The following is a 57,671-nucleotide window of genomic DNA, read 5'->3' as shown; positions in this document are numbered from 1 at the left end:
TCCTCGCGCAGGACAAGGAGTTCGCGGACCGGCTGCTCGCCGAGGTCGACCGGCTGGTGCGCGAACACAACATCTTCCAGGGGCAGGTGCTCTCCTTCGAGGGCTCCCAGTTCGGCCACGGCCTCGGCCCGTTCCGCTTCCACCGCCGCCCCGCCCTGACCCGGGACGACATCGTGCTCCCCGAGGGGCTGCTGGAGCGCGTCGAGCGCCAGGTCGTCGGCGTCGCCCGCCGCCGTGAACAACTCCGTGCCGCCGGCCAGCACCTGCGCCGCGGCCTCCTCCTCTACGGCCCGCCCGGCACCGGCAAGACCCACACGATCCGCTTTCTCCTCTCCCACCTCCCGCAGTTCACGGTCGTCGTCCTCTCCGGGACCGGCATCGACGCCATCGGCCCCGCCTGCGCCCTGGCCCGGATGCTCCAGCCCGCGCTGGTCGTCCTGGAGGACTGCGACCTGATCGCCGAGGCGCGCGACCACGGTGGCGGCGAACAGCCCCTGCTCTTCCAGGTGTTGAACGAGATGGACGGCCTCGGCGACGACGCCGACGTGGCCTTCCTCCTCACCACCAACCGCGCCGACCTCCTCGAACCGGCCCTGATCCAGCGCCCCGGCCGCGTCGACCTCGCCGTGGAGATCCCCCTCCCGGACGCCCAGGGCCGCGCCCGCCTCCTCGACCTCTACGGCGCCGGGCTCGACCTGGGCAAGGAGGTCGCCGACGAGGTGGTCTCCCGGACGGAGGGCACGACGGCGTCCTTCACGAAGGAGCTGGTGCGGCGGTCCGTGCTGATCGCGGCCGAACGCGAGTCCCCGCGCACGGAACCTTCCGACCTGCGCGCCGCCGTCGACGAACTCCTCTCCGACCGCGACCAGTTGACGCGACGGCTGCTGGGGGTGCGGGGGTCGGAAGACGGTGACGAGGACGCGGACGGCTACTGAGGCCGCCGCGGTTTCCCTGTTGCCCTGACGTCGGCGTCAAGGATTACCGTCGGGACATGCGAATCGGCGAGCTGGCCGCGCGGGCCGGGACCACGACGCGAACGCTCAGGTACTACGAGTCGCGGGGGCTGCTGCCCGCGCGGCGCGGTGGGAACGGGTACCGGACGTACGACGAGGGTGATCTGAAGCTGCTGCGGCAGATCAGGACCTTGCAGGACTTCGGGTTCGACCTGGAGGAGACGCGGCCCTTCGTGGAGTGTCTGCGGGCCGGGCACCCTGAGGGCGACTCGTGCCCGGCGTCGCTCGCGGTCTACCGGCGCAAGCTGGCCGAACTGGATTCCCTGATCGGGGAGTTGCAGGCCGTGCGGGCGGAGATCGGGGTGCGGCTGGCGACCGTCGAGGAGCCGACGCCGTTGTGCGAACTGGGAGGGTCTGAGCTGTGATCGATGTGACGCACGTGACCGATGTGACGGACGAGAACTTCACGGCCGAGGTGATCGGGGCCGAGTTGCCGGTGCTGGTGGAGTTCACCGCGGACTGGTGTCCGCCGTGCCGGCAGATGGCGCCGGTGCTGCGGGCGCTCGCCGCGGAGGAGGGCGAGCGGCTGAAGGTGGTGCAGCTGAACGTGGACCAGAATCCGGAGACCACGAACGCCTACAAGGTTCTCTCGATGCCCACGTTCATGGTCTTCCGCGGCGGTGAGCCGGTGAAGGCCATGGTGGGAGCCCGGCCGAAGCGGCGGCTGCTGGAGGAGCTCTCCGACGTGCTGTGAGTCTGCCGAAACGCAAAAGAATCCCCCGAGCAATTGCGCTCGGGGGATTCTTTTGCGTATATTCAATGGTTCGCGACTTCATTGGAATTGGGTCGCAAAGAGGCTCAGTGAGCACAGTATATAGGTCCGGGAGTGGAATTGTCAAACAGCGATGAAATTCACGGCGAGCAGGAATTCATCGACGGTCTGTACGCACGCGTGGACGCTCTGCGCGGCGCCACCGAGGACTCCGTCACGGACGCGCTCGGGCAGGGCAACACGCCCATGCAGGCCCGGCTGGAGCGGGACATCCTGGTCGCCGAACGCTCGGGGCTGCTCGCCGCGCTGAACGCCGTGGACGGCTCGCTCTGTTTCGGCCGCATCGACCTGACCTCCGGGGTCCGGCACCACATCGGCCGGATCGGCATCCGCGCCGACGACGCCGACCTCACCCCGATCCTCATCGACTGGCGGGCCGAGGTCGCCCGTCCCTTCTACCTCGCCACCGGCCACACCCCGATGGGCCTGCGCCGCCGCCGGCACCTCACCACCGACGGCCGCCGGGTCACCGCCCTGCACGACGAGATCCTCGACCTCGGGGACGCCACCCGCACCGGCCACGAGGACCCGAGCGGCGACGCCGTGCTGCTGGCCGCGCTCAACTCCGCGCGCACCGGGCGGATGAGCGACATCGTGCAGACCATCCAGGCCGAACAGGACGAGATCATCCGGGCGCCCCATCGCGGGGTGCTCGTCGTCGAAGGCGGACCCGGCACCGGCAAGACCGCCGTCGCGCTGCACCGGGCCGCGTATCTCCTCTACGAGCACCGGGAGTTGCTCGCCAAGCGCGCCGTCCTCATCGTCGGCCCGAACCCCGCCTTCCTCGGCTACATCGGCGAGGTGCTGCCCTCCCTCGGCGAGACCGGCGTACTGCTGGCGACCGTCGGCGAGTTGTTCCCCGGCGTGAAGGCGACGGCCACCGACAGCCGGGCCGCCGCCGCGGTGAAGGGCCGCGCCGACATGGCCGACGTCCTCGCCAGGGTCGTACGCGACTGGCAGTCACTCCCCGATCCCGTGATCGCGATCGAGCACGACCGCGAGATCCTCATGCTCGACGACGGTCTGGTCCGGATGGCCCGCGACCGCACCCGCGAAGCCGGGCTCCCGCACAACGCGGCCCGCGAGCACTTCGAGGGTCACATCCTCAACACGCTCACCGAGATGGTCGCCGAACGCATCGGCACAGACCCCTTCGACGGCAGCAACCTGCTCGACCCCAGCGACATCACCCAGATCCGCGACGAACTCGCCGAGAACCCCGAAGTCTGGGCCGCCATCGACCAGTTGTGGCCACGGCTGACCCCGCAGTACCTCGTCGCGGACTTCCTCGCCGACCCCGTGGGCTATGTCTCCGACGACGACGCGGACGCCATCCGCCGCCCGGTGACCCGCGGGTGGACCGTGGCGGACGTACCGCTGCTCGACGAGGCAGCCGAACTCCTCGGTCGGGACGACCGGGTGGTCCGGGCGCGGGCAGAGCGCGAGCGCGCGGAGCAAGTGTCGTTCGCGCAGGGCGTGTTGGACGTGTCCTTCGCCTCCCGGACCTTCGAGTTCGAGGACAAGGAGGAGGACGACCCCGAGGGCTCCGAGGTGCTGTCCGCGCACGACATCATCGACGCCGAACGCTTCGCCGAGCGGCACGAGGAGGAGGACCACCGCAGCGCCGCCGAGCGCGCGGCGGCCGACCGCACCTGGGCCTTCGGCCACATCATCGTCGACGAGGCACAGGAACTCTCCCCGATGGCCTGGCGGTTGCTCATGCGGCGCAGCCCCACCCGCTCCATGACCCTGGTCGGCGACCCGGCCCAGACGGCGGAGCCGGCGGGCGTCGGCTCCTGGTCGGAGATCCTCGCCCCCTATGTCGAGGACCGCTTCACCCACACCCGCCTCGGCGTCAACTACCGCACCCCCGCCGAGATCATGGACCTCGCGGCGTCCGTCGTCCGCGCCGAGCACCCCGACTTCGAACCGCCGAGTTCGGTCCGTTCCACGGGTGTACGGCCCTGGGTGCGGGCAACTGACGACCTCCCCGGCGCGGTTGCCAAGGCCGTCGGCGAACTCACGCCCTCCGAGGGCCGGTTGGCCGTCATCGCCCCGCGCGACCTGCACCGCCGGCTGGCCGCGCGCCTGGACGGCGTGACGGCGGGCGCCGAGCCGGACCTGACCCGGACCGTCGTCCTCCTCACCCCGCGCCAGGCCAAGGGCCTGGAGTTCGACTCCGTACTCGTCGTCGAGCCGGGGCGGTACGGCACGAGCGATCTGTACGTGGCGTTGACCCGGGCCACTCAGCGGTTGGGGATCCTGCACACGGGACCGCTGCCGCGCGCGCTCACCGACGTACCGGAACTGCCCTAGGCCGGCCGGAGCCACACCGTCGCCAGCGGTGGCAGCGTGAGCCGGATGCTCGCCGCGCGGCCGTGCCAGGCGGTGGGTTCCGGCTTGATGGGGTCGGGGTTGGTGACGTCGCTGCCGCCGTAGAGCGCGGTGTCGGTGTTGAGGGTTTCGTGCCAGGCGGGGGTGTCGTCGGGGACGCCCAGGCGGTAGTCGTGGCGGACGACGGGGGAGAAGTTGCTGACGGCGAGGAGGGGGGAGCCGTCGGTGTCGTAGCGGAGGAAGGCGAAGACGTTGTCCTCGGCGGCGTCGCCCGTGACCCACTGGAAGCCGGTGGGGGTGGTGTCGAGCTGCCAGAGGGCGGGGGTGTGGCGGTAGACCGTGTTGAGGTCGCGGACCAGGTCGCGTACGCCCCGGTGGTCGGCTTCGGCGCCGTAGGCCGGGTCGAGGAGCCACCAGTCGGGGCCGTGGGTCTCGGACCATTCGGCGCCCTGGGCGAACTCCTGGCCCATGAAGAGGAGTTGCTTGCCGGGGTGGGCCCACATGAAGGCGAGGTAGGCGCGGAGGTTGGCGCGCTGCTGCCACCAATCGCCGGGCATCTTCGACACCAACGAGCGCTTGCCGTGGACGACTTCGTCGTGCGAGATCGGGAGGACGTAGTTCTCGCTGTACGCGTACACCATCGAGAAGGTCATCTCGCCGTGGTGGTGCCGGCGGTGGACCGGGTCGTGGGTCATGTAGTCGAGCGAGTCGTGCATCCAGCCCATGTTCCACTTGAACCCGAAGCCGAGGCCGCCGGTGTCGGTGGGGCGGGTGACGCCGTCCCAGGCGGTGGACTCCTCGGCGATCGTTACGACGCCCGGCACCCGCCGGTACACGGTCGCGTTCATCTCCTGGAGGAAGGCGACCGCGTCCAGGTTCTCCCGGCCGCCGTGCTCGTTCGGGGTCCACTGGCCGGGCTCGCGCGAGTAGTCGAGGTAGAGCATCGAGGCGACCGCGTCCACGCGCAGGCCGTCGATGTGGAACTCCTCGCACCAGTACACGGCGTTCGCCACAAGGAAGTTGCGCACCTCACGGCGGCCGAAGTCGAACTCCAGGGTGCCCCAGTCGGGGTGCGCGGCGCGGAGCGGGTCCTCGTGCTCGTACAGGGGGCGGCCGTCGAACTCGGCCAACGCCCAGTCGTCGCGCGGGAAATGGGCCGGCACCCAGTCCATCAGGACGCCGATTCCGGCCTGGTGCAGGGCGTCGACGAGGAACTTGAAGTCGTCGGGCGTGCCGAGGCGGGCGGTCGGGGCGTAGAAGCCGGTGACCTGGTAGCCCCAGGAACCGCCGAAGGGATGCTCGGCGACCGGCATCAGTTCTACGTGGGTGAAGCCCAAGTCCTTGACGTAGGCGGGGAGTTGCTCGGCGAGCTGACGGTACGTCAATCCGGGCCGCCAGGAGGCGAGGTGGATCTCGTAGGCGGAGAACGGCGCCTCGTGGGACGGGACTTCGGCGCGACCGGCGAGCCACTCCTCGTCGCCCCACTCGTGGTGCGAGGCCGTGACGATGGAGGACGTGGCGGGCGGGACCTCGGTGCGGCGGGCCATCGGGTCGGCGCGCAGGGTCTTGGAACCGTCGGGCCTGGTGATCTCGAACTTGTACAGCTCGCCCTCGCCGATGCCCGGCATGAACAGTTCCCAGACACCGGTGCCGCCGAGCGAACGCATGGGCGCGCCCGTGCCGTCCCAGAAGTTGAAGGTGCCGGCCAGCCGGACACCCTGGGCGTTCGGCGCCCACACCGTGAAGCGGGTGCCGGTGACCCCCTGGTGCGTCATCGGCTCCGCGCCCAGTGCCTGCCAGAGCTGTTCGTGCCGGCCCTCGCCGATCAGATGCAGGTCCAGGTCACCGAGCGCGGGCAGGAAACGGTACGCGTCCTCGGTGTCCTGCACGGTGCCGTCGTAGGCCACGCGCAGCCGGTACTCGGGTACGTCCGGGAGCGGGAGCAGGCCGGAGAAGAAGCCGTCCCCGTCGTCGTGCAGCTCGGTCGTCGAGCCGCCCGTCACGACGGTCACTCCGAGCGCGAACGGGCGGAACACCCGGAACGCGACACCGCCGGGGACCGGGTGGGCGCCGAGCACGGAGTGGGGGGCGTGGTGGGTGCCGTGGAGGAGGCGGTCGCGGTCCACGGCATCGAGGGCAGGGGATATGGCGATCTCCGGTGCGGCTAGCTCGACCGGGGTCTTCTCGACCGGGGCCTTCTTCAACGACGCCTTCTCCACTGAGTTCTTCTTCTCCACCGAGGCCTTCTTCATCGACGCCTTCTTCAGCGCGTTCTTCTTCGTCGAGCTCTTCTTCCCTGAGCTCTTCTTCCCGGCACCGGCCCCCTTCTTGGCCGTCGACTTCTTCGCGGCGGCCTTCCTCTTCGGATCCGGACCGTTGGACGACGGGGTGCGCGGGGTCACGGCGGGGCCTCCTGGGCGGGGTGGGTCAGGTGGTGGGGTTGGCGAGGCGGCGTACGGCGGAGAGCGGGACCGGGAGCCAGTCGGGGCGGTGCCGGGCCTCGTAGACGACCTCGTAGACCGCCTTGTCCGTCTCGTACGCGCGCAGCAGCACGGGGTCGGTGCGCGGGTCGGCGCCGCTGATCTCCGCGTACCCGGAGCAGTAGGCGGCCCGGCACCTGCTCGCCCAGCCCGGGGCCGGCGGGTCGGCGGAGTGGGCCGCGTAGTCGAAGGAGCGCAGCATCCCCGCGATGTCCCGCACCGGCGGCTGGGGCAGCCGGCGTTCCGCCAGCGGCCGGGACGGCTCGCCCTCGAAGTCGATCAGCGACCACTCCCCGGACGGCGAGCGCAGGCACTGGCCGAGATGCAGGTCGCCGTGGATGCGCTGGGCGGTCCAGGTGTGCCCCTCGGCCGCGAGATCGGCCAGCGCCGAGAACGCCGTACGCAGTCCGGGCGCGTACGGCCGGAGCGCGGGCACGGCCTGTGCCGCCGCGTCGAGCCGCTCGGTCATGCCCGTCACCAGCAGGTCCAGCTGGACCCGGCCCAGGGTCGCCGTCGGCAGTGCCCGGGCCAGCGCCACATGCACCTCGGCCGTGGCCCGCCCCAGCGCCCGCGCCTCGGCGACGAAGTCCTCGCCCTTCCGCAACTCGCGCAGCGCCAGCTCCCAGCCGTCGGTCGCGCCCCGCACGAACGGCTGGAGCACCCCGAGGACGTACGGCTCCTCGGCGAACTCCGCGCGCAGCCACGCCGTCGGCGCGGGCACCCGGGGGCAGCCCTCCAGGGCGAGGGCCAGCGGGAGTTCCAGGTCGGGGTTGGTGCCGGGGACGATCCGGCGCAGCAGTTTCAGGATGAACGCATCGCCGTAGACGACGGACGAGTTGGACTGCTCGGCGGTCATCAGGCGGGGTGCCAGGCCGGTCGGGATGTCCTGGCCCGGGTCCCGTTCGAAGCGCAGCCCGCCGATGTGGGCCTGGGTGCGCAACGCCTCCAGGAGCACTTCTGCGGGCCGGGGGTCGTACAGGGCCTCGTACACCGTGCGTCCGGCGAGCGGGCCCTCCTCCACATGTCCGATCAGCGCGGGCGCGAGCCGGGGCGGCAGCGCCTCGCGCACGCCTATGAGGAGCTGGTAGCAGTCGCCGGGGGCGGGTGACTGGTGGGCGCGGACCAGCAGGTGGTAGAGGCCCAGCGGACCGTCAAGCGGGAGCAGCTCCGTCGCCGCCACCAGTGAGAAACCGGTGACGGGACGGCCTTTGCCCGCGAACCACCGCTGCCTCGGCAGCCACTCCCGCAGGAGCGGGTCGAGGGACGCGAGGAGGCCGGAACCAGGACTGGTCCGGCCGGAAAGTGTGACAGTTTCCGCCATGGCGTCACGTTCCTTTCCCCGGGGTGGACGGGGTGTCACTGTTGCGTGCCCCGGGCGGGGCGGGGGAAACCGGATCCACCCCGCCCCACGGGGTGACTAGGCGGCTTCCTTGCGGAGCCTGAACCAGTAGAAGCCGTGTCCTGCCAAGGTCAGCAGGTACGGCAGCTCTCCTACGGCCGGAAAGCGGACCCCGCCGAACAGTTCGACCGGATGCCTTCCATTGAACGCCCGCAGGTCGAGTTCCGTCGGCTGCGCGAACCGGGAGAAGTTGTTCACGCACAGGACGAGGTCGTCCTCGTACTCGCGCAGGAAGGCGATCACCGCTGGATTCGACGACGGCAGTTCCCGGTACGAGCCGAGGCCGAACGCCAGGTTCTGCTTGCGGATCTCGATCATGCGGCGGGTCCAGTGCAGCAGCGAGGAGGGCGACGACATCGACGCCTCGACGTTGGTGACCTGGTAGCCGTAGACGGGGTCCATGATGGTCGGCAGCGACAGCCGGCCGGGGTCACAGGACGAAAAACCTGCGTTGCGATCAGGTGTCCACTGCATCGGCGTGCGGACGGCGTCGCGGTCGCCGAGCCAGATGTTGTCGCCCATGCCGATCTCGTCGCCGTAGTAGAGGATCGGCGAGCCGGGCAGGGAGAGCAGCAGGGCGGTGAACAGCTCGATCTGGTTGCGGTCGTTGTCCAGGAGCGGGGCCAGGCGCCGCCTGATGCCGATGTTGGCGCGCATCCGCGGGTCCTTCGCGTACTCGGCCCACATGTAGTCGCGTTCCTCGTCGGTGACCATCTCCAGGGTCAGCTCGTCGTGGTTGCGCAGGAAGATGCCCCACTGGCAACTCGACGGGATCGCCGGGGTCTTGGCGAGGATCTCCGACACCGGGTAGCGGGACTCCCGGCGTACCGCCATGAAGATCCTCGGCATCACCGGGAAGTGGAACGCCATGTGGCACTCGTCGCCGCCGCTCCGGAAGTCGCCGAAGTAGTCCACGACGTCCTCGGGCCACTGGTTCGCCTCCGCCAGCAGCACCGTGTCGGGGTACTGGGCGTCGATCTCCTTCCGTACCCGGCGCAGGAACTCATGGGTTGCCGGAAGGTTTTCGCAGTTGGTGCCCTCGGCCGCGTACAAATACGGGACCGCGTCCAGCCGGAAGCCGTCGATGCCCAGATCCAGCCAGAACTTCAGCGCCGAGATGATCTCCTCCTGGACGGCCGGGTTCTCGTAGTTGAGGTCCGGCTGGTGGGAGAAGAAGCGGTGCCAGTAGTACTGCTTGCGGACCGGGTCGAAGGTCCAGTTCGACGCCTCGGTGTCGACGAAGATGATGCGGGCGTCGGGGTACTGCTTGTCGTCGTCGGCCCACATGTAGTAGTCGCCGTAGGGGCCTTCGGGGTCTTTTCTGGACTCCTGGAACCACGGGTGCTGGTCGCTGGTGTGGTTCATGACGAAGTCGATGATGACCCGCATGCCCCGCTGGTGCGCGGAGTCCACGAAGTCCACGAAGTCCGCCAGATCCCCGAACTCGGGGAGGACGGCGGTGTAGTCGGAGACGTCGTAACCGCCGTCGCGGAGCGGGGACTTGAAGAAGGGGGGCAGCCAGAGGCAGTCGACGCCGAGCCACTGGAGGTAGTCGAGTTTGGCGGTGATGCCCTTGAGGTCACCGATGCCGTCGCCGTTGCTGTCCTGGAAGGAGCGGACCAGGACCTCGTAGAAGACGGCGCGTTTGAACCACTCGGGGTCCCGGTCCTTGGCGGGAGTGTCCTCGAAGGTGTCCGGGACGGGCTCGTTGACGATCATATTGTGGGTGACCCTCCGATCTGCGGGGACGGTCGCAGGACGGTGAGGATGTGTGCGGGCCGGTTACCCGGTTCCAGGCGCACATAGTTGGCCCTGCCCCAGTGATAGGTCTCACCGGTGAGCTCGTCGCGCACCGGCACCGACTCGTGCCATTCCAGGCCGAGTTGCGGCATGTCCAACGAGACCGTGGCCTCCTGGGTGTGGTGGGGGTCGAGGTTGACGACCACCAGAACCGTGTTCGAACCGCTCCGCTTCGAGTACGCGATCACCGCCTCCTGGTCCACCTGGTGGAAGTGGAGGTCGCGCAACTGCCGCAGCGCCGGGCTGCGGCGCCGGATGTCGTTCAGTTTGCCCAGCAATGGCGCGATGCTACGTCCTTCCCGCTCGGCCGACGCCCAGTCGCGCGGGCGGAGTTGGTACTTCTCGGAGTTCAGATACTCCTCGCTACCCGGTCGTAGCGGAGTGTTCTCGCACAACTCATACCCGCTGTACACCCCCCATGTCGGCGCGAGCGTCGCCGCCAGCACCGCGCGGAGTTCGAAGGCGGGCCGGCCGCCGTGCTGGAGGAACTCGTGGAGGATGTCGGGGGTGTTGACGAAGAAGTTGGGCCGCATGTAGGCGGCCGCCTCGCCCGAGAGCTCGGTCAGGTACTCGGTGAGTTCCTGTCTGGTGTTGCGCCAGGTGAAGTAGGTGTACGACTGCTGGAAGCCGACCTGGGCGAGGGTGGCCATCATCGCGGGGCGGGTGAACGCCTCGGCCAGGAAGATCACGTCCGGGTCGGTGGCGTTGATGTCGGCGATGACCCGCTCCCAGAACACCACCGGCTTGGTGTGCGGGTTGTCCACGCGGAAGATCCGCACCCCGTGGTCCATCCAGTGCCGCAGCACCCGCAGCGTCTCCGCGACCAGGCCGTCCATGTCGCGGTCGAAGGCGATCGGGTAGATGTCCTGGTACTTCTTCGGCGGGTTCTCCGCGTAGGCGATGGTGCCGTCGGGGCGGTGGTGGAACCACTCCGGGTGCTTGTCCACCCACGGGTGGTCCGGCGAGCACTGGAGGGCGAAGTCGAGCGCGATCTCCATGCCCAGCTCACCGGCGCGGGCGACGAACGCGTCGAAATCCTCCAGCGTGCCGAGCAGGGGGTGGATCGCGTCGTGGCCGCCCTCGGGGGAGCCGATCGCCCAGGGGACACCGACATCCTCGGGCCCGGCGGACAGCGTGTTGTTCGGACCCTTGCGGAAGGTCGTCCCGATCGGATGGATCGGCGGCAGATATACGACGTCGAAACCCATCGCCGCGATGCCCGCGAGCCGTTTCGCCGCCGTACGGAACGTGCCGTGGGGCTCGGCAGCCGTGCCCTCGGAGCGGGGGAAGAACTCGTACCAGGAGCCGTAGAGCGCCCGCTCCCGCTCCACCAGCAGCGCACGACGTTCGGAGACCGTGACCAGTTCCCGCAGCGGATACCGGGCGAGGATCTCGTCCACCTCCGGTGTCAGCGCGGCGGCGAGCCGGGACGCGGCGGGGCGGGTCTCGTCGCGGAGGGCGGTGACGGCGGTGCGGAGGACGGGCCGGAGGCCCTTGCCCTTCGGTACCCCGGCGATGGCGCGTTCGTACAGGCGCGCGCCCTCCTCCAGGACCAGGTCCGTGTCCATCCCGGCCGGGATCTTGATCCCCGCGTGATGGCGCCAGGTGGAGACCGGGTCGCTCCAGGCCTCCACGAGGTACGACCAGTGGCCCGGCGCGTCCGGAGTGACGGTGGCGCCCCAGCGGTCGGTGCCCGGGGCGAGCTCCCGCATCGGGGTCCACGGGCCGGGGCGGCCGTTCGGGTCGTACAGGACGACGTTGGCGGCGACCGCGTCGTGGCCCTCGCGGAAGACGGTGGCCGAGACCTCGAACGTCTCACCGGTGACCGCTTTGGCGGCCCGGTGGCCGTGCTGGACGACCGGCCGGACATCGAGGACGGGGATGCGTCCGATGCCGGGGGACGTGCCGACCGCGAAGGGTGGCTCCGGGGCGGGTGGTGCCGTGCCGGCGGGGCGCACGGGGGGCGTGGCCGTGCCGGGTGTCGGGGGTGCTGACGAGTGGTGCGTGGCGGGCATGACCGCTCCTGTCCGCGTCAACGTGGGTGTGGGCGGATGGATGTGGGGAGGTGGGTCCTGCGAAGGAGATCCCGTGCTGCGTCTGGGGGTGTACCGGTGGAGCCTTCCCACCCTATTCGGGTTAGCAATCCGGCAGGTTGCCAACTACTTACCAGCAGATCTCCACGAAAGATCCGGCCCCGTCCTGGGCGAACGGGGCCGGAGCCGTCACTCCCGCACTACGACCGGGGTACCTGCAGAAGTTTGTCCGGCGAACCGATCCCTTCACCGGACACCTTGCCGGAAACCGCCCCCGCGACGAGCGCCCTGGACACCTGTGCGGGCGTGGCGCGCGGGTGGGCGCCGAGATGGACCGCCGCCGCGCCGGCCGCGTGCGGCGACGCCATCGACGTACCGGAGAAGGTCGCCTTCGCCGTGTCGCTCGTGTACGTCGCCGAGGTGATCGAGACGCCCGGGGCGAACAGGTCGACGGCCGGGCCGAAGTTCGAGAAGGCCGCCCGGGCGTCGGTGCGGTCGGTGGCGCCGACCGTGATCGCCTCCTTCACGTCGGCGGGGGAGTACAGGCCGGCCGACAGCCCGTCGTTGCCCGCCGCCACCGTGTAGGTGACTCCGGAGGCGATCGAGTTGCGTACGGCGGCGTCGAGCTGGGCGTTGTGGTAGCCGCCGAGGCTGAGATTGGCCACCGCCGGTTTGTGCGCGTGCTGCGTGACCCAGTCGATCCCCGCGATGACCTGCGAGGTCGTACCGGCTCCCGCGTTGTCCAGGACCCGGACGGCGACCACCTTGGCCTTCTTGGCGACGCCGTACGTGGTGCCGGCGATCGTGCCCGCGACATGGGTGCCGTGGCCGTTGCCGTCCTGGGCGGTGGCGTCGTCGTCGACGAAGTCCCAGCCGTAGCTCGCCCGGCCGCCGAAGTCCTTGTGGGTGATGCGGATGCCGGTGTCGATCACGTACACCGTCACCCCGCCGCCCCCGGAGTCCGGCGAGGTGTAGCTCTTGTCCAGCGGCAGGCTCGGCTGGTCGAGGCGGTCCAGGCCCCAGGACGGCGGGTTGCGCTCGGTGCGGCTGCTGCTGGCCAGGGTCACGCGGGTGTCCTGGGCGACCGAGGCGACCCTCGGGTCCGCCGCGAGAAGTCTCGCCTGTCTCTCGTTCGCCTCGACGGCGTAGCCGTTCAGGGCCGTGCCGTAGGTGTGGCTTATTTTCGCCCCGTACTTCTCGGCCAGGCCTTTTCCGGCTGCCGACGGAGCCTCCGTTCCCCCCTTGAGCGTCACCAGGTAACTGCCGCTGACGGAGCCGGGTGCGCCGGCGCCGAGTATGGTCCCCTCCGGTGCGGCGTGCGCGGGCAGGGTGATGGCCGAAAACACCACGGCTGTGGCGACCGCGGTCAGTCCCCCCGCCCGGCGCAGACGCCGCGTACGCGTCCGTGCCATGGTCGAGTTCCCCTCCTTCAACTCTCCACTGGGCAGCCTCTCGTGCGGTGCGAAGCACCACAAGGGCGCATGACGGGCCCTTTTCGGCCCAGGACGGTTCATCTTCGGTGCGGGCCCGCAGTCCCCAGCGACGCCCGCACCACCACCGGTACCTTCTTGAGAGACGACGACGCACATTGCCGTGTGTCATCCAGCGAACGCGCAAGGTGGAGCTGTGAAGGCGATCCGTCGATTCACCGTCCGTCCCGTTCTCCCCGAACCCCTCCGGCCGCTCAGCGATCTGGCGCGCAATCTGCGCTGGTCCTGGCACGCGGAAACCCGCGATCTCTTCCAGTCCGTCGATCCCGAGCGCTGGACCGCCTCCGAAGGCGATCCGGTACGACTGCTCGGCAGCGTCTCCGCCGAGCGGCTCGCGGAGCTGGCCGAGGACCACCGCTTCCTGCGCCGGCTCACCGAGGTCGCCGGCGATCTCGCCGACTATGTGGGCGGCGACCGCTGGTACCAGGCCCAGTCCGGTGAACTGCCCGCGGCCGTCGCCTACTTCTCACCCGAGTTCGGCGTCACGGCCGCCCTGCCCCAGTACTCCGGCGGCCTCGGCATCCTCGCCGGCGACCATCTCAAATCGGCCAGCGACCTCGGCGTACCGCTGATCGGCGTCGGACTCCTCTACCGGCACGGCTACTTCCGCCAGTCCCTGTCCCGGGACGGCTGGCAGCAGGAGACCTATCCCGTCCTCGACCCCAACGAACTCCCGGTGGCACTGCTCCGGGAGGACGACGGATCCCCGGCCCAGGTCGCCATCGCCCTGCCCGGCGGCCGCTCGCTGCGCGCCCGGATCTGGCTCGCGCAGGTCGGCCGGGTGCCGCTGCTGATGCTCGACTCCGACGTCGAGGAGAACGACCTCGGCGCCCGCGGGGTGACCGATGTCCTCTACGGCGGCGGCAGCGAACACCGGCTGCTCCAGGAGATGTTGCTCGGCATAGGGGGTGTGCGGGCGGTACGGACGTACTGTCGCCTCACCGGTCACCCCGAGCCCGAGGTGTTCCACACCAACGAGGGCCACGCGGGCTTCCTCGGCCTGGAGCGGATCGCCGAACTCTGCGACGCCGGGCTGGACTTCGACGCGGGCCTGGAGGCGGTACGGGCCGGCACGGTCTTCACCACGCACACCCCCGTCCCGGCCGGAATCGACCGCTTCGACCGCGAATTGGTGGCCACCCACTTCGGGCCGGACGCCGAACTCCCGCGCATAGACGTCGGAAACATCCTCCGGCTGGGCATGGAGACCTACCCGGGCGGCGAACCCAACCTCTTCAACATGGCTGTCATGGGCCTGCGCCTCGGCCAACGCGCCAATGGCGTCTCGCTGTTGCACGGCCAGGTCAGCCGCGAGATGTTCTCCGGCCTGTGGCCGGGCTTCGACCCGGAGGAGGTGCCGATCACCTCCGTCACCAACGGCGTGCACGCGCCGACCTGGGTCGCCCCCGAGGTGTTCCGGCTCGGCGCCCGGCAGATCGGCGCCCAGCGCACCGAGGACGCGATGTCGGTCGGCGGCTCGGACCGCTGGGACGCGGTCGCGGAGATCCCGGACCAGGACATCTGGGAACTCCGCCGCGATCTGCGCGAACAGCTCGTCGTGGAGGTACGGGAGCGGCTGCGCGCCTCCTGGCGCCAACGCGGCGCGGGATCGGCCGAGTTGGGCTGGATCGACGGCGTCCTCGACCCCGACGTCCTCACCATCGGCTTCGCCCGCCGCGTCCCGTCGTACAAACGCCTGACGCTGATGCTGCGCGACCGCGACCGGCTGATGGACCTCCTCCTGCACCCGGACCACCCGATCCAGATCGTGGTGGCGGGCAAGGCGCACCCGGCGGACGACGGCGGCAAGCGCCTCGTCCAGGAGCTCGTGAAGTTCGCGGACGACCCGCGCGTCCGCCACCGCATCGTCTTCCTCCCCGACTACGGCATGGCGATGGCGCAGAAGCTCTACCCCGGCTGCGACATCTGGCTCAACAACCCGCTCCGCCCGCTGGAGGCGTGCGGCACGAGCGGAATGAAGGCGGCCCTGAACGGCTGTCTCAACCTCTCGGTCCTGGACGGCTGGTGGGACGAGTGGTTCCAGCCCGACTTCGGCTGGGCCATCCCCACGGCCGACGGCACCGGCACGGACCCCGACCACCGCGACGACGTCGAGGCCGCCGCGCTCTACGACCTCCTGGAACAGCGCGTCACCCCGCGTTTCTACGAGCGAGGCCAGGACGGACTGCCCGACCGCTGGATCGAGATGGTCCGCCAGACACTGACGCTGCTCGGCCCGAAGGTGCTGGCCGGCCGGATGGTCCGCGAGTACGTGGAGCGCCTTTACGCCCCCGCCGCGCACGCCCACCGCACGATGACCCCCGACGCGGCCCGTGAACTCGCCGCCTGGAAGGGGCGGGTGCGGGCCGCCTGGCACGGGGTGACCGTCGACCACGTCGAGACGTCGGCCGCTACGGCTACCGCGGAACTCGGTACGACGCTGAGTCTGCGCGTGCGGGTCGGGCTGGGCGGGCTCGGCCCGGACGATGTGGAAGTGCAGGCGGTCTCGGGCCGCGTGGACCCGGAGGACCGGATCGGCGACGCGACGACGGTCCCGCTGAAGCCGGCGGGGGGTCCGGATGCGGAGGGCCACTGGCTGTACGAGGGGCCGCTTGCGCTTGATCGCACCGGGCCCTATGGATACACGGTCCGGATCCTGCCCGCGCATCGACTGCTTGCGTCCAGTGCGGAGTTGGGGTTGGTGGCGGTGCCTTCTGAGGACGGGGTGGAGGGGGCGGGGGTGTTGATGCGCTAGTGCTTCGGCCGCGGGTCCGTTGTGGCTGGTCGCGCAGTTCCCCGCGCCCCTGAAGGGGCCTGCGGCCCTTTAGGGGCGCCAGGCCCCTCACACCTCCGAGTACGGCGCGCACATCTGCCGCAGCGTGCTGCCTATTCGGCGCGCGTACGCGTGCTGCAAGCCCCGCGTCGCCGGGCCGCCCAGCCGTGCGTACCACTTGGCGCCGCGGCTGAAGGCGGACACCGTCAGCCAGACCGTGCCGTCGCCGGTGCGGTCGACCACGAAGGCCTCCTCGCCGGATTCGGGGTGGCCGGGGAGGGTGCCGTAGGCCCAGCCGGACCTGCGGTGTTCCTCCACCGTCCAGACGATGCGGCAGGGGGCTTTGATGAGGCCGGCGAGAGTGACCGTCACGTCTACGCCGGGGGCCGCTTTTTCTGCGCTCGCCTCGATGCCTACGCCCATCTCGCGGTGCAGTTCCCAGGTCAGGACCGCTTCGGACGCCCGGCGGAAGACCTTCTCGCCCTCGCCGATCCGCGTGCGCACATAGAGGGGGTGGAAGCCCGGAGGGCAGAAGCCTCGTTCGCGGGTCGCGCCGACGTCGTCGTACGTGAAGGACATGGGACCCAAGAGTAGGGCGGTACCCGGAGATGCCTTCGCTCCGGGTACCGCCCTTACTGCTTGGCTGTCAACTCAGCGGCTGTCAGGTGACGTTGACGGCCGTCCAGGTCGCGGCCACCGCCGCGTACTCGGCGGAGCCGGAGCCGTACAGAGCCGCCGCCGCGCTGAGCGTGCCGGTGCGGGCCGACTTGTAGTTGGTGGTCGACGTGAAGTACGTCGTCAGCGCCTTGTACCAGATCTGCAGCGCCTTGGCGCGGCCGATGCCGGCGAGCGTGGCGCCGTTGTACGTCGGGGAGTTGTAGGTCACCCCGTTGATGGTCTTCGAACCGCTGCCCTCCGAGAGGAGGTAGAAGAAGTGGTTCGCGACGCCCGACGAGTAGTGCACGTCGAGGTTGCCGACCGAGGAGGACCAGTAGTTGGCGGAGCCGCCGTCCTTGCTGGGCTGGTCCATGTAGCGCAGCGGGCTGCCGTCGCCGTTGATGTCGATCTTCTCGCCGATGAGGTAGTCACCCGGGTCGGACGAGTTGTTGGCGTAGAACTCCACGCCGGTGCCGAAGATGTCCGAGGTCGCCTCGTTCAGGCCACCGGACTCGCCCGAGTAGTTCAGGCCCGCGGTGTTGGCGGTGACGCCGTGGCTCATCTCGTGGCCGGCCACGTCCAGCGAGGTGAGCGGGTGGGTGTTGCCCGAGCCGTCGCCGTAGGTCATGCAGAAGCAGCTGTCGTCCCAGAACGCGTTCACGTACGAACTGCCGTAGTGCACGCGGGAGTAGGCGCCGACACCGTTGTTCTTGATGCCGCTGCGGCCGAACGTGTCCTTGTAGAAGTCCCACGTCTCCTGGGCGCCGTAGGCGGCGTCCGCGGCGGCGGTCACGTCGGTGGTGGAGCTGGAGGCGGCGCCGGTGCCCCACGTGTTGGTGGTGTTGGTGAACAGGGTGCCGGTGCCGGACGTCCCGTGCTTCAGGTTGTACGTCTTGTGGCTGCCGCGCGAGGCGTCGGTCAGCGAGTACGTCGTGCCCGACAGCGTGGTGGTGAGGCTGACGGTGCCCGAGTACAGGGTCTTGCCGGTGCCCGTGGCGTTCTCGATGCCCTGGTACTCGAAGAGCTTCTTGCCGGTGGCCGCGTCGGTGATGACGTGCAGCTGGTTCGGGGTGCCGTCGTCCTGGAGGCCGCCGACGATCGTCTCGTAGGCGAGGACGGGGGTGGCGCCGCCGGCCCAGATGACCTTGCGGGCACCGTCGGCGGCGGTCTTGTCCGAACCGGCGGCCTTCGCGGCGGTCAGCGCCTGCTTCTCGGCCTTGGCGACCGTGATCTTCGGCGTGACGGTGGCGACCTTGATGGCCGCCGAGTGCGCCTTGGTGACACCCTCGGTCTTGCCGGCCGGCGAGGTGTGGACGACCAGGTCGCCACCGAGCACCGGGAGGCCCGCGTAGGTGCGCTCGTAGCGGGTGTGGACCGTGCCGTCGACGTCCTTGACGACGTCCTTGACGACCAGCTTCTCCTTGGTGCCGAGGCCTATCTGCGTGGCCGTCTCGGCCGCGTCGGCCTGCTTCTCCTTGACCAGCGCGGCACGCGCGGAGTTGGAGAGCAGCTGCGGGGCCGCGGCGAGGGGGGCCGCCTTGCCCGTGGCGGGCTGGGCGGAGGCACCGGTGGTGACACCGGTGGCGAGCAGTGCGCCTGCGGCCACCGCGGTGGCGATGGCCAGGGTGGTGCGCTTGTGACGCGCGTAGAGGGGGGTCACGCAAGCTCCTCTGTGGGGGAGTCCGGACGGCGTGGGGTTACCGACCGGAGCGATGTGAATTGGCTGTGCTGAAGCGGCGTGAGGGAAGACTGGCATTAGGGGCGCGTACATGTCAGGACCCCGAAGTGATGTTGGCTGAAAATCGACTGTCCGATGAACGTTGCGGCAATGTAAACGTCCACAACAGGGCGCCGCCCCGGAGTTGAAACCCCGGGACGGCGCCATGTTTGTGCGGCCTGAAGTGGACGGCTGGTTTTTACGGGAACGTAAGCTTCCAGCTGTTGATGTAGCCGGTGTCCTGTGCCGCCACGTCCTGGACCTTCAACTTCCAGACGCCGTTGGCCACTTCGGAGGACGCGTCGACCGTGTAGGTCGCCTGTACGTTGTCCGCCGAGTCGGACGAGCTGGAGTTCTTCAGCCGGTACGTCGACCCGTCCGGGGCCACCAGGTCGATCACCAGGTCGCCGCGCCAGGTGTGCACGATGTCGACGGTGACCGCGAGGTTCGACGGGGCGTTGCCCGTCCGCCCGGACACGGTGACCGAGGACGTGACCGCCGCTCCGTTGTCCGGAATCGACACGTCGGCCGTGTTCTCGAACGACGTACCGGTACCGCCGCCGCCACCACCGGAGCGCGCACCGACCGCCACGGCCGCCCACGCGTCCTGCACCGCCTTGTACTCGGCGCCCGTCGTGCCGTACAGCTCACCGGCCGCCGCGAGCGTCCCGGTGCGGGCCGCCGCGTAGTTGGTGGTGGACGTGAACTTCGTGGTGAGCGCGCGGTACCAGATCTGGTCGGCCTTGTCCCGGCCGATGCCGGTGACCGGAAGGCCGTCCGAGGTGGGCGAGTTGTAGCTGACGCCGTTGATGACCTTGGCGCCGCTGCCCTCGCTCAGCAGATAGAAGAAGTGGTTGGCCACACCCGACGAGTAGTGCACGTCGAGGTTGCCGACCCCCGAGTACCAACTGTCCGCGCTGCCGCCGTCCTTGCTCGGCTTGTCCATGTAACGCAGCGGGGTGCCGTCGCCGTTGATGTCGATCTTCTCGCCGATGAGGTAGTCGCCCACGTCGGTCGAGTTGTTGGCGTAGAACTCGACGGAGGTGCCGAAGATGTCGGAGGTCGCCTCGTTCAACCCGCCCGACTCACCGCTGTAGTTGAGGCCCGCGGTCGCCGCCGTGACACCGTGCGACATCTCGTGGCCCGCCACGTCCAGCGCCGTCAGCGGGTCCGCGTTGCCGGAGCCGTCGCCGTACGTCATGCAGAAGCAGCTGTCGTCCCAGAACGCGTTGACGTACGAATTCCCGTAGTGGACACGGGAGTAGGCGCCGACACCGTTGTTCTTGATGCCGCTGCGGCCGAACGTGTTCTTGTAGAAGTCCCAGGTCTCCGCCGCGCCGTAGTGCGCGTCGGCGCCGGCCGTCGCCGCGTTCGACGTGGTGCCGTTGCCCCAGGTGTTGCTGGTCTGGGAGAACAGGGTGCCGGTGCCCGAGGTGCCGTGGTTGAGGTTGTATGTCTTGTGGCCGCCGCGGTCGCCGTCGGTCAGGTTGTAGTTGGAGCCCGACTGGGTCGTCGTCAGCGAGACCGCGCCGCTGTACTGGGTGTTGCCCGTGCCGGTGGCGTTCTCGATGCCCTGGTACTCGTACAGCTTCTTGCCGGTGGCCGCGTCGGTGATGACGTGCAGCTGGTTCGGGGTGCCGTCGTCCTGGAGGCCGCCGACGACCGTCTCGTAGGCGAGGACCGGCCTGCCGCTCGCCGCCCAGATCACCTTGCGGGCCGAGTCCGCGGCCGACTTGGTGGAGCCGAGGGCCTTGGCGCGGGAGACGGCCTGCTTCTCAGCGGTCGCGGTGGCGACGCTCGGGGTGAGGTCGGCGACCTTGATGGTGGCGTTGGTCGCCTTGATGACGCGCTCGGTGGCGCCCGACTTGGCGGTGTCGACGACCAGGTCGCCGCCGAGGACGGGGAGTCCGGCGTAGGTGCGCTCGTAGCGGGTGTGGACCGTGCCGTCGGCGTCCTTGATGACGTCACGGGCGACGAGCGTCTCCTTGGCGCCGAGGCCGATGTCCTTGGCGGTGGTGGTCCGCGCCGACTCGGCGTCGCGGAGCAGCTCGGCGCGCTGCGAGGGGGAGAGCGAGAGGGCCATGTGCGCCGGATTCCCCTTGCTGGCAAGGGGTTTGGCCGGTGCGGCGGAGGAGGTCGCGCCCGCCTGGACGGCCGCGGCGAGCAGAGCGGTGACGCCGGCGACGGCGACTATGTGGGAGGTGCGTCTGCGCGAGGAATTGCTTCTCAACACTGACTCCTTCAGGACGGTCGCGGATCGCGCGACCAGGGGAGATCACAGGGATCACAGGAGTGAAGCTGTGGGGTTGCTGTGAAGCGCCAGTGGGAAGAGTGGCACCAGCTCGCGCTTTCTGTCAGGAGCGCGTCAGGAACTTGGCCGGAATTCGTTCGTTGTCCGGGTGTTCATGTCCGCTATACGGAGCGGCACTTGACGCTTCTTTGACCGTGAACAGAAATTTTCCCGGCCGACATGCCCCCGGAACCAACCCGTAAAAGATCCGGCACGATCCTGCCGTGCAACCGGCGGTCCTGCCGGACCGCCGCTCCCACGAGGGGAGTTGACGGTTGCAGTGATTCCTTATCCCAACTGGCTGGACGCGGGCGACAACGCCTGGCAGCTCGTCGCGGCGACACTCGTCGGACTGATGAGCATCCCCGGCATCGCGATCCTCTACGGCGGCCTGGTCCAGCGCAAGTGGGTCGTGAACACCATGTTCATGGCCTTCACCGGCTTCTCGCTGGTCCTGGTCGGCTGGGTCCTCTGGGAGTTCAAGATGGGGTTCGGCGAACCCCTGAACTCCAGTTGGCCCGGCATCCTCGGCGCGTTCGTCGGCCGGCCCGGCACCATCGTCGGTTCGGCGAGCGAACAGCAACAGGCGTGGATACCGCTCGTCAACGGCAACGACCTGATGCCGAGCTTCCACTTCCCGCAGTCCACGCTCGCCTACTTCCACTTCGCGTTCGCGGCGATCACCCCGCTCCTGTTCATGGGCAGCGTGATCGGCCGCATGAACATCCGCGCGTGGCTGCTCTTCGTCCCGCTCTGGTCGACGCTCGTCTACACGGTCAACGCCTTCCTGCTGTGGGGCGGCGGCTGGTGGGCGGCCAAGGGCGCGCTCGACTACTCCGGCGGCTACGTCATCCACCTCGCCGCGGGCACCTCGGGCTTCGTGGCAGCGGCCGTGATCGGTCCCCGTCTCGCCCGCGACCGCGCCCACGGCGTGCCCAACAACCTCCCCATGGTGGCCGTCGGCGCGGGCATCCTCTGGCTCGGCTGGAACGGATTCAACGGCGGCGACATGTACTTCGGCGGCCACAACGCGGCGGTCGCGGTCCTCAACACCAACCTCTGTACGGCGGTTGCCCTGCTGGTGTGGGTGTTCTGGGACATGTTCGTCGGCCCGCAGCGCAAGCCGACCTTCCTCGGCGGCATCAACGGCATGATCGTCGGCCTGGTCGCGATCACCCCGGCGGCCGGGTTCGTCAGCGGGATCGGCGCGATCTACATCGGCATCATCGCGTCCTCGATCGTCTGGCTGGCCTGGAACTACCTGTCCAAGGTCCCGCCGTTCAACAAGGTCGACGACGCGCTCGGCGTCGTCTACACCCACGGCATCGCGGGCCTCGCCGGCGGAATGCTCGTCGGCATCTTCGCCGACCCGGCGGTCGCCGTGTACCTCAACAAGGACGGCTCCACGGCGTTCTCCACCAGCGGCTGGCTCTACGGCAACCTCGACCAGCTCTGGAAACAGGCGGGTTCGGCCGGCACGGTCATCCTCTACGACGCGGTGATGACCTTCCTCATCCTCAAGGCGATCGGCCTGTTCGTGAAACTCCGCGCGCCGGACGAGGTGTTGGAGAGCGGCGACCTCGCGGTCCACGACGAGGAGGCGTATCCGACGGAGTCGGCGGTGACGTCGGCGCCGGAACCGGTGGCGGTTGCGTCGGCACCGGCCGCCGAGAAGGCCAAGGAACCGGACTCCACCTGAAATGACCGGAGTTGAGGACCGGTGAAACTCGTGACCGCGGTCCTCCCGCCCCACCGTGTTCCCGACGTCATGAAAGCCCTCCAGTCGTTCGGGGTGCGGGGAGTGACCGTGACCGAGGTGCGGGCGTACGAGCCGCGGCCGAGCCGGGTCGAGGTCTACCGGGGCAGCGAGTTCAGGGTCAACCTCTTCCCGCAGCTCCGGCTCGACATCCTCACCCTCGACTTCGACGCGACCGACCTCGTCCGGGTCATCCGCGCCGCGGGCGCCCGCGGCACGGGCGGCGGCACGGTGTGGGTGACTCCGGTGGAGGAGGTGGTACGGATCAGGACGCGGGAGCGGGGGCCGGACGCGGTGTGAGTCGTCAACTGCCTGACGGTGTCTGCCTTTCAGCCCGTCCGGCGTTTGAGGACGAGGCCGTTCGGGCCGACGGGGGGTCTGGGGGCGGAGCCCCCAGGGACGGGACGGGAAGGGGCGGAGGGGGCGAGAACCGCCCGGCGTCAGCCACCCGACGCCCGCCCGTCCCCGTGCCACGAATGCCACAGCGCCGCGTACGCGCCCTCCGCCGCCACCAGCTCCTCGTGCGGCCCGAGTTCGGTCAGCAGCCCGTTCTCCATGACCGCCACCCGGTCCGCGTCGTGGGCGGTGTGGAGGCGGTGCGCGATGGCGATGACGGTGCGGCCCTCCAGTACGGCGGCCAGGGCGCGTTCGGTGTGGCGGGCCGTGGCGGGGTCGAGGAGGGCCGTCGCCTCGTCCAGGATCAGGGTGTGCGGGTCGGCCAATACGACGCGGGCCAGGGCGAGTTGCTGGGCCTGGGAGCCGTCCGTGGCCCGACCGTCCGCGCCCAGCGGGGTGTTGAGACCGTCGGGCAGTTCGCGTACCCACTCCTCCGCGCCGACCGCCGCCAGCGCCGCCCACAACTCCTCGTCCGTGGCGGCCGGTTCGGCGATCAGGAGGTTCTCGCGGACCGAGCCCAGGAAGACGTGGTGCTCCTGGGTGACCAGCACCACCTGGCGGCGCAGTGTCTCCGGTGAGAGTCCGGAGACCGGCACCCCGCCCACGGTCACCGTGCCCTCGGTCGGCGCGTCGACGCCCGCCAGCAGCCGGCTCAGCGTGGTCTTGCCGGCGCCCGACGGGCCGACGACAGCGAGCCGTTCGCCCGGCCGTACCGACAGGTCCACGCCGTGCAGCACCTCGCCGCCGCGCTCGTAGGCGTACCGCACGCCGGTCACATCGATCCGGTCGTCCGCCGGAGCCGGCGCGTCCCCGTCACCCTCCGCCCGCGGCGCCCGGGCCAGCCCCTCCACCCGGGCGAACGAGGCGCCGCTGCTCTGCAGTTGCTCGACCCGCATCAGGATCTGGTCCAGCGGCTCGGTGAACTGCCGCAGATACAGCGCGGCCGACACCACCGCACCCACACCCACCGCCCCGCGCCCGTGCAGCCACCCGCCGACCAGCAGCACGCCCGCCACCGGGATCGTGTACGACACCTCGACCGCGGGGAAGAACACGGACCGCAGGAACAGCGTGTACAACCGGGCCCGCTTGGTGGTGTCCAGCGTGTCCCGGCTCGCCGTGACCCGCCGCTCCTGGAGCCGGAACGCCTCCACCGTGCGCGCCCCGGACGCCGTCGCCGTGAGGATCTCGGCGACCTCCGACATCGCCGCGCCCTCCGCGAGATAGCCGTCCCGGGCCCGGCGCAGATACCAGCGCAGCGCGAACCAGATCGGCGTCAGACCGACCACCCCGAACAGACCGAGCAGCGGATCGAGCGCGAACACCGCGCCCATCACGAACAGCGCCTGCACGGAGCAGACCAGCAGTTCGGGCGCGACGTCCCGAAGAGTCGTGCCCACGGTCGCCACGTCGGAGGTGCCGCGCGCCGTCAGATCGCCCGTCCCGGCCCGCTCCACCACCGACGCGGGCAGCGCCAGCGCCCGGTCCACGAAGTCCTCCCGGACCCGGGCCAGCGTGCGCTCCCCGAACCGGTACCCCACGTACCGCGCCCAGCGCGCCAGCAGCAGTTGGGCCACGGAACACACCACGATGACCAGAGCCAGCCGGTCCACGACCCCCACCCCGGCCCCGGCCCGCACATCGTCCACGATCCGCCCGAGCAGCCACGGGCCGGCCAGCCCGGCCGCGGCGGCCAGCGCGTTCACCACCAGCACGACGGCGAACGCCCGCCGGTCCACCCGGATCAGCCGGACCGCGGCCCGACGCACCTCGGCCCGCTCGGCGATGGGGAGTTGTCCCTTGTCCGCCGTCACCGTACGACCTCCTCCGTGTCGGCGTCCGCGTCCGCACCCGCGTCCCGGGCCACCAGTGCGCGGTAGCCGGGCTCCTGCGCCAGCAGCCGGCGGTGGTCGCCGCCGGCCGCGACCTTGCCGTCGACCAGGTAGAGCACGGTGTCCGCCTGGTCCAGGACCAGCGGGGACGTCGTGGTCACCACCGTCGTACGGCCCGAGCGCGCCTCGCGCAGCCGCCGGGCGACCGCCGCCTCCGTGTGGGCGTCCAGCGCCGAGGTCGGCTCCACCGCGAGCAGCACCTCGGGCTCGGCGAGCAACGCCCTTACCAGCCGCACCCGTTGGCGCTGCCCGCCGGAGAGGCTGCGGCCCTGCGCGGCCACCAGCGAGTCCAGACCCTCCGGCAGCCCCTGCACGATGTCGTCGGCGGCACCCGCGAACACGGCCTTCGCCAGCGCCTCCGCCGACCGCTCCCGGCGCCCGGACACCACCTCCCGCAGCGGTCCGGCGAACAGGTCGGCCTCGTTGTCCGCGACCAGGATCCGGGACCTGACCTGGTCCAGCGGAATCGCGTCGAGCGCGACCCCGCCCCAGGTGACCCGGGACGGCCCGTACCGGCCGAGCCGGTCGACCACGGCCAGCGTCTCCCCGGGCCGCGCCCCGACCAGCGCGGTCAGCCGCCCCGGCAGCACCCGCACACCCGAGTCGGGGTCGTGCAGGGCGGCCGGTTCGGCGGGCGCGGCCGACGTGCCCGTGTCCGCCTCGGGCTGGAGCGCCAGCAGCCGTACGACCCGGCGCGCGGCCACCACACCCCGGCTCAGCTCGTAGACCATCTGCACGAAGAAGGCGACCGGGCCCACCAGGACCGCGACATAGCCGTACACGGCGACCAACTCGCCCACGCTGAGCTGCCCTTGGGCCGCCAGCCGGGCCGCGAGCCAGGTCACCACGGCGAGGAACAGGGTCGGCAGCCCGACCCCGATCGCCTGCACCCAGCTGGCCACCGAGCCCACCCGGTAGCCCTGCCGCCGCAGCCGCTGCGAGTCACGCCGGAACGCGTCCGCGAACAGCCCTTTGCCACCGAGCCCGTTGAGGACCCGCAGACCACCCGACAGATCGGCGATACGCGCGGTCAGCACGCTCTGCCGCTCCCGGTACTCGGTCTCCACACCCTGCAGCCGCCGGGTCAACGGCCCCGCGAGCAGCGCGATCACCGGCACACCCAGCAGTACTACGGCGGCCAGCGGCGCCGAGATCGACAGCAGCACCCCGGCCACCACGCCGTAGACGACGAGGGCGCCGAAGCCCGGGCCTACGACGGTCAGGGACTGGGCGATCGTCCACACGTCGCCGACGCCGATCGTGATGACCTCGCCCGCCCGCGCCCGGCGCGACAGCACGGCGCCCAGCCGGACCGCCTGGCCCACGATCAGCTTCACCGTGCGGAAGTTGGCGTCCATGCGCACGCGGGTCATGGTGCGGTGCCGCATGATGCTCAGCCACGAGTTGACCGCCCCGACCACGAACAGTGCCCCGGTCCACCAGGCCAGTGTGCCCAGATGCCCCGGCACAAGCCCGTCGTCGACGGCCCGGGCCATCAGATACGGCGCCGCCGCCATCAGCACCATCCAGACACTCGACAGCAGCGCCCCGGACACCGCCCGCCACCGCTGCCGCATCACCAGCCACCACAGGAAACGCCAGCCGCCCCGACAGTCGGGTGTCCCCGGATCCTCGTACGCGTCGATCATGTGCCTCCTTGCCCAGGCCGCTGAACGCGGGCAGCCGTGAGCGATCCCGGTGTGGTTGGAGACCTCGAAGATTACCGAGCGTGAGCGCGGTTGCCCATCGAATATCGGGCGCGGCCCCTCACGCCAGGCTGTCCCGCCAAGCCCGGTGCAGGTCCGAGAATCTCCCTGTCCCCGTGATGAGTTCGGCCGGGGTGCCGTCCTCGACGATCCGGCCGTGTTCCATGACCAGTACCCGGTCGGCGATCTCGACGGTGGACAGGCGGTGGGCGATCACCACTGCCGTGCGGCCGCGCAGGACCGTGGACATGGCGCGCTGGACGGCCTGTTCGCCCGGGACGTCGAGTGAGCTGGTCGCCTCGTCCAGGATCAGTACCGCCGGGTCGGCGAGCAACGCCCGTGCGAACGCGACGAGTTGGCGCTGGCCGGCCGAGATGCGGCCGCCCCGTTTGCGTACGTCCGTGTCGTAGCCGTCGGGGAGCGCGCTGATGAAGTCGTGCGCGCCGATCGCCTTCGCGGCCCGCTCGATCTCCTCGCGCGGCGCGTCCGGGCGGCCGATCGCGATGTTCTCGGCGACCGTGCCGGAGAACAGGAACGCCTCCTGCGTCACCATCACCACCCCGCGCCGCAGTTCGGGCCCGGACAGCTCGCGCAGGTCCACGCCGTCGAGCAGCACCCGCCCGTCCGAGGGGTCGTAGAAGCGGGCCAGCAGCTTGGCCAGGGTGGACTTGCCGGCGCCAGTGGAGCCGACCACGGCGACCGTCTGACCGGCGGGGAGCGTGAGGTCGAGGACGGGCAGCACCTCGCCGCCGGTGCGGTAGGCGAAGCGGACCCCGTCGAAGACGACCTCGCGGCCGGGCTGCTCCGACTCAAGTTCGGGGAGCCGCCCGGGAGTTGAGGGCTCGGGAACGGACGGGGTCTGGGCCAGCAGGCCCGCGATCTTCTCCAGGGACGCGGCGGCCGACTGGTAGGAGTTGAGGAACATGCCGAGCCGGTCGATCGGGTCGTAGAGCCGCCGTAGATACAGCACGGCCGCCGCCAGCACGCCCAGTTCCAGGGAACCGTCCGCGACCCTGCTCGCGCCCCACAGCACGATCACCGCGACCGCCGTGTTGGCGACCAGACGGGAGCCGGTGACATAGCGGGCCATCTCCAACAGGGCGTCGCCGTTGGACCGTTCGTGCCGCTGGTTGAGGACGCGGAAGTCGGCGTCGTTCACGGCCTCGCGGCGGAACGCGCGCACCGGGCGGATGCCGTTCATCGTCTCCACGAACTTCACGATCACCCGAGCGATCGCCGTGGACCGCACCGCGTACACCCGCACCGCGCGCCGCTGGTAGACCCGCACCAGCAGATACAGCGGCACGAACGACGCCACCGCGACCGCGCCGAGCCCCGGGTCCAGCCAGAGCAGCATGGCCGAGATGTAGACGAACGACAGGATGACCGTGATCAGCTCCTGGAGGCCCTCGCTGAGCAGTTCGCGCAGCGCCTCGATGTCCGTTGTGGAACGGGAGATGAGCCGGCCGGACGTGTAGCGCTCGTGGAAGTCGATGCTCAGCGCCTGCGCGTGCCGGAAGATCCGGCCGCGCAGATCGAGCAGCACGTCCTGGTTGACACGGGCGGAGGCGCCGATGAACGCGTACTGGAGTCCGCCGGAGAGCAGCGCGCAGAGCAGATAGCCGACGGCCACGGCGATCAGCGGCCCGTGGTCGTGGTGCCGGAACGCGGGCACCGCCCGGTCGATGGCGTACGCCACCAGCAGCGGGCCCACCTGCACGGCCGCCTGCTGTAGCAGCAGGAGGAGGGTCGCGACGGCGACGCGGGCCTTCATGGGCGCGAGCAGGGAGCGCAGGAGCGCGGTGGTCGCGCCCGGGGGAGTGGGCAGGACGTCGTGGTCGAAGGGGTCGTCTGCGGTGGTCGGGTGCCGGGGTTCTTCGTGATCGTCGGCGGTGGACGCGGAAGTGGTCGGGGCGGTCATTGTGCGTCCTCCTGCTGACCAACCAAGTGGTTCTGAGGCTGCGGGTCGGTGGGGGCCGGCCGCGCAGTTCCCCGCGCCCCCACAGGGCGCGTTGGGTGGGCTGTGTTGTTCTCGCGCTCAGCGCCCGACATCAAGTGCGCGTACTCCGCGTTCGTGCGCAGGAGTTCCTGGTGGGTGCCCACCGCAGTGATACGGCCGTCCGACAGCAGGGCCACGCGGTCGGCGAGCAGGACCGTGGACGGGCGGTGGGCCACGATCAACGCCGTTGTGTCCGCGAGGACGTCGCGCAGCGCGGCTTCTACGGCGGCCTCGGTGTGGACGTCCAGTGCGGAGAGCGGGTCATCGAGGACCAGGAAGCGGGGCCTGCCCACCACCGCCCTTGCCAGCGCGAGGCGTTGGCGCTGGCCGCCGGAGAGGCTCAGGCCCTGTTCGCCGACCTTGGTGTCCGTGCCCTGGGGGAGCGCGTGGGCGAAGTCTGCCTGGGCGACCGTCAGCGCGCGGTCCAACTCTGGTTGTCCCGCGCCCTCTTCGGCGCCCATCAGGACGTTTTCGCCGACGCTGGTCGAGAACAGGGTCGGTTCCTCGAAGGCCACGGAAACGAGTGCGCGCAGTTCTTCGCGGGGCATCGCCGTGATGTCCTCGCCGTCCAGTGTGATGTGGCCCGATGTCACCTCGTGCAGGCGGGGGACGAGGGCGGTGAGTGTCGTCTTGCCCGTGCCGGTGGCGCCGACCAGGGCCATGGATTCGCCCGGTCTGATGTGCAGGTCTATGCGGTCGAGGATGGGTGGGGAATCCGGCGGGGCGTCCGGGTAGCGGAAGGAGACGTTCGAAAAACGGATGCCATCGTTTTCGGGTGCGGGTCCGTGGGGGCTGGTCGCGCAGTTCCCCGCGCCCCTTTGGGGCACGCCGCCTGGGGGCGCTTCCTCCTCCCGTGTCTCGTCCATTACCTCGAAGAACCGCTCCGTCGCCGTCGCCGCCTCCTGGCTCATCGCCAGCAGGAAGCCGATCGACTCCACCGGCCACCGAAGTGCCAGTGCCGTGGAGAGGAAGGCCACCAACGTGCCGGCGGACAGGTTTCCGTCCGCCACCTGCACCGTCCCCACCACCAGCGCGGCCCCGAGAGCCAACTCGGGCAGGGTCACGATGACGCCCCAGATCGTGGCGAGGAGGCGGGCCTTGCGGAGTTCGGTGCCGCGCAGTTTCCGCGACAGTTCACGGAACGCCCGCGCCTGGCTCCGGTGCCGGCCGAAGCCCTTGATGATGCGGATGCCGAGGACGCTCTCCTCGACGACCGTCGTCAGGTCGCCGACCTGGTCCTGCGCGAGGCGCGCCACGTGCGCGTACCGCCGTTCGAAGATCACGCAGGTGACGATCACCGGCACGGCGGGCCCCAGGATCACGAGCCCCAGTGTCCAGTCCTGGAGCAGCATGATGATCACGCCCACCAGGATTGTCACGGCGTTGACCAGGAGGAATGTGAGGGGGAAGGCCAGGAACATGCGCAGCAGCATCAGGTCCGTCGTGCCCCGGGAGAGGAGCTGACCCGAGGGCCATCTGTCGTGGAAGGCGACCGGGAGCCGTTGCAGATGCCGGTACAGATCGGCCCGCATCTCCGCCTCGACCCGTGACAACGGCCGGGCCACCAGCCATCGCCGCAGCCCGAACAGGCCTGCCTCGGCGATGCCGAGCAGCAGCAGATACAGCGCCCCGAGCCACACGCCCGCCGTGTCCCGGTCGGCGACCGGTCCGTCCACCATCCACTTCAGGACGAGCGGGAACACCAGCCCCGTACAGGACGCGACGACGGCCACCCCGGCCGCGGCGAAGAGCCGTACCCGCACGGGGCGGACGTACGGCCACAGCCGCGCGAGCGTACGGGCGGCGGATCGGTCCTTGGTGGTTGCATGTGTCGTCGACATCACGGGCGAGCCTACGGACCACCACTGACAGTGCCCACCGAGTTTTGGCCGGACCCGGATCCGCCGCTGGTCCTACGACCTGCGGTTCCGAGGGGTCGTACCGCCGCATCAACCGATCGGCTGATGCGCGGTCGAGCGCGATGGGCGATGTGCCGGACCCGGCGTTCCCGGGACCCTCGGAGCATGTCAGCCACACCTGTCATCGAAGTCACCGCACTGCGCAAGTCCTACGGCGGCCGGGCCGTCGTCGACGGTGTCTCGTTCGCCGTCGAGGAGGGCGAGATCTTCGGGATCCTCGGCCCGAACGGCGCCGGCAAGACCACCACCGTCGAGTGCGTCGAGGGACTGCGCGTCCCGGACGCGGGCCGGGTCCGCGTCACCGGCCTCGACCCCGTCGCCGACCACGAGCAGGTCGCCCGCGTCCTCGGTGCCCAGCTCCAGGAGAGCGAACTCCAGGCCAAGCTCACCGTCCGCGAGGCCCTGGAACTGTACGCGGCCCTCTATCCGCACCCTGCCGACTGGCGGCCGCTGGCCGAACGCCTCGGCCTGACCGACAAGTTGACCACCCGGTTCGCGAAGCTCTCCGGTGGCCAGAAGCAGCGGCTGTTCATCGCACTCGCGCTCATCGGCAATCCCCGGGTCGTCGTTCTCGACGAACTCACCACCGGGCTCGACCCGCGCGCCCGCCGCGACACCTGGCAGCTCATCGAGGACGTCCGCGCCGGCGGGGTCACCGTGCTGCTCGTCACCCACTTCATGGAGGAGGCACAGCGCCTCTGCGACCGGATTGCCGTGATCGACAAGGGCAAGGTGGCCGCCCTGGACACCCCGGACGGGCTGATCCGCCGCTCGGCGGGCTCCACCGTCATCAGCTTCACGCCCTCCGGGCCGCTCGACGACGGCGACCTGAACGCGCTGCCCGCGCTCACTTCCGTGGCCCGCAAGGACGGCCGGATCACCCTCTCCGGCACCGACGAGACCGTCAACGCCGTCATCACCCTGCTCGCCCGCGGCCACATCACCGCCCACCAACTCCGGGTCTCCGACGCCACGTTGGACGACGCCTTCCTGGACCTGACGGAGGTCGCCCGATGAACACCGCAGTCCTGCGCACCGAGTTGCGCCTCTTCCGCCGCGAACCGGGCGCCCTCTTCTGGATCCTGGCCTTCCCCACCCTGCTCCTGGTGATCCTGGGTTCCATCCCGGGCTTCCGCCACCACGAGGCCGACCTCGGCGGCCTGCGCACGATCGACGTGTACGTCCCGGTCACCGTCCTCCTCGGCATGATCGTCGGCGCGCTCCAGTCGATGCCGCAGACCCTCACCGGCTACCGCGAACGCGGCATCCTCCGCCGCATGTCCGCCACCCCGGTCCGCCCCTCCGCCCTGCTCTCCGCCCAGATGGTGGTCTACGGCACGGCCGCCCTGGCCTCCGCCCTGTGCGCGCTGATCGTCGGCCGCCTCGCCTTCGACGTACGGCTCCCCAAGCAGGCCTTCGGCTATCTCCTCGCCCTGCTCCTCGCCGTCCTCGCCGCGCTCGCGCTCGGCGCGGTGGTGTCCGCGCTGTCACGGACGACGAAGATCGCGGGCGCCATCGGGTCGGCGGTGTTCTTCCCGATGATGTTCTGCGCTGGCGTGTGGATCCCGGTGAACTCCATGCCGGACGTCATGGCCCGGATCGTCGGCTACACCCCGTTCGGTGCCGCCGCCGAGGCCCTGAACCGGGCGGCGGCCGGGCACTGGCCGGGCTGGACGCACCTGGGCGTCCTGGTGGCCTGGACCGTCCTGCTGACGGCGGGTGCCTCCCGCTGGTTCCGCTGGGAGTAGGGGCGGCGGCCGTGCAGACTGGGGAGATGACCACCAGGGACCGGCAGATCGAACGCCGCTGGGAGCAGCTGCACACCTGGGGGCCGTACGGGCTGCTCGGTATCAGTGTCGTCCTCGCGGTCGCCTCCTCCGGTCTGTTCGACTACAGCACCGCCCAGTGGTGGGCCGGCTGGTCCCTGGCCGGTGCCGCGCTCGTCCTCCAGCTGTGGTGGCACGCCACCCGTGTCCGCCGCCCCGGCCGCGGCCGGACCCCGTCGTGGACCGGGACGGCGTACTACGTCGTCCGCTGGGCCATCGCCTTCGCCCTCACCTGGATCGACCCGTTCTTCGCGTTCTACGCGGCCTCCGGCTTCATGGACGCCGACGAACTGATCCCGGGCACGGTGGGGCAGCGGGTCGGGCTGTTCGCGAGCGCGGTCACCGTGGCCGGAGCGCAGGCCGGCGGGTTGCCGCTCGGGAGCGGGCTCCAGTGGATCCTCTTCGCGGCGCTCGTGCTCGCCAACTCCGTCCTCCAGATGGCGATCGCCCACATGACCGACCAGGAGGCACGGCGCGCCCGCGAGCGGACCGAGACCATCACCGAACTCGAACGCACCAACACCGCCCTCCAGCAGGCCCTCGACGAGAACGCCGCCCTGCACGCCCAACTCCTCGTCCAGGCAAGGGAGGCGGGGGTCGCCGACGAACGCCGCCGGCTGGCCGCCGAGATCCACGACACGATCGCCCAGGGCCTGACCGGCATCATCGCCCAGCTCCAAGTCGTGGCGAACGCACCCGACTTGGCGACCGCCCGTACGCATCTCGACCGCGCTTCCACCCTCGCCCGGCACAGTCTCGGCGAGGCCCGCCGCTCCGTGCAGAACCTCGCGCCCGTCGCCCTGGAGCACGACGGGCTGCCCGAGGCGCTGAAGAACACGGTCGCCGAGTGGGGCGAACGCACCGGTGTCCGCGCCGAGTTCACCGTCACCGGCACCACCGAGCAGCTGCATGACGAGGTCTCGGCGACCCTGCTGCGCATCGCCCAGGAGGCCCTGTCGAACGCGGCCCGGCACGCCCGCGCCACCCGCGTCGGCGTCACCCTCTCCTTCCTCGGCGAGGACGTCATCCTCGACATCCGCGACGACGGCCAGGGCTTCGACCCGCTCGCGCTGCCCGAACGCACCCGCGCCGGCGGCTTCGGCCTCGACGGCATGCGGGCCCGCGCCGAGCGCATCGCGGGCACGCTCGCGGTCGAGTCCGAGCCCGGTCACGGCACCGCCCTGTCGGCTCGCGTACCGTTGGTCCGCCATGAGTGACGAGTCGCTGATCTCCCTGCTGATCGTGGACGACCATCCCGTCGTACGGGACGGTCTGCGCGGCATGTTCGAGTCCGCGCCCGGATTCCGCGTCCTGGGCGAGGCGGCCAACGGTGTCGAGGCCGTGGAGCGGGCCGCCGCCCTCGACCCGGACGTCGTCCTGATGGACCTGCGGATGCCGGGCGGCGGGGGAGTCGACGCCATCCGGGAGCTGACCCGCCGCGCCGCCCGCGCGAAGGTGCTCGTGCTGACGACGTACGACACCGACTCCGACACCCTGCCCGCGATCGAGGCGGGCGCGACCGGCTATCTGCTGAAGGACGCGCCCCGCGACGAGCTGTTCACCGCCGTACGCGCGGCGGCGGAAGGCCGTACGGTCCTCTCGCCCGCCGTCGCCTCCCGGCTGGTCTCCGCGGTGCGCGGCCCGCAGACCCCCGGCAACGAGCCGCTCTCCGCCCGCGAACGCGAAGTGCTGGCGCTCGTCGCCAAGGGCACCTCCAACCGCGAGATCGCCCGTGAACTCTTCATCAGCGAGGCGACCGTCAAGACCCATCTCACCCACCTGTACGGCAAGTTGGGCGTCAAGGACCGCGCGGCGGCGGTGGCGACGGCGTACGACCGGGGGATCCTCGGCTGATCCGGGTCGGGTCTAGGTCGTCGGGTAGGGCAGCAGGCCGCCGGCTATCTCCTCCCAGGCCGCCTTCAGTTCGGCGAGCAACTCCGGTTCGTCGGGGGCGAGATCGGCCTGTTCGCGGAGGTCGGCGGCGAGGTCGAAGAGGTGGTCGTCGCCGTCCTCGTCCTGGTAGTACTTCCAACCGCCGCGCCGCAGCGCCCGGTTGGCCTCCACCCGCCAGAACAGGTCCCGCTCGGGCAGCTCCTCGCCCTTCAGCAGATAGCCGGCGAGGCTCGTGCCGTCCAGCGGATACGCCGGGTCGGGGCGGGCACCGGCCAGCTCCAGGAAGGTCGCGGTCCAGTCGGGGGAGAAGTTCGGCTCGTGGCTGACCTGGTTGCCGTCGAGCCGGTGCGGCCAGCGCACGATCGTCGGCACCCGGATGCCGCCCTCCTGGAGCACGAACTTCTCGCCGCTCAAAGGCCAGAGATACGACCAGCGTTCACCGCCGTTGTCGCTGGCGAAGTACACCAGCGTGTGCTCCTCCTGCCCGGACCGGCGCAGCGCGGCCAGCACCTCACCGACGGCCGCGTCCAGGCTCTGCACCATCTCCGTGTACTTCGCGACCGAGCCGCCGTCCCACTGGTTGAGGGCGTCGCTGATCTCCAGCTGGCTGGTGGCCGCCCGGATCTTCGCGGCGATCTCGGCGCCGGTCTCCGCGTCGCCCTCGGCGAGCCAGGGCCAGTGCGGGGTGGTGAAGTTGAGGTTCAGCAGCCACGGCTTGTCGTGCTCCCGGCCGACGTATTCGACCGCCCGCTCGGTCAGCACCTGGGTGTAGTAGCGCAGGTCCTGGTAGGTGGCGTCGCCCTCGTAGAGGTCGTAGTCGCCGAGCTGTCCGAGCTTGGAGAAGTACTCCAGCACACCGCCGTGGTTGCCGAAGAACTCGTCCCAGCCCGACTTCGTGGGGCTGTACTCGGGCAGCCAGCCGCAGTGCCACTTGCCGATCATGGCGGTGGAGTAGCCCGCCTTCTTGAGGAGGGAGGCGAGGGTCGGGTGGCTGGGGTCGAGGCCCTGCGACCGGTTGTTGATCGGCTCGGCCAGCCCGCCCGGCGTACGGCCCGGATAGCGTCCGGTGTAGAGGCTGAACCGGGTCGGGGAGCAGGTCGCCGAGCCGGAGTACGCGTCGGTGAACCGCACCCCCTGCCGGGCCAGCCGGTCCAGGTTCGGCGTCTTGATGTGCGGGGCGCCGTAGGAGGAGAGGTCGGCCCAGCCCAGGTCGTCGCCGAGGATGACGAGGAGGTTGGGACGTCTTCCCGAGGCGGCGGGGCGGGCCTTGAACGGGCGTTCCGCGGGGGCCTGTTCGGCGGCCTCGGCGGTGGCGGCCGTACCGGCGACGGCGGTGACGGCACCGCCACCGACGAGGCCGCCGAAGGCACGGCGGGTTAATTCGGGCATGCGGGTTCCTTTGGGGAGGCAGGGGCATCGGCGGGGCGTGCCCTCCATGCGATCAGCTGGCCCGCCCCGTGCCCAGGCATCTGCCCGGGAGTTCACGGAGCCGAAACGTCACCCCGCCCGTCCCTTCGGCCACGCCGGCTGCCGCCCCGTCCGCCCCTTCGGCCGCCCGGCTGCCACCTCAACTGTCCCTTCGGTCGCGTCGGTTGTTGCCTCGGCTGTCCTGTCGGTCCGCGCCGGTTGTCGTCTCGGCTGTGCTGTGGGCCTGTGCCGGTTGCCGTCTCGGCTGTGCTGTGGGCCTGCGCCGGTTGCCGTCTCAGCCGTCCTCTCGGCCCGCTCCGGGCCGTCGGCAGACCGTCCCGTCGGCCGCGCTCAGCCGTCGTCCTCAGCCACCCTCTGGTTGCCGAGCGGTCTGCGCCGGTTGTCGTTTCGGCTGTCCGGTTGGCCCGCTCCCGGCGGTCGTGTCAGCCGTCCTCTCGACCCCCTCCCGGCCGCCCCCTCCCCCGGTCGCCGAGCCGCCCCTCAGCCCACCTTCAGCAACAGCACCGCCCGGGCCGGCACCGTGATCGCCGACCCCGCGCGGTGCACCACCCCCGGCGCCTCCCCCTGCTCCTCCCGCGAGGTGTCGACGACCACCTCGTACCGCTCCGCCCACGGAGGCCCGGGCAGTACGAAGCTCACCGGACGGTCGCCCGCGTGCAGTACGGCGAGGAAGCTGTCGTCGAGGATCGGGTCGCCGCGTTCGTCGCGGCCGGGGATGTCCCGGCCGGAGAGATACATGCCGAGGGTGGCGGCGGGCGCGTACCAGTCCCGTTCCGTCATCTCCGTGCCGCGCGCGGTGAACCAGGCCAAGTCCCTTATGCCGTCCGCCGATCGGGCCCGCCCGGAGAAGAACGCCCGGCGGCGCAGCACCGGGTGGCGGTGGCGCAGGTCGATCAGCCGGGCGGTGAGGTCGGTCAGTGCCCGCCAGCCGGGGTCCTCCCGCAGTTCCCAGTCCACCCAGCTGATCTCGTTGTCCTGGCAGTAGGCGTTGTTGTTGCCCCGCTGCGTCCGGCCCAGTTCGTCACCCGCGACCAGCATCGGCACGCCCGTGGAGAGGAGGAGCGTGGTGAGGAGGTTCCTCAACTGCCGTCGCCGCAGCGCCTGTACGCGCTCGTCGTCGGTCTCGCCCTCCACCCCGCAGTTCCAGGAGCGGTTGTCGTCCGTGCCGTCCCGGTTGCCCTCGCCGTTGGCCTCGTTGTGCTTGCGCTCGTACGACACCAGGTCCCGGAGCGTGTAACCGTCGTGCGCCGTAACGAAGTTGACCGAGGCGTAGGGGCGCCGGCCACCCCACGCGTACAGGTCGCTCGACCCCGACAGCCGGTACCCGAGGTCCCGTACGTCCGGCAGCGCGCCGCGCCAGAAGTCCCGGACGGCGTTGCGATAGCGGTCGTTCCACTCCGTCCACAGGGGTGGGAAGGCGCCGACCTGGTAGCCGCCGGAGCCCACGTCCCAGGGCTCGGCGATCAGCTTCACCCGTCGTAGCACCGGGTCTTGGGCGATGACCGCGAGGAACGGGGACAGCATGTCGACGTCGTGCATCGAGCGGGCCAGCGCCGCCGCGAGGTCGAAGCGGAAGCCGTCGACGCCCATCTCGGTGACCCAGTAGCGCAGGGAGTCGGTGATGAGCCGGAGCACGTGCGGCTGGACGACGTGCAGGGTGTTGCCGCAGCCCGTGTAGTCCGTGTAGCGGCGGGCGTCGCTCTGGAGGCGGTAGTAGCCGCGGTTGTCGATGCCCTTCAACGACAGCATCGGGCCCAACTCGCCCGCTTCCGCGGTGTGGTTGTAGACCACGTCGAGGATGACCTCGATCCCGGCCTCGTGCAGCGCGCGCACCATCCGCTTGAACTCGCCGACCTGCTGACCCGCCGTACCGGTCGCCGCGTAGGCCGCGTGCGGGGCGAAGTAGCCGATGGAGTTGTAACCCCAGTAGTTCTTCAGGCCCCTGCGCAGCAGATGGTCCTCGTGCGCGAACTGGTGGACGGGCAGCAGCTCCACGGCCGTGACACCCAGTTTCACCAGGTGCTCGATCGCGGCCGGGTGCGCCAACCCGGCGTAGGTGCCCCGGAGTTCCTCGGGTATCCCGGGGTGCAGCTTGGTGAAGCCGCCCACGTGGAGTTCGTAGATCACCGAGTCCGCCCACGGGGTCTTCGGACGGCGGTCGTCCATCCACTCGTCGTCCGTGGTGTCGTCGTGGACGACGACGCCCTTCGGGACGTACGGCGCCGAGTCCCGGTCGTCGCGCACGGTGTCCGCGACCTGCTGTTGCGGCCAGTCCCGGACATGCGCGTACACCTCGGGCGGCAGCCCGAACTCGCCGTCCACCGCCCGCGCGTAGGGGTCGAGGAGCAGCTTCGCCGGGTTCCAGCGGGCGCCGGTCCACGGGTCCCAGCGGCCGTGCACCCGGAAGCCGTAGCGCTGCCCGGGCAGGACGCCCGGCAGGAAGCCGTGCCAGATCTCGTGCGTCAGCTCGGTCAGCGGGGCGCGGGTCTCCACCCCCCGCTCGTCGAAGAGGCACAGCTCGACCGCCTCCGCACCCCCCGCCCACAGCGCGAAGTTGGTGCCCGCCACCCCGTCCGGGCCGACCCGGAACCGGGCCCCCAGCGGCATCGGCGTCCCCGGCCACACGGGCATGGCCGGTGCTGGGTGCGGGGCGCCGTTCAGCGCGGGTGCGGCACGCGGTGCCGGTACGGCCTCCACGGCACTCTCCACCGGCACGCCGTCGCCGTCGACGCGCCCCTCCTGCACGGCCTCCTGCTCGGCTGCGCTCGACACCGTCCGGCCTCCTGCGGCTCATGGAACGACGAGGTGAAGGGCGCCCGACGTCCCGGTCGCGAGCCCCTGTCCTGTCATCCTCCCCACTGTTCTGCCCAGAGCTTGGGTCGCACTCACGTTTCCCTGAGGCAGGGCCGCTCGTTGGGCACCCCGTGAGGCATGCACAAGGGCGCGCGCGGCGCGCAGGGGTCGCACTGGCCGCCGTACTGACATGGGCAGGACTGCTGGCCGGAGCCACCGGCTGTACTTCCGACGGCTCGGGCGGAGGCGGTATCGACGAGCTCTTCGGCAAGGCACCGGCGCCCGAGGATGTGATCCGGATCTCGCCCGACGACACCGCCAAGGGCGTCAAACCCGACCAGCGGCTGCTGGTCAAGGTGCCCAGCGGGCGCCTGGAGTCCGTGCAGGTCGTCAAGGAGCAGGACGCCCAGGACACCCCCGTCCCGGGCCGTATCTCCGACGACGGACTGCGCTGGGAACCCGAGGACCCGAAACTCGCCCTGGCCGCGCGGTACACCGTCGACGCGGTCGCCCTCGACGGCGACGGCCGCCGCTCCGCCCGGCACACCACGTTCACGACCTACGTCCCCGACGAACGGTTCATCGGCTACGTCACCCCGGAGAACCGCGCCACCGTCGGCACCGGAATGATCGTCTCCCTCGGCTTCAACCGGGAGATCGAGAACCGGGCCGCCGTCGAGCGCGCGATCCACGTCACCGCGAAGCCGGCCGTGGAGGTCCGCCCGCACTGGTTCGGCAAGGCCCGCCTCGACTTCCGCCCCGAGTCCTACTGGAAACCCGGCACCCAGGTCACCGTCTCCCTCCGCCTGCGGGACGTCGAGGGCGCACCCGGCGTCTACGGCCTCCAGTACAAGACGTTCTCGTTCACCGTCGGCCGCAGCCAGGTCTCCCTGGTCGACGCGGCCAAGCACACCATGGAGGTACGGCGCGACGGCGACCTGCTGGCCACCGTGCCGATCACCGCCGGCGCCCCTGGAAGGACGACGTACAACGGGAAAATGGTGGTCATGGAGATGCTGGAGGTGACCCGCATGAACAGCCGCACGGTCGGCTTCGGCGGGGAGTACGACATCCCCGACGTCCCGCACGCCATGAAGCTCACCGACTCCGGCACCTTCCTGCACGGCAACTACTGGGCACCGGCCGCCCCCGGACACGTCAACGTCAGCCACGGGTGCGTGGGGTTGAGGGACGTCAAGGGCGGCGGCTCGGACACCCCGGCCGGATGGTTCTTCGACCGCAGCATCGTCGGGGACGTGGTCGAGGTCGTGCACAGCAACGACAAACAGGTCGCTCCGGACAATGGCCTCGGCGGGTGGAACATGGGTTGGAAGGAGTGGAAGGCGGGCACTGCCCTCAAGTGACCGGTGTCCTCAGATGACCGGTGCCTTCAAGTGATCGCAGCGGGGCGGGGAGCCTGTGTCGGGCGGCAGTTGAAGTTGCGACCGAACGGTGACATTCGCCTGACACGAAGCTCAAATCCAGGCGGTTAATATGCGCGGACGCGCACGTCAGATGCGCAAAGGGGTGCGGGCCGGACCAGGCCCGGCGAGGGGAGAAAGTCTTGAACGTGCGACCGATATCGGGGGCGTCGGTTGACGCGCGCGGCCGGAGAAACAAGGGCTTGCTGGCGCTGATCCTCGGCGTGCTGCTGCTCGCCGTCACCGCGTGCGGAGGCGGTGGCGGTGGCTCCAGCTCGGGGTCGGGCTCCGGCTCGGGCGACAGCAAGGGCAAGGCCTCCGACACGGCCCAGACCAAGCAGTCGCAGGCGGTCGTCACCATCGCCCCCAAGGACGGCTCGAAGTCCGTCAACACCAGCGGCGCCCTCAAGATCACCGCCGCGAAGGGCAAGTTGACCGAGGTCACCGTGAAGGACGCCGGTGGCGCGAAGGTGGACGGCACGATCACCGGCGGCGGCGCGACCTGGACGCCCGCGACCCACCTCGCCGCCTCCACCAAGTACACCGTGCACGCGATCGCCAAGGACTCCGCGGGCCGGGTCGCCGCCGAGGACTCCAGCTTCACCACGCTGACCCCGGCGAACACCTTCGTCGGCTACTTCACCCCCGAGGACGGCTCCACGGTCGGCGTCGGCATGCCGTTCTCCATCCGCTTCACCCGGGGCATCACGCACCCCGAGGACGTGAAGAAGGCCATCAGCATCACCACCTCGCCGGCCGTCGACGTCGAGGGCCACTGGTTCGGCAACGACCGCCTCGACTTCCGCCCAGAGAACTACTGGAAGTCCGGCACCGAGGTCACCGTCAAGCTCAACCTCGACGGCGTCGAAGGCCGTTCGGGCGTCTACGGCAAGCAGACCAAGACGGTCAGGTTCACCATCGGCCGCAACCAGGTCTCCATCGTCGACGCCAAGAAGCACACGATGAAGGTCACCCAGGACGGCAAGACCATCAAGACCATCCCGGTCACCACCGGCAAGCCCGGCTACGACACCTGGAACGGCCAGATGGTCATGAGCGAGAAGCTCACCGTGACCCGGATGAACGGTGAAACGGTCGGCTACGGCGGCGAGTACGACATCAAGGACGTCCCGCACGCCACCCGCCTGACCGACTCCGGCACCTTCGTCCACGGCAACTACTGGGGCGGCGACGCCTTCGGCAACTACAACGCCAGCCACGGCTGCATAGGCCTGAGGGACGTCAAGGGCGGTTACAGCAAGACCGTTCCGGCCGCGTGGTTCTTCAACCACTCGATCCTCGGTGACGTCGTGGTCGTCAAGAACTCCAACGACGCCACCGTGGCACCCGACAACGGGCTCAACGGCTGGAACATGTCGTGGGCCAAGTGGACGGCGTGACACCTTCCTAGTCACCTACGGGCCCGGTGCTGTGACCGACAGCACCGGGCCCGTTGTCGTTAGCGCGCGTTAACCTTCCGGCATGACCGTGAATCTCGAAGTCGCCGAGGGCGTCGGCACCATCCGCCTCGACCGCCCGCCGATGAACGCGCTGGACACCGCCACCCAGGACCGTCTCAAGGAGCTCGCCGAGGAGGCGACACGGCGTGACGATGTGCGGGCCGTGGTCGTCTACGGCGGGGAGAAGGTGTTCGCGGCGGGCGCGGACATCAAGGAGATGCAGCGTATGGACCACGCGGCGATGGTCGTGCGGTCGCGCGCGCTGCAGGATTCCTTCACCGCGGTGGCCCGTATCCCCAAGCCGGTGGTCGCGGCCGTCACCGGCTACGCGCTGGGCGGGGGCTGCGAGTTGGCGCTGTGCGCGGACTTCCGGATCGCGGCGGACAACGCCAAGCTGGGGCAGCCGGAGATCCTGCTCGGCCTGATTCCGGGTGCTGGCGGCACCCAGCGGCTGGCCCGGCTGATCGGCCCGTCGAAGGCGAAGGACCTGATCTTCACCGGCCGTATGGTCAAGGCCGACGAGGCACTCCAACTCGGCCTGGTGGACCGGCTGGTGCCGGCCGCCGAGGTGTACACCGAGGCGCACGCGTGGGCGGCGAAGCTCGCGCAGGGACCGGCGATCGCGCTCCGTGCGGCGAAGGAAGCGATCGACACCGGTCTGGAGACGGACATCGAGACCGGGCTCGCGGTCGAACGGACCTGGTTCGCGGGGCTGTTCGCGACCGAGGACCGTGAGATCGGGATGCGCAGTTTCGTCGAAGAGGGCCCCGGCAAGGCCAAGTTCCGCTGAACCGGACGGTCAAATACCGCTCAGCCACTTGCAATTGACGCGACGTCTCATACAGGTACCTCGACGGGATGGTTTATGGGAACCTTAAGGTAACCTTAAGCCTGCCTTGTCGAGGGAGCCTGTCGATTGCCGCCAACAGAGCCTTCACCGCAGGTCGGAGGGGTTGTGGCCGACGCCGAAATGCCCTTGGCATATGTCAACCGGATGTCGCGGAACGGGTGCTTCCGGGGGGCGTATTCCTCCGGAACCGCCCCGGAGGCCGTCCGTGGCGGCCATGATGGACGCATGGCGGGGCTGGAAGGTATCGGACAGCCGCGGGGACAAGGCCGTGCGACCGCGGCGCGCTGGTCGCCTGCGGTCGAGGACGAGCGGGCACTCAAAGCGATCGAGTTGTTCGGCGATCCGACGGAGGCGGAGGTTCCGCTCCCCTCCCGCCCCGAGTCCGCCGCCGCGGCCCGCCGGCTCACCCAGATCGTCGTTCTGCGGCACTGGGGGCTCAGCCCGAAAATGACCGAGGACGCCGTCCTGCTGGTTTCGGAACTGGTCGGAAACGCCGTACGGCACACGGGCGCCCGGGTGTTCGGACTGCGGATGAGGCGCCGCCGCGGCTGGATCCGCGTCGAGGTCCGCGACCCCTCCAGAGGCCTGCCCTGTCTGATGCCGGTTCAGGAGATGGACCTGAGCGGCCGCGGCCTCTTCCTCGTCGACAAACTCTCCGACCGCTGGGGCGTCGATCTGCTGCCGAGGGGCAAGACGACCTGGTTCGAGATGCGGGTCGCCGACCGTTGAGAACGGTCGTGGGCCCCATGCGAAAACTGTCGTAGGACCCCTGTTCGAGACGCGACCCGTGAGGGTCCCTCGATCGGGTTAATGCCCCGCTTTCTTACTCGACGCCCCTTAAATGGACCGGGTGACCACGACCGACCGCCGTACGGCGTTGCGTGCGGGTGCCGGGCTCGTCGCCGGGGGCGCACTCGCCGCCGGATGTGCCACGACCGGCCCCGCCGCAGCCCCCGCCGCGCCCGCCCGCACCTCCGTCGCGCCCGCCCGCACCCCCGCCGCCAAGGCGACCCCGCTCACCGCCCCTGCCCCGCGCGCCTTCCCCCGGCAGCCCGCGCAGATCACCCACGGACCCCGCGACCGCCCCCGGATCGCGCTCACCTTCCACGGCCAGGGCGACCCCAGGATCGCCACCGCGCTCCTCGCCGAGGCGGAGAAACACGGCGCCCGCGTCACCGTTCTCGCCGTCGGCACCTGGCTCGACACCCACCCCGAGATGGCCCGCCGCATCCTCGACGGCGGCCACGACCTCGGCAACCACACCCAGCGGCACATCGCCGTCAACACCCTGTCCGAGGCCGACGCGCTGGCCGAGATCACCGGCTGTGCCGACCGCCTCAAGCGGCTCACCGGCTCGATCGGCACCTGGTTCAGGCCCTCGCGCGCCCCGGCCGCGTCCCCCCTCGTCCAGCGCCTGGCCCACCGCGTGGGCTACCCGCACGTGCTGTCCTACGACGTCGACTCCCTCGACTTCACCGAGCCCGGCGCCCCTGCCATCACCCGCAAGGTGCTCGCCGAGGTCCGCGACGGATCGGTCGTGAGCATGCACTTCGGGTACGCCGGCACGGTCGCCGCGCTCCCCGCCGTACTGCAAGAACTCGACCGCCGCGGACTGCGCGCGGTGACGACCACGGAGCTGCTGAGCTGATGCGACCCACCCCCCTCACCCGCGCCCTGGTCACCGGCGCCGCCCTCGCCGCACTGGCCGCCCTCGCCGGCTGCGGCTCGCAGGACCACGCCGACGAGGCCCTCGGCACCAAGGCCGCCCTCCAGCCGCAGAAGAAGCAACAGCCCCAGATGTCAAAGGGGTTGCCGGGCATGCCGCCGGTACTCGACCCCGCCGACGTGTACGCGGCCGACCGGCCGGGCCAACTCTCCCCGGTGGTAAGGGACTTCCCGTCCCGGGTCTACGTCCCCAACACCGGCTCCAACACGGTCTCGGTGATCGACCCGAGGACGTACAAGGTCATCGAGACCATCCCGGTCGGAGTCCAGCCCCAACACGTCGTCCCCTCCTGGGACTTGAAGACCCTGTGGGTCAACAACGACCGCGGCAACACCCTCACGCCGATCGACCCGCGAACGGGCAGGGCGGGCAATCCGGTTGACGTGCACGACCCGTACAACCTGTACTTCACGCCCAACGGCAAGTACGCGATCGTCATGGCCTCCCTCGACCGGCAGCTGGTGTTCCGGGACGCGCACACCATGAAGACGGTGAAGGCGGTTCCGGTCAGCTGCTACGGCGTCAACCACGCCGACTTCTCCACGGACGGGCGCTACTTCATCGTCTCCTGCGAGTTCAGCGGCGAACTGCTCAAGGTCGACACCGAGCAGATGAAGGTGATCGGCCAGCAGAAACTGCCGTTCCACGGGTCGATGCCGCAGGACGTCAAGATCTCGCCCGACGGCAAGCGGTTCTACATCGCCGACATGATGGCCAACGGCATGTGGGTGCTGAACGGCGACACCTTCGCCAAGCCGGACTTCCTGCCCACCGGCAAGGGCTGCCACGGCCTGTACATCAGCCGGGACTCGCGCGAGATGTACATCTCCAACCGGGGCGAAGGCTCCATCTCCATCTTCGACTTCACGAAGAACAGGCTGACCAAGAAGTGGCATCTGCCCAACGGCGGCAGCCCCGACATGGGCGGCGTCTCGGCCGACGGCAAGGTGCTGTGGCTGTCCGGCCGCTACAACTCCGAGGTGTACGCCATCGACACCCGCACCGGCACGCAGCTCGCCCGCATCAAGGTCGGCGGCGGCCCGCACGGCCTCGCCGTCTACCCGCAGCCCGGCCGCTACTCGCTCGGCCACACCGGCATCTTCCGCTGAAATCGCCTTGACCGCCGGTCAGTTGGACACGCCCCCGTACGGGTGATGATCCACAGTCCGCCGCCGTGGAACCGGGATCGTGCCCCGCATGATCACCCTGCATCTGCGGCGGCGGACCGCTGCCGCCGTCCTGTCGCTCGCGGCGGTCTTCGCCACGACCGCCGCCACCGCCCCCGTTCACACCGCCCGCACACCGGTCAGGGCCGCCGCGCCCGCCTGTCCCGTGGTCGCCGACCCGGCGATGGCCGCCGCCGACGACCGCGTGGACATCTCCCGCATCACCCCGGACCCGGTCTGGCGCACCAGCTGCGGCACCCTCTACCGCAGCGACAGCCGCGGCCCGGCGGTCGTCTTCGAGCAGGGCTTCCTGCCCAAGGACGTCGTCAACGGGCAGTACGACATCGAGAAGTACGTCCTCGTCAACCAGCCTTCGCCGTACGTCTCGACGACCTACGACCACGACCTGTACAAGACCTGGTACAAGTCGGGCTACAACTACTACGTCGACGCCCCCGGCGGCGTCGACGTCAACAGGACCATCGGCGACACCCACAAGTGGGCCGACCAGGTCGAGGTCGCCTTCCCCGGCGGCATCAAGCGGCAGTACATCATCGGCGTCTGCCCGGTCGACAAGAAGACCAAGGTCGAGATCATGAGCGACTGCGAGAGCAACCCGTACTACCAGCCGTGGCACTGACGCTGCTCAGCGCGCGCTGAGCAGCAGCGCCTCCGCACCCACCGGACGGTAGCCCGCCGCCAGGAACGCCCGCATGCTGCGGGCGTTCCCCGGGGCCACCTGCGCCCACAGCGGCTCGTCGGCCAGCTGCCGCGCGGCGGCCACCAGCGAGCGCCCCAGCCCCCGGTGCCGTACGCCCTCCTCGATCTCGACCGAGACCTCCAGCCGCCCCGCGATCCCGCGACCCATCACCACCAGCCCGCCCTCCGTAGTCCACGCGCGTACGTCGTCGCGCCGGCCGCGGGCGTACACGATCCTCGGGTGGTCGCCGTCCGTGATCTCCTTGAGCGGGAGCGGCGGTTCGCCCGGCAGCGGGGCGCCCACGAGCATCGCGTCGACGGTCTCCGCCGTACGGCCCGTCCGGTCGAGCAGGGCCGCCAGGAACCGCGGGTTCATCGGCGCCGCGAGCGCGTCGCACGGAACGGCGGCCAGGGTGTCGTAGACCCACTCCGGGTCCTCGTCGACGAAGACCACCGCATGGGCCGTGAAGGCGAGCACCCCGGCGTCCCGCTCGGACGCCTGCGGCACGACGGTCGTACGGCCGTCCGGCGGCGGGAGGACACCCCGCGCCGCCGCGTCGAGAATGTCCCGGAGAGTCTCCATCACCGTGCTCCTCGCACTCCTTGAGTCTCCACCCACTGGAAGGCCCACACTCACGACATGATCGACGACGGCACCGCACTGCTCACCATCGGGGAGCTGGCCAGGGCCACCGGACTGACCGTGCGCACCATCCGCTACTGGTCGGACGAGGGCGTCCTCACCCCGGTGACCCGCTCCGCCGGCGGCTATCGGCTCTACGACGCCGAGAGCGCCGCCCGCCTCGAACTGGTCCGCACCCTGCGGGAGTTGGGCCTCGGCCTGGACGACGTACGCAAGGTGCTGGCGGGCGAGACGACGGTCGCTGAGGTGGCCGCCGCCCATGTGGTGGCGCTGGACGCGCAGATCCGTGCGCTGAGGGTGACCAGGGCGGTGCTGTCGACCGTGGCGCGACGCGGTTCGACCGCGGAGGAGATGACACTCATGAACAAACTGGCACGGCTGTCGGCAGCCGAACGCAGGCGGATCATGGAGGAGTTCGTGGACGAGCTGTTCCACGGCCTCGACACCGTGGATCCGTCCATCGAGGAGCGGATGCGCACCATCGCGGTGGACCTGCCGGACGACCCGACCCCCGAACAGGTAGACGCCTGGGTGGAGTTGGCGGAAATGGTGCAGGACCCGGAGTTCCGGGCGCAGATGCGCAGGGCGATGGAGTTCAACGCGTCGGACCAGGAGCGCGCCGCCGTCCGCGGCCGGTCCACCTGGTTCCCGATGCGGCTGGTGCAGCTGGGCGGGGAGGCGCGGCAGCGGGGTATCGCCCCCGAGTCGCCGGAGGCGGCGGAGATCGTACGGGAGGTGCTGGGGGACGGCGGCGACCCGGCCGTCGTGCTCGAACGGATGGAGTCCGCGGCCAACGACCGGCTCGCCCGGTACCGGGAGTTGCTGTCCACGGTGAAGGGCTCCGGGCCCGCGGGAGCGCACCGTGAGGAGTTCGCGTGGGTGGTCGCCGCACTGCGCGCGCGGGCGGCCGGTTAATCTGGCCTCCGTCAACAGGCGGTAAAGCGTTACGAAGGGGCGGATCCGGTGGCGGACATCGAGGAAGCACGCAAGCATTTCCAGCGGATCGACACGGACGGTGACGGCTTCATCACCGCGGTCGAGTTCAAGACCGCCCTGGCACAGGGAGGCGACTGGAACGTGACCGAGTCGGTCGCCGAGGCCATCATCAAGACACGGGACCTCAACGGGGACAAGGTCCTGTCGTTCGACGAGTTCTGGGCCCACCTGAACAAGTGACCCGGGAGTGACCCGAGTTGAAGGGGCGCCCGTCCTTCGGTGGACGGGCGCCCCTTCCGTTTCCCGCCTGTTAGCGTGCGGCGATGGAAGATCTGGGAAACGTGGCCTGGCCGCCCGAGCCGATCAGGACCGAGAGGCTGCTGCTCCGTGAGTCCGAGGCGCGGGACCGGGCAGTGTTCGTCGAACTGCTCGCCTCGCCCGAGGCGCACACCTATCTCGGCGGCGCCCGGCCGCGGGCCGAGCTGGAGCGGGAGGTGCCCGCGGTCCCCGCCCGGTGGCCGGGGGCCTTCGTCGTCGAGCTCGACGACGTGATGATCGGGCACATCCTGCTCAGGAGAACGACAGCGACGGCGCACAGCCGGCCGGCCGCCGAGGGGAGGGCCGACCTCGGCTATCTGTTCCTGCCGCGGGCGTGGGGATTCGGGTACGCGGCCGAGGCGTGCGCGGCGGCACTCGACTGGCTCGCCGGAGTGCTCCCCGGAGAGCCGGTGATGCTCACCACCCAGACCGCCAACGCCCGCTCGATGCGGCTCGCGGCGAAGCTGGGGTTCGTGGAGGTGGAGCGGTTCGAGGCCTGGGGCGCGGAGCAGTGGCTCGGCATGCGGGCCCCGGTTGTCCCGTCGGGTCACCCGGACGGCGGCGGTCCGGAATAGCGGTCGGCCGGCCGGGGTTCTCGCCCCCAGAACGCATGCGCGTGCATCGATTCCGGAACGGCGAAGGGTCTGTCATGAAGATCGGCATCATCGGCGCGGGACACATCGGCGGCAACCTCACCCGGCGGCTCACCGCGCTCGGACACGACGTCTCGGTCGCCAACTCGCGCGGCCCGCAGACGCTCACCGCGCTGGCCGAGGAGACGGGGGCGACACCCGTACCGGCCGAGGAGGCGGCGCGCGGGGCCGAGGTCGTCGTGGTCACCGTCCCGTTGAAGGCCGTACCGAACCTGCCGAAGGGTCTGTTCGACGACGCGGCCGAGAACGTCGCCGTCATCGACACCGGCAACTACTACCCCGGCCGCGACGGCAGGATCGCCGCCATCCTCGACGACGGCCTCACCGAGAGCCGCTGGACGGCGGAGCGGATCGGTCACACCGTCATCAAGGCCTTCAACGGCACCTACGCCCAGGACATCCTGGACCGACACCGCCCCGCCGGCGCCCCCGACCGCCTCGCGCTCCCGGTCGCCGGCGACGACGAGGCGGCGAAGCGCGTGGTCAGGGCCCTGATCGACGAACTCGGCTTCGACACGGTCGACGCGGGCAGCCTCGACGACTCCTGGCGCCAGCAGCCGGGGACGCCGGTGTACGGGCTGCGCGAGGGCGTGGACGCGATCACGAAGGGGCTGGCGGAGGCTTCGCCGGAGCGGGCGGGCGACTTCAGGGCGTGACAGCTCCGCTCCCCCTGTCCTCTACGGTTGTTGTCGGACCGCGGCTCGGAGGCTGAGGGAGGCCCTGGTGGAGGTCGGTGCCCTGCCCCGTGTCGACGAGTACGCGACGGTGGTCGCGGCGGGCGTCGACGAGGTCTGGCGTGCCCTGACCGAGACGCTGGACCGTGCCTGCTCCCGCCCGGGGTGGGCCCGTTACGCGCGGCTGGTGGGGTGCGCCGACCGTGCCGCCTCGGGGCCGCGGCCACTCGCCGAGGGCTCGGTCGTCCCCGGCTTCCGGGTGGTCGGCGCGGCCCCGGGCGGAGAGCTGGTTCTGCGTGGCTCGCACCGGTTCTCGGCCTACGCGTTCGTCTTCCGGCTCGACGAACTCGCGCCGGGGCGAACCCGGTTGCGGGCCGAGACCCGGGCGGTGTTCCCGGGTCCGGCAGGCCGCGTCTACCGCCTTCTCGTCATCGGCAGCGGCGGCCACGCGGCCGGTGTGCGTCGGCTGCTGGCCGGGATCCGCCGCCGGGCCGAGTGAGCCTCAGGCGCTCTTGGCCCACGACTGGAGGGCCGCCTTGCTCGCGAAGTCGGCCACGTCCTTGTCGTGCGGGTCGGACGTGTACTGGTGGAACTTCCAGTCGGCCTCGATGCGGGGCTTGCCCGCCGTCGTGTAGTCGGCGATCCACAGACCGTCGCCCGCGTAGGAGGTCTTGTCGATGTTCAGCCAGAAGTTGCGGTTCGTGTAGAGGACCACCCGGTTGTCCGGCCGCAACGCCTTCACCTTGCGGATGAAGCCGTCCTTCTCCGCGTTGGAGGCGTGGGTGCCGTCGCCGGTCGTCTCCCAGTCGACGGCGAGGAGGTCGCCTGCCTTTTCGGGGGCCTTGCTCACGAAGTACTCCGCCTGGGCCGTGATGTCGCCGGGCCACAGGAAGTGGTAGAAGCCGACGACCAGTCCCGCGTCACGGCCCGTCTTCGTCTGGGCGGTGAGTCTCGGGTTGACGTACGAGCGGCCCTCCGTCGCCTTGATGAAGACGAAGGAGGAGCCGGTCGTGCTGTACGCCGTGGACTGGTACGCGCTCACGTCGATGCCATGCAACATAGGGGGACTTGTGCCCGGTCCCCGGGCATCCGGAACCTCAGCTTCTGGTGGCCACCGACGACAGGACCGATGCCGATTTCGACGACCAGTCGGAGGTGATCACACTTGCGTGATCGGCGGCCAACAGTGCCAATTTGGCGGCTACTTCCGCGTCCGTGGGGGCGGTCGAGGAGATCGCCGGGGCCACCGCGTACGCGTCCGTCATGATCAGGATGTAGTGGTTCGTGGAGTAGAACGACGTGTCGTAGCCGTTGTTGACGTACGTCGCCGCATCCCCGTCGAAGAAGACGAACCAGGGGCGGATCGAGGTGTCCGAGGTCCAACGGGTCGATCGCGGATCGCCGTTCGCCGCGCCGAGTACGGCCGGGAAGGCCTGCGCCTGGGAGATCGTGCCGGCCGCGTACAGGTCGCGCAGATGGTCGCCGTACTCCTGGTCGGTCCAGTAGTGGTCGAAGGGGTTGGCCTGCTCGACCGTGCCCGGGATCAGTTCGAAGATGAACTTGCCCTTGAGGTCGTCACGGGTGGGCCACGCGTTCGCCTTGGCCGCCGCGTCGAGCGTGGAGTACGAGGAGCCGAGCAGGTCGGACGGCTTGTAGACGCTGCTGCCGAGCTTCTGCGAGACCAGGGTGTCGAACGCGGTCGGGCCGAGACCGATGGTCTGGTTGAAGCCCACCTTCATCTCGACCTTGACGATGATGGGCGCGTGGTCCGGGTGCAGGGTGTTCCAGGCGGCCATGTTGTCCAGGCAGCTGCCGAGATCCTGGTTGCGGTCCTTGCTGTACAGGTCGGCGGGGGTGCTCGCGTACTCGCAGTTGTTGTCGTTGGCGAACAGGTCGCTGTGGCTGACCCGCCACCGCTTGCTCAAGCTGTCGACATAGACGTCCAGTTCGAGCAGCGAGGCCCCGGAGTCCAACGCCTGCGCCCAGTACGTGTACTTGTCCTTCTCGTACGCGTTGTGCGTGCCGATCGTCGTCGTCTCCGAGAACTTCGGCGCCGCCGCGTGGGCGTTGCCGACCGCCCCCGTCAGCAGCAGGGCCGTCCCGGCGAGCAGTGCCGCCAGCCGTCTTGTCGCCTTCATGAGTCTCAAGTCCCATTCGCCGTGGCCTAGTTGGAGCCTTGGTGGCGGCAGCAGCGTAGGGCGAAGCGGTTACTCCCGGGTAGCCCCTGGAGGAACATCGGCTTCCGCAACGTCCGGCTCCGCTGTGGCAGTGATCCGGTCGGCCAGGTCGGAGACGGCGGTTCTCGACGACATCGGCCAGGGGCGCGTCGATCTGATCGTCGTTGGCAGTTGTGTGCGCGAGGAGTTCGCGTTGTTCGGCGTGCCTTTGAACGAGCGGGCCAAGCGGGTCACCGAGGTGGTGACCACCCTCAAGTCGGCGTTCACCGGGGAGCCGTTCAGCTACCGGGGGCGCACGGTACGCGTCACACCGGCGCCGTACCGGCCGGGCGGCCCGTATCGCCGACGGGTTCGTGCCCTCGGGTCCGGCAGGCCCAGGACGACGTGGCCGCGCCCTTCCGTACGGCGGACTGCCTGGCGGAGTTGCGCCGCGCCGAGGCCCTTCACCCAGTTCCATCCGCCGTGCGGGGCATGCCGATGGAGTTGGCGTGGTCGAGTCTGCGGCTGTTCGAGCGGGAGGTGCTGCCGGCCTTCGGCCAAAAGGCCTGGGACGCGGCGTGTTCGGTGAGGACCTCGGTGAGCTGGCGAGTGGTCTGGCGGGCGACGCGGGGTTCGGTGGCCGCGTAACTCGTGTAGGCGTTCAGGCCGGTGGCCAGGGCCCAGCCCATGCCTCGGGTCCAGGTCGCGTCGTCCAGGCCGAGGGCGGAGCGGAAGACCGGGCGGGTGGTGGCCGACAGCAGCGTGTAGGCGATGACCAGGTCGCAGGCCGGATCGCCCATGCCCACGCCGCCGAAGTCGATGACGGCGGAGAGGCGGCCGTCGACGGTGAGCAGGTTGCCGGTGTGGAAGTCGCCGTGGCACCACACCGGTTCGCGGTCCCACGCGGGGGCGCGCAGCGCGTTGTCCCAGACCTCGGTCATCGCGGCGGCCTCGAAGAGTCCGGCCACCGCCTCCGTCGCCGCCCGGGTCGCCTCGTCGCGGTCGGCCGGCGGGGCGCGGACCAGCTCGGGGTGGACACCTGGGATCAGCGTCCCGGCGGGCGGGATCTCGTGCAGTGTCCCCAGGAATTCGGCCAGTTGACGGGCTGTCAGGTCCGGGTCGGCGAGGTCTTCGACGCTGGCCGTGGTTCCGTCCAGCCGGCGGGTGACGGACCAGTGCCACGGGTAGCCGCGGTCCGGGGTGCCGAGCCCCAGCGGTTCCGGGACGGGCAGCGGCAGACGCGGGGCCAGGTGCCGTAGCCAGGTGTGCTGCTTGGCGGCCTCGCCGGCCGCCCAGCCGCTGTGCGGGGCAGCCGTACGGACATCGTCTCGCCGAGGCGGTGGATGACGTGGTCCGCGCCGCCCTGGTCCACCAGGGTCAGTGGCAGTTCGGCCCACTGCGGGAACTGTGCGGCGAGCAGCCGGCCGACGAGTGCGGAATCGATGGTCATCTTTCCCCCGAGTGCCGAGTGCCGAGTGCCGGTTGATCGCCTCACGTTACCGATCGACTCGGCGGGGCAACCGGGAGCCATGACGGGACCCATCGCGGGTACCCGGAGCACGGGGAACCGTACAGAAGGAGTGGGAACATGCTGCACGCAGCGGATGTCCGGGAGTGGCGCGAGCGCGATGTCGTGGACGCCGAGGCCCACAAGATCGGTGTGCTGGAGGCCGTCTACGTGAACACCGCCACCGACGAGCCGGCCATGGCCACGGTCCGCACCGGACTGCCCACGCGGCACCGGCTCACCTTCGTCCCCCTGGACGAGGCGATCCTGGGGCCGGACTACGTCAAGGTCGGCTACTCCAAGGCCCTGGTGAAAGAGGCTCCTTCGATGGGCACCGACGACGTGCTGCCCGCCGACCAGGAGGAAGCGATCTTCAAGCACTACGGCCTGCCCTACAGCCCCGGCGCAGGCGGCGAGCGCCAACTGGCGCGCCGCTGACGCCACCTGGCGCCGGGAGGTTTCAACCCGGCTTTCCGGGCCACCCGTTGAGCATGTCCACACGCTACGGCGGAAGCCCCGCGGGGACGGTCATCTCCGTCATCGCGGACATCGCGGCACTGATCCTGATCCTATGGATCGGCCTCTACCTGTTCGACGCCAACACCGCGAACAGCACGGTCGACTGGGTCCACCACGCGGCCAACTGGCTGTCCGGCTGGTCGCACAACCTGTTCACCATCCACTCGGCCGACTGGCGGACCGTGGTCAACTACGGCCTGCCCGCGCTGATCTACCTCTTCATCGGCCACGCGGTGGCCGCCGGCGTCAACCGCGACTAGACGCCCGCGTGCGGGTACGCGGCCGAACGGTGCTGGAAGGAGAGGATCTTCGGGTTCTGGACGACTCCGTCCCGGATCTCGATGGCCTTGTGCACCGTGACGTCCTCGTCCCACGCCGTGGGCCCGCTCATGACCTTGCGCAGATAAGGCAGGATCGCCTCGCTGATCTCCCAAGTGGCGGAGTTCCAGAGGTGGGAGGGGCTGTGGTCCACCGCGTAGTAGTGGCAGCCGTTCCCGACCGTGGCCATCGGGTCGCCGAAGCCGCTCGGGCGGGCCCACGCGAAGCCCATGCCTTCGTCGCAGGCCACGTCGATGAAGAAGGTGCCCGGCCGGAACAGGGCGAGTTCCTCGTCGTTGACGAACATCAGCGGCGCGTCGGTGTCCTGGAGGACGCAGTTGACGACGATGTCGAACCCGGCGAGGTACTGCCCGAGCGGCACCGGCCCGAGCCCGGTGACGGCCTCCAGACGCGTGGGATCGTCCGCCCGCTCCTGGAAGTGGCCCATCACGACCGACGGCATCGGTGAGGCCACGGCCGCCGCGGCCCGCTGGGTGAGGACCGTGACGTCGGAGACGCCCATCGCACCCAGACCGGTGACCGCGCCGCGCGCCGTGGCGCCGAAGCTGATCACGCAGGCCCGCAGCCGGCGGCCGTAGCTGCCGGTCAGTCCGCCGAGCTGGAGGGCGTGCAGCACCGAGCAGTAGCCGGCGAGCTCGTTGTTCTTGTGGAACACATGGACGCTGAAGGCACCCGTGGACGTCCAGTGGTTCATGGCTTCCCAGGCGATCAGGGTCAGCCGTCGGTCGATGCCGATCTGCGTCATCTTCTCGTCCTGCACACAGTGCGGCCAGCCCCACAGCACCTGGCCCTCGCGCAGTTCGGCGAGGTCGTCGTGCATGGGCTTGGGCAGCAGCATGACGTCGCACTCGGCGACCAGCCGCTCACGGGATCGCAGTCCCGCCACGAGTGGTCGCAGCGCGTCGTCGGCGACGCCGAACCGTTCGCCGTAGCCCTCTTCGAGGTAGATCCGCTCCCGGAGATCCGGGGCGATCCGTTCGAGGTGGCTGGGGTGCAGGGGCAGCCGGAACTCGTTCTCCTTGCGGGAGGAGGCGAGTACTCCGAGACTCATCAGACTCATGTGGGGCGGCTCGATTCCGGCCGGACACGTAGACGTTCCGGCCTTGCCGTTCCCCGAGGGCGACGCCGAAACGGCTGACGGCGTGCGAGGTGCGCTCGGTAGTGCAACCGTACTCCGTCACAGGCGGGGCCGGGTTTACGCGCCGCCGGGCCTGCGGATCAGGTCCCGGTAATGGGCCGCCTGCTCCTCGTCCGTCTTCGCCTCGGCCAGCTCGGACTTCCAGTCCTTCTCCAGGGTCTTCACCGGGTTGCTGTTCTTCTCGCTGCTCGTCAGGCCGTGCTTGCAGCGGTCGGGAGTCTGTCCCCCGGGCCCCGCGGTCTCGATGCCGACCTGGAACGCCCCGTCCCGCTTGTGAGTGGGCGGCTTGTACCCCATGAACATGTGCCCGTACGACTCGTTCGGGAGGATGGTGTCGCCGTGTGGGTGCGGTGGGCGCGCAGTGGCGGGGCGGACTTTCCCGTGTGGTGGGCGTGGGTGGGGTGCGCTCGGGTCAGCGCGGAGTCACCCAGCTCGGTACCCAAGTCCCGTCAGTGTCCTGGTCGGTCGCCGTGCCGGCGAGGTGGGTGCGGAGGGCGGGGAGTGCCGGGTGGGGGTTGTCGCGGTGCCAGAGGAGTGAGTGGGGGTAGACGGGCGTCGGGTCGGTCACCGGGATGCGGCGCAGGTCGTGGTCGGGGGGCCAGACGAGGCGGGTCCTGGCGGTGGTGAAGGTGGCCAGGGCCGGGGTGTCGGCGATGGTGTCGAGGAGTGCGTCGGAGCCGAAGTTGGGGCCGGTCGCCTCGACGGTGAGGCCGAACTCGGCGACGAGGTCGTCGTAGTACGCGGTCCACTCGGTTCCGGGGACGAGGCCGGGCATCCAGATCCGGTGCCCGGTGAGCTCGGCGAGGGTCACCGAGCGGGCGTCCGCCAGGGCGTGGGCGGGGCCGGTGAGGAGCTGGTGCGGCTCGTCGAGCACCCGGACGGACTCGATGTCCTCGGGCAGCGGGTGGCCCGGCATGGCTACGGCGCGGAAGGACGCGTCGATCGCGCCGGACCGGATGGCGGCGACGGCCGTGTCGACGTCGGACAGCATCACCACGTCGAGGTCGGTCTCGGGGTGCGCCCGGTGGAAGTCGCGCATCAGGGCCGACGGCGCGACGCGCGAGGCGATCACGTCGACGCGCAGCGGACGGTGGCCGGGGCGCACGGACGCGCTCGCGCGCTCCGCGGCGCGCAGCAGTTCGCGTGCGTGGGGCAGGAACGCCTGCCCGTCGATGGTGAGTTCGGCGCCGCGCGGGGCACGGGTGAACAGCCGCACGCCGAGGGCGCGTTCCAGCGCGGCGACACGTTTGGAGACGGCCTGCTGGCTGATCGACAGATCGGCGGCGGCCTTCTGGAACTGGCCCGCTTCCGCTACGGCGACGAAGGTACGTACTGCTCCGAGGTCCACGGCGACCCACCTTAGGCAACGCCACCACGTCAGTCGGTGACGAGGTCCTCCGGTGTGGAGCGGGCGAGTCCGGCGAGGGTGCCGAGGGCCCGGGAGAGCGTCTCGGCGTCGGGGGTGGCGAGGCCGAGGCGGACGGCGTTGGGGGAGTGGTGGGGGCCGACGGTGAACGCGGCGGCCGGTACGACCCCGATGCCGTGCCGCGCGGCCGCCGCGACGAAGGTGTCCGCGCGCCACGGGCGGGGCAGTCGCCACCAGCAGTGGAAGGAGCGGGGGTCGCTCCGCACGGCGAACCCGGCGAGCTGCCGGGCCGCGATCCCCTGTCGTACGGCCGCTTCCTTCTGTTTGGCCGCCACCAGCGCCGGCACCGTGCCGTCCTGCTGCCAGCGGTGGGCCACCTCCAGGGCGAACCGGCCCGGGGTGCAGCCGCCGGACCGCAGGGCGGAGACGATCCCGCCCGCCAGGGACTCGGGCGCCACCGCGAACCCGAGGGTCAGACCGGGGGCGACGCGCTTGGACAGGCTGTCGATCAGGACGGTCAGTTCGGGGGCGTACGCGGCGAGCGGCGGCAGTTCGTCGCGTAGGAAGGCCCAGATGGTGTCCTCGATCGCGGGGATGCCCAGCGCGAGCAGTACCTCGGCCAGCCGCTCGACGCGCTCTGCGGGCATCGTGAGCGAGAGCGGGTTGTGCAGCCTCGGCTGGACGTAGACGGCGTGCAGCGGGGCGGCGGCGTGCGCCTCTTCCACGGCCTCCGGGACGAGTCCGGCGTCGTCCATGGCCAGCGGGACGAGGGTGATGCCGAGGCGGGCGGCGACGGCCTTGACGACGGGGTACGTCAGCTCCTCCACGCCGAGCCGCGCCCCCGGCGGTACGAGTGCGGTGACGGCGGCTGCGATCGCCTGCCGTCCGTTGCCCGCGAAGAGGATCCGTGCCGGGTCCGGGCGCCAGCCGCCGCGGGCGAGCGTGTTGGCGGCGGACTCGCGGGCGGCCGGGAAGCCGGAGGTGCCGACCGGCCGCAGGGCGTCCCCGAGAGCGTCGGGCCGCAGGAGACTGCCCAGGCCCTCGGCGAGGAGCGCGTTCTGCTCGGGTACGACCGGGTAGTTGAGTTCCAGGTCGATGCGCCGGCCGTCGGCGGGTTCGGTGAGGGCGGGGGCGGAGCCGGCCGGGTCGGTGGACGTCGCGCGGACGAAGGTGCCGCGGCCCACCTCGCCCACCGTCAGGCCACGGCGGGCCAGTTCGCGGTACACGCGCGTGGCCGTGGAGTTGGCGATGCCGTGCCGCCGGGCGAACTCGCGCTGCGGGGGGAGCCGGTCACCGGGGCGGAGGGCGCCGGACCTGATCTCCCCGGCCACGGCGTCGGCGACGGTCTGGTAGTCCCGCACGGTTCTCCCGCCCTTCTCGCTTTCTCGCCTTCTTGCCTTCTTGCCTTTTCGATCGGGAATCAAGCCAATCATTGAATTGCACCGAGTGCAATATAAACATTGCATCGAGGTGCTGGTCTTGAATACGCTCCGAGCATGGTCGAACTGAGCGGCATACTCGGCGTGACGGCGGTGGCTCTGGGCATGGTGCTCACCCCCGGCCCGAACATGATCTATCTCGTCTCCCGCAGCATCACCCAGGGCAGGCGTGCCGGGATGGTCTCCCTCGGCGGGGTGGCACTCGGCTTCATGGTGTACCTGCTCGCCGCGAACCTGGGCCTGTCGGTCTTCTTCGTCGCCGTGCCCGAGCTGTACTTCGCGGTGAAGCTCGCGG

General features: G+C 70.4%; 48 protein-coding genes and 1 pseudogene (2 of these 49 running past the window's edge). 27 read left to right on the top strand and 22 right to left on the bottom strand.

The window, feature by feature from the left end:
* The 4 genes from ACFXC1_RS21610 to ACFXC1_RS21595 form a co-directional block, all read left to right on the top strand.
* Positions 1–935: the 3' portion of an AAA family ATPase gene (locus ACFXC1_RS21610; protein WP_381244887.1), read on the top strand. The gene continues 556 nt to the left of window position 1, outside the view; the window shows 935 of its 1,491 coding nt (coding positions 557–1,491); the start codon falls outside the window, past its left edge; it ends in the stop codon at positions 933–935.
* A 56-nt stretch (positions 936–991) separates the two neighbouring features.
* The gene (locus ACFXC1_RS21605) at positions 992–1,378 is read left to right on the top strand and encodes a MerR family transcriptional regulator (RefSeq protein WP_093629193.1); all 387 of its coding nucleotides are present in this window, start codon (positions 992–994) and stop codon (positions 1,376–1,378) included.
* 14 nt (positions 1,379–1,392) lie between these two features.
* A complete protein-coding gene (gene trxA / locus ACFXC1_RS21600) occupies positions 1,393–1,707 on the top strand; it encodes a thioredoxin (protein ID WP_381244886.1) in 315 nt (104 codons plus the stop codon).
* 138 nt (positions 1,708–1,845) lie between these two features.
* Positions 1,846–4,101: a HelD family protein gene (locus ACFXC1_RS21595; RefSeq protein WP_381244884.1), complete on the top strand. Its 2,256-nt coding sequence runs from the start codon at positions 1,846–1,848 to the stop codon at positions 4,099–4,101.
* Here ACFXC1_RS21595 and glgB read toward each other — a convergent pair.
* The 5 genes from glgB to ACFXC1_RS21570 all read right to left on the bottom strand — a co-directional run bounded on the left by glgB (position 4,098) and on the right by ACFXC1_RS21570 (position 13,243).
* Positions 4,098–6,521, bottom strand: coding sequence for a 1,4-alpha-glucan branching enzyme (gene glgB, locus ACFXC1_RS21590; RefSeq protein ID WP_381244882.1), 2,424 nt, complete (start codon positions 6,519–6,521; stop codon positions 4,098–4,100). The genes ACFXC1_RS21595 and glgB overlap by 4 nt on opposite strands.
* A 25-nt stretch (positions 6,522–6,546) precedes the next feature.
* A complete protein-coding gene (locus ACFXC1_RS21585) occupies positions 6,547–7,920 on the bottom strand; it encodes a maltokinase N-terminal cap-like domain-containing protein (RefSeq protein ID WP_381244880.1) in 1,374 nt (457 codons plus the stop codon).
* A 96-nt stretch (positions 7,921–8,016) separates the two neighbouring features.
* Positions 8,017–9,717: a maltose alpha-D-glucosyltransferase gene (treS, locus tag ACFXC1_RS21580; protein ID WP_381244878.1), complete on the bottom strand. Its 1,701-nt coding sequence runs from the start codon at positions 9,715–9,717 to the stop codon at positions 8,017–8,019.
* A complete protein-coding gene (locus ACFXC1_RS21575; RefSeq protein WP_381244876.1) occupies positions 9,714–11,813 on the bottom strand; it encodes an alpha-1,4-glucan--maltose-1-phosphate maltosyltransferase in 2,100 nt (699 codons plus the stop codon). The genes treS and ACFXC1_RS21575 overlap by 4 nt, the downstream gene beginning before the upstream one ends.
* 218 nt (positions 11,814–12,031) lie before the next feature.
* The gene (locus ACFXC1_RS21570) at positions 12,032–13,243 is read right to left on the bottom strand and encodes a S8 family peptidase (RefSeq protein WP_381244875.1); all 1,212 of its coding nucleotides are present in this window, start codon (positions 13,241–13,243) and stop codon (positions 12,032–12,034) included.
* 214 nt (positions 13,244–13,457) lie between these two features.
* Between ACFXC1_RS21570 and ACFXC1_RS21565 the strand changes: the two genes are divergently transcribed.
* The gene (locus ACFXC1_RS21565) at positions 13,458–16,076 is read left to right on the top strand and encodes a glycosyltransferase family 1 protein (protein WP_381244873.1); all 2,619 of its coding nucleotides are present in this window, start codon (positions 13,458–13,460) and stop codon (positions 16,074–16,076) included.
* A gap of 87 nt (positions 16,077–16,163) precedes the next feature.
* Here the strand turns inward: ACFXC1_RS21565 and ACFXC1_RS21560 are convergent, their stop codons facing one another.
* The 3 genes from ACFXC1_RS21560 to ACFXC1_RS21550 form a co-directional block, all read right to left on the bottom strand.
* Complete coding sequence (locus ACFXC1_RS21560) at positions 16,164–16,673, bottom strand: DUF1990 family protein (protein WP_381244872.1); 510 nt, start codon at positions 16,671–16,673, stop codon at positions 16,164–16,166.
* 82 nt (positions 16,674–16,755) lie between these two features.
* The gene (locus ACFXC1_RS21555; protein WP_381244871.1) at positions 16,756–18,411 is read right to left on the bottom strand and encodes a M4 family metallopeptidase; all 1,656 of its coding nucleotides are present in this window, start codon (positions 18,409–18,411) and stop codon (positions 16,756–16,758) included.
* Between the two features lie 256 nt (positions 18,412–18,667).
* Complete coding sequence (locus tag ACFXC1_RS21550) at positions 18,668–20,698, bottom strand: M4 family metallopeptidase (protein WP_381244869.1); 2,031 nt, start codon at positions 20,696–20,698, stop codon at positions 18,668–18,670.
* A gap of 340 nt (positions 20,699–21,038) precedes the next feature.
* Here ACFXC1_RS21550 and ACFXC1_RS21545 point away from each other — a divergent pair, with 340 nt between their 5' ends.
* Together ACFXC1_RS21545 and ACFXC1_RS21540 are read left to right on the top strand one after the other, a co-directional pair.
* Positions 21,039–22,457: an ammonium transporter gene (locus ACFXC1_RS21545; RefSeq protein ID WP_381244867.1), complete on the top strand. Its 1,419-nt coding sequence runs from the start codon at positions 21,039–21,041 to the stop codon at positions 22,455–22,457.
* Positions 22,458–22,478: 21 nt separating this feature from the next.
* On the top strand, positions 22,479–22,814 hold the full coding sequence (locus ACFXC1_RS21540) for a P-II family nitrogen regulator (protein ID WP_381244865.1): 336 nt from the start codon (positions 22,479–22,481) through the stop codon (positions 22,812–22,814).
* 140 nt (positions 22,815–22,954) lie between these two features.
* Here the strand turns inward: ACFXC1_RS21540 and ACFXC1_RS21535 are convergent, their stop codons facing one another.
* From ACFXC1_RS21535 to ACFXC1_RS21520, 4 genes are all read right to left on the bottom strand, one after another.
* The gene (locus ACFXC1_RS21535; protein ID WP_381244863.1) at positions 22,955–24,724 is read right to left on the bottom strand and encodes an ABC transporter ATP-binding protein; all 1,770 of its coding nucleotides are present in this window, start codon (positions 24,722–24,724) and stop codon (positions 22,955–22,957) included.
* Positions 24,721–26,451 carry an ABC transporter ATP-binding protein gene (locus tag ACFXC1_RS21530; RefSeq protein ID WP_381244861.1) on the bottom strand — a complete coding sequence of 577 codons (1,731 nt, stop codon included), beginning with the start codon at positions 26,449–26,451 and terminating at the stop codon, positions 24,721–24,723. The genes ACFXC1_RS21535 and ACFXC1_RS21530 overlap by 4 nt, the downstream gene beginning before the upstream one ends.
* Positions 26,452–26,569: 118 nt before the next feature.
* Entirely contained in the window at positions 26,570–28,429 is a 1,860-nt protein-coding gene (locus tag ACFXC1_RS21525) for an ABC transporter ATP-binding protein (RefSeq protein ID WP_381244859.1), read from the bottom strand.
* Positions 28,426–30,348: an ABC transporter ATP-binding protein gene (locus tag ACFXC1_RS21520; protein ID WP_381244857.1), complete on the bottom strand. Its 1,923-nt coding sequence runs from the start codon at positions 30,346–30,348 to the stop codon at positions 28,426–28,428. The genes ACFXC1_RS21525 and ACFXC1_RS21520 overlap by 4 nt, the downstream gene beginning before the upstream one ends.
* 183 nt (positions 30,349–30,531) lie before the next feature.
* Here ACFXC1_RS21520 and ACFXC1_RS21515 point away from each other — a divergent pair, with 183 nt between their 5' ends.
* The 4 genes from ACFXC1_RS21515 to ACFXC1_RS21500 are packed head-to-tail and all read left to right on the top strand — an operon-like array spanning position 30,532 to position 34,106.
* Positions 30,532–31,443, top strand: coding sequence for an ABC transporter ATP-binding protein (locus tag ACFXC1_RS21515; RefSeq protein ID WP_381244856.1), 912 nt, complete (start codon positions 30,532–30,534; stop codon positions 31,441–31,443).
* Positions 31,440–32,174, top strand: coding sequence for an ABC transporter permease (locus ACFXC1_RS21510; protein ID WP_381244854.1), 735 nt, complete (start codon positions 31,440–31,442; stop codon positions 32,172–32,174). Before ACFXC1_RS21515 ends, ACFXC1_RS21510 begins: the two co-directional genes overlap by 4 nt.
* A gap of 26 nt (positions 32,175–32,200) precedes the next feature.
* A complete protein-coding gene (locus ACFXC1_RS21505; RefSeq protein ID WP_381244852.1) occupies positions 32,201–33,469 on the top strand; it encodes a sensor histidine kinase in 1,269 nt (422 codons plus the stop codon).
* The gene (locus tag ACFXC1_RS21500) at positions 33,462–34,106 is read left to right on the top strand and encodes a response regulator (RefSeq protein ID WP_381244850.1); all 645 of its coding nucleotides are present in this window, start codon (positions 33,462–33,464) and stop codon (positions 34,104–34,106) included. The genes ACFXC1_RS21505 and ACFXC1_RS21500 overlap by 8 nt, the downstream gene beginning before the upstream one ends.
* Positions 34,107–34,118: 12 nt before the next feature.
* Here the strand turns inward: ACFXC1_RS21500 and ACFXC1_RS21495 are convergent, their stop codons facing one another.
* Both ACFXC1_RS21495 and glgX read right to left on the bottom strand, forming a co-directional pair.
* Positions 34,119–35,534, bottom strand: a complete 1,416-nt coding sequence (locus ACFXC1_RS21495; protein ID WP_381244848.1) for a sulfatase family protein — start codon at positions 35,532–35,534, stop codon at positions 34,119–34,121.
* A 519-nt stretch (positions 35,535–36,053) separates the two neighbouring features.
* Positions 36,054–38,345, bottom strand: coding sequence for a glycogen debranching protein GlgX (gene glgX / locus ACFXC1_RS21490; protein WP_381244846.1), 2,292 nt, complete (start codon positions 38,343–38,345; stop codon positions 36,054–36,056).
* Between the two features lie 152 nt (positions 38,346–38,497).
* On the opposite strand from glgX, the gene ACFXC1_RS21485 reads away from it, so the two are divergent.
* The 7 genes from ACFXC1_RS21485 (at position 38,498) to ACFXC1_RS21455 (ending at position 45,629) form a co-directional block, all read left to right on the top strand.
* Complete coding sequence (locus ACFXC1_RS21485) at positions 38,498–39,730, top strand: L,D-transpeptidase (RefSeq protein ID WP_381244844.1); 1,233 nt, start codon at positions 38,498–38,500, stop codon at positions 39,728–39,730.
* 200 nt (positions 39,731–39,930) lie between these two features.
* The gene (locus ACFXC1_RS21480) at positions 39,931–41,187 is read left to right on the top strand and encodes a L,D-transpeptidase (protein ID WP_381244843.1); all 1,257 of its coding nucleotides are present in this window, start codon (positions 39,931–39,933) and stop codon (positions 41,185–41,187) included.
* A gap of 82 nt (positions 41,188–41,269) precedes the next feature.
* Positions 41,270–42,037 (top strand): enoyl-CoA hydratase/isomerase family protein, encoded by a 768-nt coding sequence (locus ACFXC1_RS21475; protein ID WP_381244841.1) that lies wholly within the window; start codon positions 41,270–41,272, stop codon positions 42,035–42,037.
* 285 nt (positions 42,038–42,322) lie between these two features.
* Entirely contained in the window at positions 42,323–42,826 is a 504-nt protein-coding gene (locus ACFXC1_RS21470) for an ATP-binding protein (protein ID WP_381244839.1), read from the top strand.
* 112 nt (positions 42,827–42,938) lie between these two features.
* A complete protein-coding gene (locus ACFXC1_RS21465; RefSeq protein ID WP_381244837.1) occupies positions 42,939–43,745 on the top strand; it encodes a polysaccharide deacetylase family protein in 807 nt (268 codons plus the stop codon).
* Positions 43,745–44,932 carry a YVTN family beta-propeller repeat protein gene (locus ACFXC1_RS21460; RefSeq protein ID WP_381244835.1) on the top strand — a complete coding sequence of 396 codons (1,188 nt, stop codon included), beginning with the start codon at positions 43,745–43,747 and terminating at the stop codon, positions 44,930–44,932. The genes ACFXC1_RS21465 and ACFXC1_RS21460 overlap by 1 nt, the downstream gene beginning before the upstream one ends.
* Positions 44,933–45,020: 88 nt before the next feature.
* Entirely contained in the window at positions 45,021–45,629 is a 609-nt protein-coding gene (locus tag ACFXC1_RS21455; RefSeq protein ID WP_381244833.1) for an ADP-ribosyltransferase, read from the top strand.
* Between the two features lie 6 nt (positions 45,630–45,635).
* On the opposite strand, the gene ACFXC1_RS21450 is transcribed toward ACFXC1_RS21455, so the two are convergent.
* On the bottom strand, positions 45,636–46,271 hold the full coding sequence (locus ACFXC1_RS21450; RefSeq protein ID WP_381244831.1) for a GNAT family N-acetyltransferase: 636 nt from the start codon (positions 46,269–46,271) through the stop codon (positions 45,636–45,638).
* A gap of 57 nt (positions 46,272–46,328) precedes the next feature.
* Between ACFXC1_RS21450 and ACFXC1_RS21445 the strand changes: the two genes are divergently transcribed.
* The 5 genes from ACFXC1_RS21445 to ACFXC1_RS21425 all read left to right on the top strand — a co-directional run bounded on the left by ACFXC1_RS21445 (position 46,329) and on the right by ACFXC1_RS21425 (position 49,411).
* A complete protein-coding gene (locus tag ACFXC1_RS21445; protein WP_381244829.1) occupies positions 46,329–47,246 on the top strand; it encodes a MerR family transcriptional regulator in 918 nt (305 codons plus the stop codon).
* Between the two features lie 48 nt (positions 47,247–47,294).
* Positions 47,295–47,507 (top strand): EF-hand domain-containing protein, encoded by a 213-nt coding sequence (locus ACFXC1_RS21440; RefSeq protein WP_381244827.1) that lies wholly within the window; start codon positions 47,295–47,297, stop codon positions 47,505–47,507.
* An 83-nt stretch (positions 47,508–47,590) separates the two neighbouring features.
* On the top strand, positions 47,591–48,160 hold the full coding sequence (locus tag ACFXC1_RS21435) for a GNAT family N-acetyltransferase (protein WP_381244825.1): 570 nt from the start codon (positions 47,591–47,593) through the stop codon (positions 48,158–48,160).
* 74 nt (positions 48,161–48,234) lie between these two features.
* Positions 48,235–48,894, top strand: coding sequence for an NADPH-dependent F420 reductase (locus tag ACFXC1_RS21430; RefSeq protein ID WP_381244823.1), 660 nt, complete (start codon positions 48,235–48,237; stop codon positions 48,892–48,894).
* Positions 48,895–48,961: 67 nt separating this feature from the next.
* On the top strand, positions 48,962–49,411 hold the full coding sequence (locus ACFXC1_RS21425; RefSeq protein ID WP_381244821.1) for a hypothetical protein: 450 nt from the start codon (positions 48,962–48,964) through the stop codon (positions 49,409–49,411).
* Positions 49,412–49,414: 3 nt separating this feature from the next.
* On the opposite strand, the gene ACFXC1_RS21420 is transcribed toward ACFXC1_RS21425, so the two are convergent.
* Complete coding sequence (locus ACFXC1_RS21420) at positions 49,415–49,972, bottom strand: GH25 family lysozyme (RefSeq protein ID WP_381244820.1); 558 nt, start codon at positions 49,970–49,972, stop codon at positions 49,415–49,417.
* Between the two features lie 37 nt (positions 49,973–50,009).
* Positions 50,010–51,050 carry a phosphatidylinositol-specific phospholipase C domain-containing protein gene (locus ACFXC1_RS21415; RefSeq protein WP_381244819.1) on the bottom strand — a complete coding sequence of 347 codons (1,041 nt, stop codon included), beginning with the start codon at positions 51,048–51,050 and terminating at the stop codon, positions 50,010–50,012.
* On the opposite strand from ACFXC1_RS21415, the gene ACFXC1_RS21410 reads away from it, so the two are divergent.
* A complete protein-coding gene (locus tag ACFXC1_RS21410; RefSeq protein ID WP_381244817.1) occupies positions 51,049–51,657 on the top strand; it encodes an LLM class flavin-dependent oxidoreductase in 609 nt (202 codons plus the stop codon). The genes ACFXC1_RS21415 and ACFXC1_RS21410 overlap by 2 nt on opposite strands.
* Here the strand turns inward: ACFXC1_RS21410 and ACFXC1_RS21405 are convergent.
* A pseudogene (locus ACFXC1_RS21405) lies at positions 51,656–52,518 on the bottom strand (aminoglycoside phosphotransferase family protein); the annotation flags it as partial. The gene ACFXC1_RS21410 and the pseudogene ACFXC1_RS21405 overlap by 2 nt on opposite strands.
* A 138-nt stretch (positions 52,519–52,656) precedes the next feature.
* Here ACFXC1_RS21405 and ACFXC1_RS21400 point away from each other — a divergent pair.
* A complete protein-coding gene (locus ACFXC1_RS21400; protein WP_381244816.1) occupies positions 52,657–53,013 on the top strand; it encodes a PRC-barrel domain-containing protein in 357 nt (118 codons plus the stop codon).
* Positions 53,014–53,066: 53 nt separating this feature from the next.
* Positions 53,067–53,354: a hypothetical protein gene (locus ACFXC1_RS21395; protein ID WP_381244814.1), complete on the top strand. Its 288-nt coding sequence runs from the start codon at positions 53,067–53,069 to the stop codon at positions 53,352–53,354.
* Here the strand turns inward: ACFXC1_RS21395 and ACFXC1_RS21390 are convergent.
* The 4 genes from ACFXC1_RS21390 to ACFXC1_RS21375 all read right to left on the bottom strand — a co-directional run bounded on the left by ACFXC1_RS21390 (position 53,351) and on the right by ACFXC1_RS21375 (position 57,298).
* A complete protein-coding gene (locus tag ACFXC1_RS21390) occupies positions 53,351–54,493 on the bottom strand; it encodes a N(5)-(carboxyethyl)ornithine synthase (RefSeq protein WP_381244813.1) in 1,143 nt (380 codons plus the stop codon). The genes ACFXC1_RS21395 and ACFXC1_RS21390 overlap by 4 nt on opposite strands.
* A 135-nt stretch (positions 54,494–54,628) precedes the next feature.
* Entirely contained in the window at positions 54,629–54,901 is a 273-nt protein-coding gene (locus tag ACFXC1_RS21385) for a hypothetical protein (protein WP_381244968.1), read from the bottom strand.
* Positions 54,902–54,983: 82 nt separating this feature from the next.
* Entirely contained in the window at positions 54,984–55,919 is a 936-nt protein-coding gene (locus ACFXC1_RS21380; protein WP_381244812.1) for a LysR family transcriptional regulator, read from the bottom strand.
* Positions 55,920–55,948: 29 nt separating this feature from the next.
* Positions 55,949–57,298, bottom strand: a complete 1,350-nt coding sequence (locus ACFXC1_RS21375) for an aminotransferase-like domain-containing protein (protein ID WP_381244810.1) — start codon at positions 57,296–57,298, stop codon at positions 55,949–55,951.
* Positions 57,299–57,433: 135 nt separating this feature from the next.
* Here ACFXC1_RS21375 and ACFXC1_RS21370 point away from each other — a divergent pair, with 135 nt between their 5' ends.
* Positions 57,434–57,671, top strand: the start of a protein-coding gene (locus ACFXC1_RS21370; protein WP_381244808.1) for a LysE family translocator. The gene runs 410 nt beyond the window's last position; 238 of the gene's 648 nt are visible here — the first part of the coding sequence; its start codon is at positions 57,434–57,436; its stop codon lies off the right edge, out of view.

The organism is Streptomyces hokutonensis, assembly GCF_042751305.1.
Lineage (GTDB): Bacteria > Actinomycetota > Actinomycetes > Streptomycetales > Streptomycetaceae > Streptomyces > Streptomyces hokutonensis_A.
The sequence above is the reverse complement of the archived record's forward strand: the minus strand, read 5'-3'. Positions and strand labels throughout refer to the sequence as shown.

Coding starts and splice junctions, on each gene's coding strand:
- ACFXC1_RS21470 (WP_381244839.1), top strand. CDS start 42,323: ATGGCGGGGCTGGAAGGTATCGGACAGCCGCGGGGACAAGGCCGTGCG.
- treS (WP_381244878.1), bottom strand. CDS start 9,717: ATGATCGTCAACGAGCCCGTCCCGGACACCTTCGAGGACACTCCCGCC.
- ACFXC1_RS21430 (WP_381244823.1), top strand. CDS start 48,235: ATGAAGATCGGCATCATCGGCGCGGGACACATCGGCGGCAACCTCACC.
- ACFXC1_RS21455 (WP_381244833.1), top strand. CDS start 45,021: ATGATCACCCTGCATCTGCGGCGGCGGACCGCTGCCGCCGTCCTGTCG.
- ACFXC1_RS21605 (WP_093629193.1), top strand. CDS start 992: ATGCGAATCGGCGAGCTGGCCGCGCGGGCCGGGACCACGACGCGAACG.
- ACFXC1_RS21560 (WP_381244872.1), bottom strand. CDS start 16,673: ATGTCCTTCACGTACGACGACGTCGGCGCGACCCGCGAACGAGGCTTC.
- ACFXC1_RS21585 (WP_381244880.1), bottom strand. CDS start 7,920: ATGGCGGAAACTGTCACACTTTCCGGCCGGACCAGTCCTGGTTCCGGC.
- ACFXC1_RS21530 (WP_381244861.1), bottom strand. CDS start 26,451: ATGATCGACGCGTACGAGGATCCGGGGACACCCGACTGTCGGGGCGGC.
- ACFXC1_RS21515 (WP_381244856.1), top strand. CDS start 30,532: ATGTCAGCCACACCTGTCATCGAAGTCACCGCACTGCGCAAGTCCTAC.
- ACFXC1_RS21465 (WP_381244837.1), top strand. CDS start 42,939: ATGGACCGGGTGACCACGACCGACCGCCGTACGGCGTTGCGTGCGGGT.
- ACFXC1_RS21520 (WP_381244857.1), bottom strand. CDS start 30,348: ATGTCGACGACACATGCAACCACCAAGGACCGATCCGCCGCCCGTACG.
- ACFXC1_RS21395 (WP_381244814.1), top strand. CDS start 53,067: ATGTCCACACGCTACGGCGGAAGCCCCGCGGGGACGGTCATCTCCGTC.
- ACFXC1_RS21450 (WP_381244831.1), bottom strand. CDS start 46,271: ATGGAGACTCTCCGGGACATTCTCGACGCGGCGGCGCGGGGTGTCCTC.
- ACFXC1_RS21415 (WP_381244819.1), bottom strand. CDS start 51,050: ATGAAGGCGACAAGACGGCTGGCGGCACTGCTCGCCGGGACGGCCCTG.
- ACFXC1_RS21500 (WP_381244850.1), top strand. CDS start 33,462: ATGAGTGACGAGTCGCTGATCTCCCTGCTGATCGTGGACGACCATCCC.
- ACFXC1_RS21410 (WP_381244817.1), top strand. CDS start 51,049: ATGAGTCTCAAGTCCCATTCGCCGTGGCCTAGTTGGAGCCTTGGTGGC.
- ACFXC1_RS21400 (WP_381244816.1), top strand. CDS start 52,657: ATGCTGCACGCAGCGGATGTCCGGGAGTGGCGCGAGCGCGATGTCGTG.
- ACFXC1_RS21390 (WP_381244813.1), bottom strand. CDS start 54,493: ATGAGTCTGATGAGTCTCGGAGTACTCGCCTCCTCCCGCAAGGAGAAC.
- ACFXC1_RS21435 (WP_381244825.1), top strand. CDS start 47,591: ATGGAAGATCTGGGAAACGTGGCCTGGCCGCCCGAGCCGATCAGGACC.
- ACFXC1_RS21420 (WP_381244820.1), bottom strand. CDS start 49,972: ATGTTGCATGGCATCGACGTGAGCGCGTACCAGTCCACGGCGTACAGC.
- ACFXC1_RS21495 (WP_381244848.1), bottom strand. CDS start 35,534: ATGCCCGAATTAACCCGCCGTGCCTTCGGCGGCCTCGTCGGTGGCGGT.
- ACFXC1_RS21445 (WP_381244829.1), top strand. CDS start 46,329: ATGATCGACGACGGCACCGCACTGCTCACCATCGGGGAGCTGGCCAGG.
- ACFXC1_RS21525 (WP_381244859.1), bottom strand. CDS start 28,429: ATGACCGCCCCGACCACTTCCGCGTCCACCGCCGACGATCACGAAGAA.
- ACFXC1_RS21475 (WP_381244841.1), top strand. CDS start 41,270: ATGACCGTGAATCTCGAAGTCGCCGAGGGCGTCGGCACCATCCGCCTC.
- ACFXC1_RS21570 (WP_381244875.1), bottom strand. CDS start 13,243: ATGGCACGGACGCGTACGCGGCGTCTGCGCCGGGCGGGGGGACTGACC.
- ACFXC1_RS21575 (WP_381244876.1), bottom strand. CDS start 11,813: ATGCCCGCCACGCACCACTCGTCAGCACCCCCGACACCCGGCACGGCC.
- ACFXC1_RS21460 (WP_381244835.1), top strand. CDS start 43,745: ATGCGACCCACCCCCCTCACCCGCGCCCTGGTCACCGGCGCCGCCCTC.
- ACFXC1_RS21505 (WP_381244852.1), top strand. CDS start 32,201: ATGACCACCAGGGACCGGCAGATCGAACGCCGCTGGGAGCAGCTGCAC.
- ACFXC1_RS21510 (WP_381244854.1), top strand. CDS start 31,440: ATGAACACCGCAGTCCTGCGCACCGAGTTGCGCCTCTTCCGCCGCGAA.